58 protein-coding genes (2 of these 58 running past the window's edge) are annotated in these 56,040 nt (G+C 60.4%); 26 read left to right on the plus strand and 32 right to left on the minus strand.

Going from position 1 to position 56,040, the window contains the following annotated elements:
• The 5 genes from A9J21_RS06130 to A9J21_RS06150 all read left to right on the plus strand — a co-directional run.
• Nucleotides 1-675, plus strand: partial view of a thiolase domain-containing protein gene (locus tag A9J21_RS06130; RefSeq protein WP_066732939.1) — the 3' portion only. Its footprint begins 495 nt before the window's first position; the window shows 675 of its 1,170 coding nt (coding positions 496-1,170); its start codon lies beyond the left edge, outside the window; its stop codon occupies nucleotides 673-675.
• A gap of 4 nt (nucleotides 676-679) precedes the next feature.
• Nucleotides 680-1,108, plus strand: coding sequence for a Zn-ribbon domain-containing OB-fold protein (locus A9J21_RS06135; RefSeq protein ID WP_061958160.1), 429 nt, complete (start codon nucleotides 680-682; stop codon nucleotides 1,106-1,108).
• Nucleotides 1,105-2,274, plus strand: coding sequence for a beta-propeller fold lactonase family protein (locus A9J21_RS06140; protein ID WP_066732942.1), 1,170 nt, complete (start codon nucleotides 1,105-1,107; stop codon nucleotides 2,272-2,274). The genes A9J21_RS06135 and A9J21_RS06140 overlap by 4 nt, the downstream gene beginning before the upstream one ends.
• 120 nt (nucleotides 2,275-2,394) lie before the next feature.
• Complete coding sequence (locus A9J21_RS06145; RefSeq protein WP_066732944.1) at nucleotides 2,395-3,513, plus strand: CapA family protein; 1,119 nt, start codon at nucleotides 2,395-2,397, stop codon at nucleotides 3,511-3,513.
• Nucleotides 3,514-3,541: 28 nt separating this feature from the next.
• Nucleotides 3,542-4,318, plus strand: a complete 777-nt coding sequence (locus A9J21_RS06150; protein ID WP_061958162.1) for an SDR family oxidoreductase — start codon at nucleotides 3,542-3,544, stop codon at nucleotides 4,316-4,318.
• 36 nt (nucleotides 4,319-4,354) lie between these two features.
• On the opposite strand, the gene A9J21_RS06155 is transcribed toward A9J21_RS06150, so the two are convergent.
• The 8 genes from A9J21_RS06155 to A9J21_RS06190 form a co-directional block, all read right to left on the minus strand.
• Nucleotides 4,355-5,089: an IclR family transcriptional regulator gene (locus tag A9J21_RS06155; RefSeq protein ID WP_061958163.1), complete on the minus strand. Its 735-nt coding sequence runs from the start codon at nucleotides 5,087-5,089 to the stop codon at nucleotides 4,355-4,357.
• A gap of 90 nt (nucleotides 5,090-5,179) precedes the next feature.
• Complete coding sequence (locus tag A9J21_RS06160; protein WP_197497464.1) at nucleotides 5,180-6,217, minus strand: amidohydrolase; 1,038 nt, start codon at nucleotides 6,215-6,217, stop codon at nucleotides 5,180-5,182.
• A 90-nt stretch (nucleotides 6,218-6,307) separates the two neighbouring features.
• Entirely contained in the window at nucleotides 6,308-8,185 is a 1,878-nt protein-coding gene (locus tag A9J21_RS06165) for an NAD-binding protein (protein ID WP_066732948.1), read from the minus strand.
• A gap of 53 nt (nucleotides 8,186-8,238) precedes the next feature.
• On the minus strand, nucleotides 8,239-9,219 hold the full coding sequence (locus A9J21_RS06170; RefSeq protein ID WP_066732949.1) for a tripartite tricarboxylate transporter substrate binding protein: 981 nt from the start codon (nucleotides 9,217-9,219) through the stop codon (nucleotides 8,239-8,241).
• A gap of 110 nt (nucleotides 9,220-9,329) precedes the next feature.
• Nucleotides 9,330-10,118, minus strand: a complete 789-nt coding sequence (locus tag A9J21_RS06175; RefSeq protein ID WP_066732951.1) for an enoyl-CoA hydratase/isomerase family protein — start codon at nucleotides 10,116-10,118, stop codon at nucleotides 9,330-9,332.
• A gap of 50 nt (nucleotides 10,119-10,168) precedes the next feature.
• Nucleotides 10,169-10,894: an enoyl-CoA hydratase/isomerase family protein gene (locus tag A9J21_RS06180; RefSeq protein ID WP_066732953.1), complete on the minus strand. Its 726-nt coding sequence runs from the start codon at nucleotides 10,892-10,894 to the stop codon at nucleotides 10,169-10,171.
• 27 nt (nucleotides 10,895-10,921) lie between these two features.
• Nucleotides 10,922-11,965 (minus strand): CDP-6-deoxy-delta-3,4-glucoseen reductase, encoded by a 1,044-nt coding sequence (locus tag A9J21_RS06185; protein WP_082926263.1) that lies wholly within the window; start codon nucleotides 11,963-11,965, stop codon nucleotides 10,922-10,924.
• Between the two features lie 33 nt (nucleotides 11,966-11,998).
• Nucleotides 11,999-14,125: an acetate--CoA ligase family protein gene (locus A9J21_RS06190; protein ID WP_066732955.1), complete on the minus strand. Its 2,127-nt coding sequence runs from the start codon at nucleotides 14,123-14,125 to the stop codon at nucleotides 11,999-12,001.
• A 284-nt stretch (nucleotides 14,126-14,409) separates the two neighbouring features.
• On the opposite strand from A9J21_RS06190, the gene A9J21_RS06195 reads away from it, so the two are divergent.
• Nucleotides 14,410-15,201 (plus strand): hypothetical protein, encoded by a 792-nt coding sequence (locus A9J21_RS06195; protein WP_231906826.1) that lies wholly within the window; start codon nucleotides 14,410-14,412, stop codon nucleotides 15,199-15,201.
• Between the two features lie 70 nt (nucleotides 15,202-15,271).
• Complete coding sequence (locus A9J21_RS06200; protein WP_066732957.1) at nucleotides 15,272-17,398, plus strand: 3-hydroxyacyl-CoA dehydrogenase NAD-binding domain-containing protein; 2,127 nt, start codon at nucleotides 15,272-15,274, stop codon at nucleotides 17,396-17,398.
• Between the two features lie 527 nt (nucleotides 17,399-17,925).
• Here the strand turns inward: A9J21_RS06200 and A9J21_RS06205 are convergent.
• Both A9J21_RS06205 and A9J21_RS06210 read right to left on the minus strand, forming a co-directional pair.
• On the minus strand, nucleotides 17,926-18,999 hold the full coding sequence (locus tag A9J21_RS06205; RefSeq protein WP_066733114.1) for an amidohydrolase: 1,074 nt from the start codon (nucleotides 18,997-18,999) through the stop codon (nucleotides 17,926-17,928).
• 98 nt (nucleotides 19,000-19,097) lie between these two features.
• Nucleotides 19,098-20,402 carry an MFS transporter gene (locus A9J21_RS06210; RefSeq protein WP_066733115.1) on the minus strand — a complete coding sequence of 435 codons (1,305 nt, stop codon included), beginning with the start codon at nucleotides 20,400-20,402 and terminating at the stop codon, nucleotides 19,098-19,100.
• Nucleotides 20,403-20,815: 413 nt separating this feature from the next.
• Here A9J21_RS06210 and A9J21_RS06215 point away from each other — a divergent pair, with 413 nt between their 5' ends.
• A complete protein-coding gene (locus tag A9J21_RS06215; RefSeq protein WP_066733116.1) occupies nucleotides 20,816-21,442 on the plus strand; it encodes a tyrosine-type recombinase/integrase in 627 nt (208 codons plus the stop codon).
• A gap of 232 nt (nucleotides 21,443-21,674) precedes the next feature.
• Here the strand turns inward: A9J21_RS06215 and A9J21_RS06220 are convergent, their stop codons facing one another.
• Both A9J21_RS06220 and A9J21_RS06225 read right to left on the minus strand, forming a co-directional pair.
• Nucleotides 21,675-22,205 carry a hypothetical protein gene (locus A9J21_RS06220; RefSeq protein ID WP_066733117.1) on the minus strand — a complete coding sequence of 177 codons (531 nt, stop codon included), beginning with the start codon at nucleotides 22,203-22,205 and terminating at the stop codon, nucleotides 21,675-21,677.
• A gap of 383 nt (nucleotides 22,206-22,588) precedes the next feature.
• Nucleotides 22,589-23,104: a hypothetical protein gene (locus A9J21_RS06225; RefSeq protein WP_066732959.1), complete on the minus strand. Its 516-nt coding sequence runs from the start codon at nucleotides 23,102-23,104 to the stop codon at nucleotides 22,589-22,591.
• Nucleotides 23,105-23,647: 543 nt separating this feature from the next.
• Here A9J21_RS06225 and A9J21_RS06230 point away from each other — a divergent pair.
• A complete protein-coding gene (locus tag A9J21_RS06230; RefSeq protein ID WP_066732961.1) occupies nucleotides 23,648-24,322 on the plus strand; it encodes a bifunctional 2-polyprenyl-6-hydroxyphenol methylase/3-demethylubiquinol 3-O-methyltransferase UbiG in 675 nt (224 codons plus the stop codon).
• Nucleotides 24,323-24,404: 82 nt separating this feature from the next.
• Here the strand turns inward: A9J21_RS06230 and A9J21_RS06235 are convergent, their stop codons facing one another.
• From A9J21_RS06235 to A9J21_RS06280, 10 genes are all read right to left on the minus strand, one after another.
• Nucleotides 24,405-24,707 (minus strand): hypothetical protein, encoded by a 303-nt coding sequence (locus A9J21_RS06235; protein WP_066733118.1) that lies wholly within the window; start codon nucleotides 24,705-24,707, stop codon nucleotides 24,405-24,407.
• Nucleotides 24,708-24,751: 44 nt separating this feature from the next.
• Nucleotides 24,752-26,419 carry a M30 family zinc metallopeptidase gene (locus A9J21_RS06240; protein ID WP_231906827.1) on the minus strand — a complete coding sequence of 556 codons (1,668 nt, stop codon included), beginning with the start codon at nucleotides 26,417-26,419 and terminating at the stop codon, nucleotides 24,752-24,754.
• 321 nt (nucleotides 26,420-26,740) lie between these two features.
• Nucleotides 26,741-26,995 (minus strand): hypothetical protein, encoded by a 255-nt coding sequence (locus A9J21_RS06245; protein ID WP_066732964.1) that lies wholly within the window; start codon nucleotides 26,993-26,995, stop codon nucleotides 26,741-26,743.
• On the minus strand, nucleotides 26,992-30,093 hold the full coding sequence (locus tag A9J21_RS06250) for a DEAD/DEAH box helicase (protein WP_066732965.1): 3,102 nt from the start codon (nucleotides 30,091-30,093) through the stop codon (nucleotides 26,992-26,994). The genes A9J21_RS06245 and A9J21_RS06250 overlap by 4 nt, the downstream gene beginning before the upstream one ends.
• A gap of 62 nt (nucleotides 30,094-30,155) precedes the next feature.
• Nucleotides 30,156-30,911, minus strand: coding sequence for a hypothetical protein (locus A9J21_RS06255; protein ID WP_066732966.1), 756 nt, complete (start codon nucleotides 30,909-30,911; stop codon nucleotides 30,156-30,158).
• Complete coding sequence (locus A9J21_RS06260) at nucleotides 30,911-31,702, minus strand: hypothetical protein (RefSeq protein WP_066732967.1); 792 nt, start codon at nucleotides 31,700-31,702, stop codon at nucleotides 30,911-30,913. The genes A9J21_RS06255 and A9J21_RS06260 overlap by 1 nt, the downstream gene beginning before the upstream one ends.
• Before the next feature lie 86 nt (nucleotides 31,703-31,788).
• A complete protein-coding gene (locus A9J21_RS06265) occupies nucleotides 31,789-32,019 on the minus strand; it encodes a hypothetical protein (RefSeq protein ID WP_066732968.1) in 231 nt (76 codons plus the stop codon).
• 8 nt (nucleotides 32,020-32,027) lie between these two features.
• Complete coding sequence (locus A9J21_RS06270) at nucleotides 32,028-32,513, minus strand: hypothetical protein (RefSeq protein ID WP_066732969.1); 486 nt, start codon at nucleotides 32,511-32,513, stop codon at nucleotides 32,028-32,030.
• A gap of 98 nt (nucleotides 32,514-32,611) precedes the next feature.
• Nucleotides 32,612-32,815 carry a hypothetical protein gene (locus A9J21_RS06275; RefSeq protein WP_231906828.1) on the minus strand — a complete coding sequence of 68 codons (204 nt, stop codon included), beginning with the start codon at nucleotides 32,813-32,815 and terminating at the stop codon, nucleotides 32,612-32,614.
• A 158-nt stretch (nucleotides 32,816-32,973) separates the two neighbouring features.
• On the minus strand, nucleotides 32,974-33,498 hold the full coding sequence (locus A9J21_RS06280) for a hypothetical protein (RefSeq protein WP_066732972.1): 525 nt from the start codon (nucleotides 33,496-33,498) through the stop codon (nucleotides 32,974-32,976).
• Between the two features lie 158 nt (nucleotides 33,499-33,656).
• Here A9J21_RS06280 and A9J21_RS06285 point away from each other — a divergent pair, with 158 nt between their 5' ends.
• The 10 genes from A9J21_RS06285 (at nucleotide 33,657) to A9J21_RS06330 (ending at nucleotide 41,643) form a co-directional block, all read left to right on the plus strand.
• Nucleotides 33,657-34,106 carry a hypothetical protein gene (locus A9J21_RS06285; RefSeq protein ID WP_066732974.1) on the plus strand — a complete coding sequence of 150 codons (450 nt, stop codon included), beginning with the start codon at nucleotides 33,657-33,659 and terminating at the stop codon, nucleotides 34,104-34,106.
• Complete coding sequence (locus A9J21_RS06290) at nucleotides 34,103-35,563, plus strand: 3'-5' exonuclease (protein ID WP_066732976.1); 1,461 nt, start codon at nucleotides 34,103-34,105, stop codon at nucleotides 35,561-35,563. The genes A9J21_RS06285 and A9J21_RS06290 overlap by 4 nt, the downstream gene beginning before the upstream one ends.
• Nucleotides 35,564-35,571: 8 nt before the next feature.
• Nucleotides 35,572-36,792: a DUF1173 family protein gene (locus tag A9J21_RS06295; RefSeq protein WP_066732978.1), complete on the plus strand. Its 1,221-nt coding sequence runs from the start codon at nucleotides 35,572-35,574 to the stop codon at nucleotides 36,790-36,792.
• Nucleotides 36,789-37,136, plus strand: coding sequence for a hypothetical protein (locus A9J21_RS06300; RefSeq protein ID WP_066732980.1), 348 nt, complete (start codon nucleotides 36,789-36,791; stop codon nucleotides 37,134-37,136). Before A9J21_RS06295 ends, A9J21_RS06300 begins: the two co-directional genes overlap by 4 nt.
• 74 nt (nucleotides 37,137-37,210) lie before the next feature.
• Entirely contained in the window at nucleotides 37,211-37,504 is a 294-nt protein-coding gene (locus tag A9J21_RS06305; protein WP_066732982.1) for a hypothetical protein, read from the plus strand.
• Nucleotides 37,501-38,502 carry a phage Gp37/Gp68 family protein gene (locus A9J21_RS06310; RefSeq protein WP_066732984.1) on the plus strand — a complete coding sequence of 334 codons (1,002 nt, stop codon included), beginning with the start codon at nucleotides 37,501-37,503 and terminating at the stop codon, nucleotides 38,500-38,502. The genes A9J21_RS06305 and A9J21_RS06310 overlap by 4 nt, the downstream gene beginning before the upstream one ends.
• Nucleotides 38,502-39,746, plus strand: a complete 1,245-nt coding sequence (locus A9J21_RS06315; RefSeq protein WP_066732985.1) for a site-specific DNA-methyltransferase — start codon at nucleotides 38,502-38,504, stop codon at nucleotides 39,744-39,746. The genes A9J21_RS06310 and A9J21_RS06315 overlap by 1 nt, the downstream gene beginning before the upstream one ends.
• A 2-nt stretch (nucleotides 39,747-39,748) precedes the next feature.
• The gene (locus A9J21_RS06320) at nucleotides 39,749-39,997 is read left to right on the plus strand and encodes a hypothetical protein (protein ID WP_066732987.1); all 249 of its coding nucleotides are present in this window, start codon (nucleotides 39,749-39,751) and stop codon (nucleotides 39,995-39,997) included.
• A 94-nt stretch (nucleotides 39,998-40,091) separates the two neighbouring features.
• Nucleotides 40,092-40,682, plus strand: coding sequence for a hypothetical protein (locus A9J21_RS06325; protein ID WP_066732989.1), 591 nt, complete (start codon nucleotides 40,092-40,094; stop codon nucleotides 40,680-40,682).
• 64 nt (nucleotides 40,683-40,746) lie between these two features.
• Nucleotides 40,747-41,643: a DNA/RNA non-specific endonuclease gene (locus tag A9J21_RS06330; protein ID WP_066732991.1), complete on the plus strand. Its 897-nt coding sequence runs from the start codon at nucleotides 40,747-40,749 to the stop codon at nucleotides 41,641-41,643.
• A 98-nt stretch (nucleotides 41,644-41,741) separates the two neighbouring features.
• Here the strand turns inward: A9J21_RS06330 and A9J21_RS06335 are convergent, their stop codons facing one another.
• The 4 genes from A9J21_RS06335 to A9J21_RS06350 all read right to left on the minus strand — a co-directional run bounded on the left by A9J21_RS06335 (nucleotide 41,742) and on the right by A9J21_RS06350 (nucleotide 44,895).
• Nucleotides 41,742-42,674 (minus strand): hypothetical protein, encoded by a 933-nt coding sequence (locus A9J21_RS06335; RefSeq protein ID WP_231906829.1) that lies wholly within the window; start codon nucleotides 42,672-42,674, stop codon nucleotides 41,742-41,744.
• Nucleotides 42,664-42,957: an HU family DNA-binding protein gene (locus A9J21_RS06340; RefSeq protein WP_066732995.1), complete on the minus strand. Its 294-nt coding sequence runs from the start codon at nucleotides 42,955-42,957 to the stop codon at nucleotides 42,664-42,666. The genes A9J21_RS06335 and A9J21_RS06340 overlap by 11 nt, the downstream gene beginning before the upstream one ends.
• Nucleotides 42,958-43,112: 155 nt before the next feature.
• Nucleotides 43,113-43,616 carry a hypothetical protein gene (locus tag A9J21_RS06345; RefSeq protein ID WP_066732997.1) on the minus strand — a complete coding sequence of 168 codons (504 nt, stop codon included), beginning with the start codon at nucleotides 43,614-43,616 and terminating at the stop codon, nucleotides 43,113-43,115.
• 148 nt (nucleotides 43,617-43,764) lie between these two features.
• The gene (locus A9J21_RS06350; RefSeq protein ID WP_066732998.1) at nucleotides 43,765-44,895 is read right to left on the minus strand and encodes a helix-turn-helix domain-containing protein; all 1,131 of its coding nucleotides are present in this window, start codon (nucleotides 44,893-44,895) and stop codon (nucleotides 43,765-43,767) included.
• 1,043 nt (nucleotides 44,896-45,938) lie between these two features.
• Here A9J21_RS06350 and A9J21_RS06355 point away from each other — a divergent pair.
• The 3 genes from A9J21_RS06355 to A9J21_RS32480 all read left to right on the plus strand — a co-directional run bounded on the left by A9J21_RS06355 (nucleotide 45,939) and on the right by A9J21_RS32480 (nucleotide 47,633).
• Nucleotides 45,939-46,961, plus strand: a complete 1,023-nt coding sequence (locus A9J21_RS06355; RefSeq protein ID WP_066733000.1) for a PRTRC system protein D — start codon at nucleotides 45,939-45,941, stop codon at nucleotides 46,959-46,961.
• A gap of 23 nt (nucleotides 46,962-46,984) precedes the next feature.
• On the plus strand, nucleotides 46,985-47,437 hold the full coding sequence (locus A9J21_RS06360; RefSeq protein ID WP_156545708.1) for a hypothetical protein: 453 nt from the start codon (nucleotides 46,985-46,987) through the stop codon (nucleotides 47,435-47,437).
• 64 nt (nucleotides 47,438-47,501) lie between these two features.
• Entirely contained in the window at nucleotides 47,502-47,633 is a 132-nt protein-coding gene (locus tag A9J21_RS32480) for a hypothetical protein (protein ID WP_255366004.1), read from the plus strand.
• Nucleotides 47,634-47,706: 73 nt separating this feature from the next.
• Here the strand turns inward: A9J21_RS32480 and A9J21_RS06365 are convergent, their stop codons facing one another.
• From A9J21_RS06365 to A9J21_RS06390, 6 genes are all read right to left on the minus strand, one after another.
• Nucleotides 47,707-47,919, minus strand: coding sequence for a hypothetical protein (locus A9J21_RS06365; protein WP_066733004.1), 213 nt, complete (start codon nucleotides 47,917-47,919; stop codon nucleotides 47,707-47,709).
• A gap of 99 nt (nucleotides 47,920-48,018) precedes the next feature.
• Entirely contained in the window at nucleotides 48,019-49,089 is a 1,071-nt protein-coding gene (locus A9J21_RS06370; protein ID WP_066733120.1) for a primase-helicase zinc-binding domain-containing protein, read from the minus strand.
• 257 nt (nucleotides 49,090-49,346) lie between these two features.
• Entirely contained in the window at nucleotides 49,347-49,874 is a 528-nt protein-coding gene (locus tag A9J21_RS06375) for a single-stranded DNA-binding protein (RefSeq protein WP_066733006.1), read from the minus strand.
• A 15-nt stretch (nucleotides 49,875-49,889) separates the two neighbouring features.
• Complete coding sequence (locus A9J21_RS06380) at nucleotides 49,890-50,657, minus strand: hypothetical protein (protein WP_066733008.1); 768 nt, start codon at nucleotides 50,655-50,657, stop codon at nucleotides 49,890-49,892.
• Nucleotides 50,658-50,663: 6 nt separating this feature from the next.
• Nucleotides 50,664-51,095 carry a hypothetical protein gene (locus tag A9J21_RS06385; protein WP_066733121.1) on the minus strand — a complete coding sequence of 144 codons (432 nt, stop codon included), beginning with the start codon at nucleotides 51,093-51,095 and terminating at the stop codon, nucleotides 50,664-50,666.
• Between the two features lie 99 nt (nucleotides 51,096-51,194).
• Nucleotides 51,195-51,503 (minus strand): hypothetical protein, encoded by a 309-nt coding sequence (locus A9J21_RS06390; protein ID WP_066733010.1) that lies wholly within the window; start codon nucleotides 51,501-51,503, stop codon nucleotides 51,195-51,197.
• A 684-nt stretch (nucleotides 51,504-52,187) separates the two neighbouring features.
• On the opposite strand from A9J21_RS06390, the gene A9J21_RS06395 reads away from it, so the two are divergent.
• From A9J21_RS06395 to A9J21_RS30790, 4 genes are all read left to right on the plus strand, one after another.
• The gene (locus A9J21_RS06395) at nucleotides 52,188-53,366 is read left to right on the plus strand and encodes a hypothetical protein (protein WP_066733012.1); all 1,179 of its coding nucleotides are present in this window, start codon (nucleotides 52,188-52,190) and stop codon (nucleotides 53,364-53,366) included.
• A gap of 1 nt (nucleotide 53,367) precedes the next feature.
• Nucleotides 53,368-54,546, plus strand: a complete 1,179-nt coding sequence (locus tag A9J21_RS06400; RefSeq protein ID WP_066733014.1) for a FlhC family transcriptional regulator — start codon at nucleotides 53,368-53,370, stop codon at nucleotides 54,544-54,546.
• A 480-nt stretch (nucleotides 54,547-55,026) separates the two neighbouring features.
• Nucleotides 55,027-55,224: a YqaE/Pmp3 family membrane protein gene (locus A9J21_RS06405; RefSeq protein WP_066733016.1), complete on the plus strand. Its 198-nt coding sequence runs from the start codon at nucleotides 55,027-55,029 to the stop codon at nucleotides 55,222-55,224.
• Nucleotides 55,225-55,708: 484 nt separating this feature from the next.
• On the plus strand, nucleotides 55,709-56,040 hold the 5' portion of the coding sequence (locus tag A9J21_RS30790; RefSeq protein WP_082926268.1) for a hypothetical protein. 487 nt of this gene lie beyond the right edge of the window; the window shows 332 of its 819 coding nt (coding positions 1-332); the start codon lies at nucleotides 55,709-55,711; its stop codon lies off the right edge, out of view.

The raw sequence follows: 56,040 nt of genomic DNA on the forward strand, positions 1-56,040 counted from the left end.
GCGTGGGTAAAGGTCGCGGCTTCCCACCATGCCCAGCACAACTCGAACGCGATGCTGCGCAATGTGGTGACGGTTGACGAAGTGCTCGCGTCTCCACTTATCGCGGACCCCCTGCACCGACTTGATTCTTGCGTCGTCAGTGATGGCGGGGGCGCGATCATCGTGGCGCGCCCGGAGATCGCCAGATCGCTGAACCGACCGCTCGTCAAGGTGATTGGTAGCGCTGAGACGACCAAGCATCAAATGGGCGGAGAGATCGACCTGACTTACACCGGCGCCGCATGGACGGGTCCGCGGGCGTTCGAGGAGGCAGGCGTCCGGCCTTCGGATATTCAGTACGCCTCCATCTACGACAGTTTCACCATCACCGTGGTCCTGCAGCTCGAAGACCTGGGCTTCTGCGAAAAGGGAACCGGCGGTCGATTCGTGGCGGACGGGAACTTGATATTCGGCGTCGGGAAGCTGCCCTTCAACACAGACGGCGGCGGCCTGTGCAACAACCATCCGGCGAATCGGGGGGGCATCACCAAGATCATCGAAGCCGTTCGTCAGCTTCGGGGCGAAGCACACCCAAGCGTGCAGGTTCCCGATTGCAAGCTTGCCCTGGCGACCGGCATCGGCGGCGCCATCGGTTCCCGCCACGGCGCCGCAACGCTCATCCTCGAACGGGAGTAAACGAATGCCGACTATCCCCGCAGAACGCAAAATTTCCGACCCGGCCCTGAATCCGGGCGACGAACCATATTTCCAAGCAGCCGCCGACGGTGCACTGCTCGTCAAGACGTGCAACAGCTGCGGCAAGGTTCACCACTACCCGCGCGCGATCTGCCCGTTCTGCTGGAGCACCGATCTCAAGTGGACGCAAGCAAGCGGAAAAGGACAGATCTACACCTATAGCGTGACTCGCCGCGGCGCTGGCGCGCCCTACTGCATTGCCTACGTCACCCTTGACGAGGGCCCCACATTGATGACCAACATTGTGGACACAGATCTGGACGAGGTGAAGATCGGTCAGCGCGTCGACGTTGTCTTCAAACGGTCGGAGAATGGCACGGCCGTTCCAATGTTTACGCCTTCCGCTGGCAGCACCCGAGAGGAGTCGGCATGAAGGGTTCCGTCGTACTCTACAGCGCAGTCGATGACCGGATCACCCGGTATCGCGTAGATGTGGACGCCGGGACGCTGGAGCGACAAGAGACCATTCAGGCGCCAGCTCGCGTGCAATACGCATGGCGTCATCCGTCCCTGAATGTTCTCTACGTGACAACCAGCAGCGCCGGCCCTCACACCAAGTCCGAGTTCAGCCACGTGAGTGCGTACCGCATGGCAGACGATGGACGCCTGATACCACTCGGCGCACCGAAACGTTTGCCAGACCGCGCTGTCCACATGTGCGTGGACCCGAAAGGCAGGCACATCCTCAGCGCTCACAACTATCCCGAATCTGGCATCACGATAGATCGCATTGAAGCCGATGGCTCGATCGGGGACCGTGTCGAGCAGACCGCCTCGGCCGATTTCGGCATCTATCCGCACCAGGTCATGACGTTCCCGTCCGGCGAAGCGGCCCTTCTGATTGACCGGGGGAACAACGCCACGTCGGAGCGCTCCGAACAGCCCGGCGCACTGCGAAGCTATACGCTGGACGAGGGCCAGCTTGCCGCGCACGAAGTCATCGCCCCGAATGGCGGCTTTGGCTTCGGCCCGCGCCACATCGATTTTCATCCATCGGGCAAGTGGTTGTATGCGTCGGACGAGCGCACGAATAGCCTCCACACCTTCCGCGTGGAAAATGACTTCATCGATCCGCGCCCGTTGAGCACCCTCCCCTCGCTTCAGGAACCAGGACGAACCCACAGTCGCCAACTGGCCGGTCCCATCCATGTGCATCCGAACGGACGCTGGGTCTACCTTGCGAACCGCGCGGATGGACATGTCGATCGCGACGGCGTCCGGGTATTTACGTCCGGCGAAAACAACCTGGCCGTGTACGAGATCGACCCGGAAACCGGGGTGCCATCGCTTCGCCAGCACATCGACACCGAGTCGTTCCACGTCCGGACATTCTCGTGTGACCCAACCGGTCGGCTTTTGGTCGCCGCCAGCGTCAAGCCGCTTGGCATGAAGGTCGGAGAGAAGCTGGAGATCGTTCCCGCGACGCTATCCGTGTTCCGGATCCGGGATTCGGGTCGGATCGAGTTCATCCGCAAGTACGACGTTCCGACGGAAGGCAGCCAATTGCAGTACTGGTCGGGGCTGGTCGCCCTGCAATAGCGAAACGTAGCGAATGCTATGATTCAACGATAATTTTCGAACCTATTCCGCAGATTGGAACCGCGTCTGCCACGGCGCACCCGGTGCGGAAGAGGCGAGCGAGATAAAGAAGGAGGCAATGTGTCTGACATTTCAACCGTGCTGATTGCCGGCGATTGCGGCCCGACCCATGGAGCGGCCGAGGGCTATCCGATCGAAGGCTACACGGAACTCGTAAAGCCCCTGCTCGAAGGCGCGGACATGCGGTTTGTGAACTGCATGCGCACGTATTCCGGTCGAGGGGTCAAGTCTGACCACGCCCCCCAGGTCTGCCAGCCTGCGGAGATGGCGCACGTCTTTACCGGCGGACTTTTCGATGCGGTCACGATGGCCAACAACCATAGCTACGACGCAGGCCCCGAAGCCCTGGTCGATACCCGCGAGCTGATGATTACGCACGGCGTTCAGGTCACGGGGGCTGGACGCAATCTCGCGGAAGCAAGACAGGCTGCAATCGTCGAGAAGAACGGTGTCAAGGTTGCCTACCTTGGCTACACGTCCGTGGCTGCGGCAGGAAGCGATGCAGGACCCGACAAGCCAGGCGTCGTCAATATTCGAATCCACACGACCTACGACACGCGCGGCCCGCATCAGCCGGTGCGGGTGCGTACGAATCCTGACGAGGCGGACCTTGCGCGGCTGATCGAGGACATCAAGACGCTGCGCTCGCAGGTTGACGTAGTGGTGCTAGCGTTTCATTCGGGCGTCATCAGGCTGCCGCGAGTCGTGTCCGACTACCAGGTGGCTGTCGCACATGCGGCCATCGACGCGGGTGCGGATGTGGTGGTCGGCCACGCGCCGCACTTGCCCAAGGCCATCGAAGTCTACCGAGGCAAGGCCATCTTCTACAGCCTGGGGGTTTTCGCCATGACCAAGTCCTTTGCAGCACCGTCGTGGACGAGCGAACCGGCGTGGGCACACGGCGCCGTGCGAAATCACACGGACCTCGACCCCACCTACCCGCTCATGCCTTATGGCCGCGATTGCACAAAGGGGCTGCTGGCCAAGCTGAAGATATCCAAGCAAGGCGTTCTGCAGGTGTCCTTCCTGCCAATGACGTTCGACGATCGCTATCGCCCGCAAGTATTGCGCCGCGACGATCCGCGCTTCGATGAAATCGTCGGGTACATGGAGTGGGTTTCCGAAGATATGCCGCATCGCTTCACGGTGAGCGGCGATGAAGTCGTCGTCACCGAGTGAGCAGACTTCGATTTGATGCGAGTGAGATATGGACCTGGGAATCAAAGGAAAGACCGCCCTCGTCACTGCTTCCAGCGGTGGCATGGGCCGGAACATTGCGCATGCGCTTGCGGCCGAAGGTGCGAATATCGCGCTGTTTGCACGTTCGGCGGACAAACTGGCCGAGGTAGCCGCCGAGATCGAGCGGACCTACGGCGTGCGCGCACTACCGATCGTCGGCGACATGACATCGACTGAGGATGCGGCACGCCTCGCCTCCACGCTGGAGCGGGAAATGGGCGGCACCGACATCGTCATTCTGAACACCGCCCGCCCGCCGAATCCCATCCGGACGACGATCGACGAGAATGATCCGGACCGGTGGAAGGAAGCGTACGAGAACCAGTTGCTGAGCGTGATCCAGGTGGTTTCCGCAGTGTTGCCGGGGATGACGCAGCGCGGTTGGGGACGTGTCGTCGCTGTCACTTCAGCGTCTGTGAAGCAACCGATGCCGCACCACAGCCTGTCCACGGTGTTTCGCGCCGGCGTGACCGCCTACTTGAAACACCTGGCCAACGAGGTAGGCCAGCATGGCATCACAGTGAACTGCGTGGCTCCGGCCCTGATCGATACGTCGCACCGGAGTGCTGCGTCGGCCTATAGCGCTTCGCAGACCGAGGCCCGCAAGCGGCTGACCCCGCTGGGCAGGCTGGGAACGCAGGAGGAGATTTCTTCCGTTGTGGCATTCCTGGCGTCTGTGCAGGCAGGGTTCATCAACGGCGCCACCGTCCCGGTAGAAGGCGGGATGGTGGGATCTTTGTATTAGGAGATCAAGCTGGCGCATGGGATTGCGCCAGCGCTGTCAGGCAGTTCCGCCAAACTGCCGGGAAATGGCCGCCGCCGCCGAGATAACGAGCTTGGTGAATTCCTTCTCGTGCATTTGCATACGTACCGTCGGCGCGCCGACGGAAATGCAATATCGCACCTGATCGTTCACGTCTTTAATCGGAGCCGATACGGCCGAGATACCCAGCAGCCGTTCGCCGTGGGACACCGAGAAGCCCTGCTCCCGTACATTGTCCAGTTCCGACAGGAGTTCGGTCTTGGTCTTCTTCAAAGCCTTGGCCGCCGAAGTCACAATCGGGCCGAGCTCGGTCTTTTCCATATAGGCCATCAGCACGCGGGATGCGGAACCCGCTACCAGCGGCACCTGTTCACCGGCCTGCACCACGGCGCGCAATGGCGAAGCGCCTGTGGAGACCGCGTCGATACAAACCCGGTTATGACCGTTGACGGTATGGATCGACACTGTCTCCTTGGTCTTCTCCGCCAACTCGACTAGTACCGGACGTGCGATTTCTCGTATGCCAAGCGTACTCTTAACCAGACCGGCCAGCTGCGTGAAACGGAAAGACAGGCAGTATTCCTGGTCCTCGAGCCTCACCAGATAACCAGCCTTCTCCAGGCTTTGTACGATGCGAAACGTCGTCGATTTTGGCAACTCGATCCGATCCGCAATCTCTTGCAGCGAAAGGCTACTCCGATCGGCCGAAAAACTTTCGAACACGGCGAGAATACGCTGCACCGAACGCATCATAGGAAATCGATCCCGTGAGAAACAAGAATGCCGACATGGTACACCACCGGACATGCCGGTGAATGGAATCCATGCCAAAACCAACGCATTCTATGCCGATGCACCCGCCCCCGCGTCAGTTTCCAGGCGATAGGCCCGAACTGCGGTGTCATGGAACAAGGCGCGCTTCTCCTCCACGGAAAAATCCGCCGCAATGCGCTTGAATGCATTCCACAGCGAAGTGTAGCTACAGCTCTGCTTGTCCACCGGGAAGTTGCTCTCGAACATGCATCGCCGAGGGCCAAACGCATCGATACACTCCACCACGTATGGTTTCCACGCCTCCGCCAACTCAAGTGAAGTAGGCGGCGTCGGGCGCACATGAAAATCCCAGCCGGCGTAGAGCATACCCAGTCCACCAATCTTTACGCTGAGGTTTGGAAACTGCGCCAGACGGCGAAGTTTGGCGCGCCACTCTCGCAGCACGGACGAGCGATCAAGATGGGGCGGCAGCCCGACAATGCCGCCGCAATGATCCAGAATCACATTGACTTCCGGATGTCGCTCCAACAAGTCAACGAGGTCATCCAGCTGGTGATAGAAGAGCCAGGCGTCGAACGTCAGCCCGTGGTGCGCCAGTCGAGCGATGCCGCCCTGAAACTTTGCCTCGCGCATCAGATACCGAGGGGCAAACGTGCGACCGAACCCGGCAGCCCCGGCATCCCAGGTGGCGCCATGGCGAATACCCTTCAGACGCCCCTTTCCCGCAGCGATCATGGCCTCAAGGACAGGCTCGACTTCGCTACCCAGCATAAGATCGGCATGGGCGATGATGCCGCTGCAGAATCTGGCACGCCGACCGCCGACGCCCTCGCACGCTTCTCCAATGCTGGTAGCGAACTCGACTTCGCCAACCGGCTTGAACGCCTCGGGGCCCTCCTTGCGATACGAGGACTTGTACTGTACGAAGACCGTACCCACGATATTCGTCCCCGCTTCGATCTCTGCTTCAAGTTCCTCTGCGAGAAACCGGCCGCGCTCGTCATCGAACAGGTGATGATGGGGGTCGATGATGGGAAGCTCGGGTTCGATGGGTTCCTCATGAAGCTGGGATACCCAGGATGCAAGACTGTCGAGCGAACGCGGCATATTCCCGCGAAATTCCGGTACGTGGGACATAGTTCAAGAGACCGTGAAGTGCATTGTTGCGCCAGGCGCATACGGATGTCAAAACCCGGCTCAGGCTTGTGCCTGGCCATTTCCTTCATGCAGAAGACCCTGCTGGACTTTCACCGCGGCCCAGTCCTCGTAAGATCGGATGAGTTCGCTCACATCGTCGCCATGGGCTTTCGTGGCTACCACGAGTCCATACAACAACCGGGTGGACTCGAATACCCAGCTTGTGACGCCCCGATTGGAGGCCTCGTCGCAGACCAGGCGGAGCATGTGATGCGCCTGCGCAAGCGACTTGCCAAAGGCGAACGTCCGCGTGGCAACCTGTTCCGGGATGATGATGTCGGTGGCGGTAGTCTTGCCTGTTTCGATCCCCAGGATCTTGGCCATGGTAAGCGGCTCAAGGCCAGCTTTCGCGCCGGTCACGTAAGACTCGCATGCAACGGCCAGCAGGCTTGCCGACAAGGCTTCGTCGATCGCGACCATGAGCTGTGCATCGCCGGCCCGATTCGAAAGATGGAAGACTTTTGCAGCGACGGCATCCAACAGGGCTCGCACTTTCGCCACTGCGGCGTCATTTCCGCTGACCACCGCTCTCCAGCCGATTTGCGCGGCAGATCCGTGCATGGGAACCATCGGGGCATCCAGGTAGGAATGCCCTGCACCTTCCAGCGCTCGGGAAAGGGCCGATGCGTTCTTCATCGGCAGGATGCCGGTGTTCAGCGCGCACCATGTCTCCGCACGCCCTCCCAGCCAAGTCGGGAGAGCGCTTTCGACATCGTCATCGGACGCGACAAAGAGGACGCATGAACGCTCGCCAACACTGCCGATATTTTCAAACGCCGCGAGATCCTGGTCTGGATGGTCTATCACGGCGACGCTCCACCCGGCCGCGCTCAGCTTGGTCATCCAGGTGGAAAGATTGGCCGGGCAGCAGACGACTGCAACATGCGTGAAGTCCGCCGCACGACCCTCGTCCGATGGAACGGTTGGCGGCGCAACGGCATTGCCTCCCGAGCCTGCCACCGTAATGCCGGCCCATGGTTCCAGGTAAGTCACCAGCGCGGTGCCATCGCGGTCCGCGCCGCCCTGTGCCACCGCATAGCGCCAAAGCTGCTGCACCGAGCGCGACACCCAAGTCGGGACGCCAAAGTTGGCGGCCTCCTCCACCGCAAGCGAAATATCCTTTGCAGTAATGGCCATGCGCGCGCCGTAATCGAAGGTGCGCCCGAGCACGGCACGCTTGAACTTGTTGCGACTTGCGTTGGTGCTGGATGCGCCCGCATTGATGATCTCGAGCATGGTGTCGGAGTCCAGGCCAGCCTTGACACCCAGCACGAAGGCTTCGCATGTGACAGCCATCCCCGATGCCGAATTGAGATTGTTTAACAGCTTGAGGGTCTGCGCCCGCCCTGTCGTGTCTCCCAGATACAGGAGCATCGAGCCTGCCAGCCGCTGCATTGCTGGCTCCGCGCGCTCATAGGCATCGGCCGGGCCAGAACACATGATGCCAAGCTTTCCGTTGCCGGCGGTAGTGACATTGCCCGTGATGGGTGCATCGAGCAGCGCAATCCCCGCGCCGCCAAACCGCCTTGCCGCCTGCCGAGCAAACTCGGGGCCAGTCGTCGACAGATCCACCACCGCTCGAACGGCAGTGCCCTGCACGATTCCATGATCGCCGAAGAAAACAGCCTCGAGCGCGCGAAGCGATGGCAGACACGTGAAAACGAGTTCCGTACGACTGGCAACGTCCAAGGCGCCGTCACAAGCCACGGCGCCCGCCTGACCCACCGCTTGCAGCGCCTCGGCATTCAGATCGTGCACAAAGACCGTAAAGCCTTGTTTGAGCAGCCGGCGCACCATGGGTCCGCCCATGGCGCCCAAACCAATGAACCCCACTGCATTGGCTGAGAACTGCTGCGGCGATGTTGACGCTTCCATCATGGTAAGAACTTTGAGTTTAAAAAGTATTCACTGCGGGACACCGACTTCACGAGTTAGTCTGCCCTGGCGCCGGATTGCTGGATGACCTTGCCCCATTTGGCGATCTCAGCCGTAAGAAACCGCTTGAACTCTTCCGGACTGGACCCTACGGGCTCAGTGCCCGCGGTTTCGAGTTGTTTCACAACGGCCGGCTGCTTGAGCGCCTTGATCGTGGCCTGGTTCAGCTTCGCAATGATTTCCGGAGGCGTTCCTGCTGGAGCAAGCAAGCCCTGCCAGTTGTTGACCTCGAAACCCGGATAACCCGATTCCGCAACGGTGGGGACATCCGGCAACGCCGCCGAACGCTTCAATCCGGTCACGGCCAGGACACGCAGCTTCTTCGCCGCCACATTCGGAAGCACTGCAGGGGGCGTCAGCAGCGACACGTCTACTGTGTGGCCGAGCACGGCGGCCAGTGACGGCGCCGTGCCGTTGTAGGGGACGTGCACCGCATCGATGCCTGCCACCTTCTTGAACAGCTCCATGCCCAGATGCGCGCCCTGCCCGTTTCCCGCCGAGGCATAGGTCATTGCACCATTCTTCGATTTGGCAAAACTCACCAGTTCGCCCAGCGTCTTGACCGGGAGATCGGGACTCACGGCGAAGTAGAAATAGTTCGCGGTAACCTGCGAGATCGGGGCGAAATCCTTCAGGGCATCGAAACGGAGGTTATGGTAGAGATTCACGTTGATGGCGTGACTGGAGTTTGCCATGAGCAGCGTGTATCCATCGGCCGCGGACTTCGCCACCAGTTCTGCCGCGATGTTTCCCCCGGCTCCTGGACGATTCTCCACGACGATCGCCTGCCCGAGACTTTTTCCCACTTCCTGCGCCAGGATTCGCGCAATAAAGTCCGCGCCGCCTCCCGCCGCCACGCCTACAACCATGCGAATCGGCTTGTTAGGATAATCCGGTTGCTGCGCCTGCGCTGGCGACAGTGTGCCGATGGCCCAAGCCAGACTGGCCATGTAAATAAGGGCGGTTCGTTTGTTCATGGCGTCTCCTCCATGTATGGTTTGTAGGGTATATGCGGCTTGGCGTCGTCTGCCGGCATGGCTGGGAAAACGCTCTGAATATGGTCGCCAGCAGTCTTGGCCGAGCCTACTCAGTAACCTTCAAACTTCGGCTTTCTTTTCTCCTTGTAGGCTTGAATCGCTTCCTTGTAGTCTCGAGTGGACTGAATGACGGCCATATGTGCCGACACAGATTCGAGACTCGTGCGGAAATCCGTACGCAAACCTTGATACATCAGCTTCTTGATCTCGCGCAGTTGGATCGGCGGGCCGTCAGCCAGCTTGCTCGCAAACGCGAGGGTTTCATCGAACAGTTGTTCGTCCGGGAAAACACGATTCACGATCCCAAGGCGATGCGCTTCTTCGGCCGACACGAAGTCGCCAGTCCACAGCAACTCAAGCGCCCGCGCGGGGCCCACGAGACGAGGCAAGAGATAGCAACCGCCATTCCCGGGCAACAGGCCAACGCGAACGTATGCCTCGGCGAATCGCGCCGACGCGCCAGCAAATCGCAGATCGCACTGGAGGGACAAATCCATGCCGGCGCCAACCGCTGCGCCATTCACGGCTGCCAGCAGCGGCTTCTCGAAATCTTCAATAGCCAGTGCGACCTGGTGCGTGACATTCTGCAGACGCTTCTTGCGCTCCAGCGGCGTTGGTTCTCCTGCTTCGGCGGAACGCCGGCCGAGGTCGCCCCCAGAGCAGAATGCATCGCCGGCACCCGTAATCACAACGCAACCGACACCGGGGTTTTCATTGGCTTCCCGCAGCGTCTCGCGCAAATCGGCCAACATCTCCTCGCTCAGTGCGTTCTTCTTCTCCGGCCGATTAAGACGCGCCACCCGGACACGACCGATATTCTCGATTTCAAGATCTGCCACTTTCCATCCTCATAGTCTTTGGATATGGATTGCCAAGCACGCGCCGGCGTTCAACGCGCTGCGGCCTGCCGATGCAAGGCGTGCTCGGCGCGTGCCTCATCGATAGCAACCTTGATCTTTCGATTGAGCCATCGCTTGTTGTTGGCAAATACCGCGCGATCACGCTCGCCAAGCTTTCTTGCTTCCGTGAGCGCGTGTGCGAGTAGCTCGCCAGCGGGCGCAACCGCGTTGATGAGCCCTCGACCGTGCGCTTCAGATGCCGGCATCCGACGCCCGCTCTGAATCATGTCCTTGGCGAGCGCCCGTCCGCCAATTGCCTCGAGCATGCTTGCCCCCGAGAACGTTGCAATGCCCAGGTCGATTTCGGGCAACGATATCGCGGCGCTCTCCGCAGCCACGCATGCATCAGCAAGCAAGGCAATCATTGCCCCCGCGCCACTGGCCAGCCCGTTCAACGCGCAAACCACCGGAATCTCAGTATCGAGAACCGCGTCCTGCAGCGCAGCGAGCGCTAGGGAGCGACGCTCCTTCTGCTTTGCGACATCCCCGTCCGCAGGCAACTCGCGCACATCCACACCAGCGCAGAACACTTTTTCGCCGCTGGAGGCAAGGACGACGGATTTCACCGACGCGTCGCGGGCGCTGTCTTGAATCGCTCCGGTAATGGCCTGCATCATCGCTACGGTCAATGCATTCGCCTTCTGTGCCCGGTCGATGGTAATGACGAGCTGCTCCTCTCTGCGCTCGATACCAAGGTTGTCTGCTCGTGCTTCCATAGTGTCGTCTGTTTGTCTTGTTGGGGTTCAGGATCCCTTCACACCACCGGGAACAAAGATGTCCGCATAGAACTCATCGGTGGGTAGCTGGCAGCTTGCCGTGAAATCATCCCGCGCCGCCTGCACGACGATGGGTGCGCCGCACGCATAGACCTGGTGGCCGGACAAGTCCGGGAAATCCTCCATGACGGCGCGGTGCACGAAGCCGGTTCGGCCGCTCCAGTTGTCGGCAGGTTGCGCGTCGGATACGACCGGCACGTAGGTGACGCCGAACTGCTCGACCCATTCCTGTGCGAGCGCCGACAAATAGAGGTCTTGCGGACGTCGTCCGCCCCAGTAGAGCGCCATCTTCCGGCCATACTTCTTGCGCGCTTCGCTTTCAATCATGGCTTTCACTGGTGCAAAGCCAGTTCCGCTGGCGACGAAGATGATGGGCTTCGCGCTCTTTTCCCGGATGAAGAATGCACCCTGCGGCCCCTCGATCCGTAGCAGGTCATTGACCTTCATATTCTCGAAGACATGCTTGCTGAACGGGCCGCCGTAGTTGCGCAAATGGAGTTCGATCACGCCATCGCTGGCGTCCACGCTTGCCAGCGACAGGCTGCGGCGGATGTTGCCCGGTGCAACGATGTTGATGTACTGACCGGGCAGGAACCTGAGCGTCTGGTTGGCCGGCAGGCGCAATCGGATTCTCATCACGTCATCGGCGAGCTTCTCCAGTGCGTGCACCCGAGACGGCAGCCGGACGAATGGAATGCCCTTGGTTTCCTCAAGAATCGTGCATTCGACCGAAACGGGCGTCTTGGGGGTGGCCTGGCAAAGCAGAGCGTAACCCTCGCCGCGCTCTTTCTCGCTCAGCGCCGACGTTGAAGATTCCCCATGGTCGACCTCACCGGAAACGATGCGCGCCTTGCAGGAACCACAGATTCCGTTCCTGCAACTGTGCGGCAGCGGATAACCACTTCGCATCGCTGCCTGGAGTATTGGCTCCGTCGTACCCACCTCAACTGTGGGTCCGCCCGGTACAAAGGTCACGGGGAGCGACTGTGTCTCGGTTACTGCTTCAGTCATGGCGTGTAGTCCTTATGCCCCACATTGTTACCGTCACAGATTGGCCGCAGCCGGCGTGACGGGGATGATCACGGCGTCGGCAGCGATCACCCCTTCTGGCAGCACAAACAGCGGGTTGATGTCGACTTCCGCCACACGGTCGCGGTTTTCCCACGCAAACTTGGACAGCGCCGCCAGTGCCTTGGCCGCCGATTCGATGTCCAGAGGCTTGCCGCCCCGCGCCCCCGCCAGAATCCGTTGGCACTTCAGGCTGTTGATCATTTCCAGGCCAGTGTCGGCATCGAACGGCGCAATGCGGCAGGCCGTGTCGCCAAGCAACTCCGCGTAGATGCCTCCGGCACCCACGACAACGACGGGGCCGAACACCGGATCATTCACCACGCCCGCGATGAGCTCGAACCCGCCCTGAATCATCTCGGTAACCAGGGCTCCTGAAATCCGAGCGGTGGGCGCCTTTTGCCTGGCGCTTTCCAGGACCGAGGCAATCGCAGTTTCCAGCTCCTGTTGCGTGCGGATACCGACCTTCACGCCACCCACTTCCGTCTTGTGCGCAATGTCCGGAGAAACGACCTTGACAACCAACGGCGCGCGCAACGTCTCGAAGACACCTGCCTCGTCGTGGCTCTGCACAATGACGTCATGAGAAACCGGGATGCCGGCCTGGCCGAGAATTCGCTTGGCATCGGTCTCGGAAAGTGAAGTCAGGTCGGCGTCGGTCAGCGACACGGCCGATCGCTGACTGTCGAACGATTTGGCGCGCAGTACCTGTTGACGCCTGGCCGCGCCGTACTTCGCCAGCATCGCAACGGCGTGCGCCGCGCGCGACGGCGATGGAAACACCGGGATTCGCGCCGCTTCAAAAACCTCGAACGCCTCACCTACCAATTCGCGCGGGGCCGACGAGAAGACCAGGATCGGCTTGCTCGCCGTGGCCGCCACCTTCGCCATGACTTCCGCCGCGGCCTGGCAACCGGCCTTTCCCGTCGTTGCAAGGTTCACGCACACTGCATCGACATTTGGATCGTCCAGAACTGCCGACAGCACGGTATCCAGCTTTTCGCGGTTTGCCGCCGAAAAATATCCCGCGGTCAGGTCGACCGGGTTGTGCACGGCGCCGATGCTTGAAATGACCGTGCCCAGCCGAGACTGCGTCTGCTCCGTCAGTTCGCACAGCATCACGCCGTCCGGCTCGCCCGCGTCGGCAAAGACAATAGCGGAACCGCCCGACACGCCAAGGACCGCGACGCCCGTTCCGGCCGGCGTCTTTTCACCTTCCAAAGCCTTGAGATAGTCGACGGCCTGATGGATCTCGCGGATTTCAATGATGCCGCTCTGGGCGAAGAGCGCCTTGTAGAAATCGTAGCTGCCGGTCATGCTCGCCGTATGGGACGCTGCGGCCTTCGCGCCTTGCTCGGTAATGCCAGCCTTCCAGAGAAGAATTGGTTTGCCAAGGGCCAGCGCACGTCGACCGACTTCCAGCAGAGCCCGACCATCTCGCGTGCCTTCAAGGTAGGCCACGATGACCCGGGTTTCCTCATCGTCGAGCAGCGCATCGATCAACTGCACCGTATCGATATCGCTCTCGTTGCCCGTTGCCAGGACATGCCGGAACCCGATGCCGGCCGCGGCACAACCCAGCGCAATGCTGTATCCAAAGCCACCGCTTTGCGTAACAAGCGATACACCACCCTTCTTCAGCTTCGGCTCACGGGTAATGCTTCCAAACGCGGCATAGACGCCGTCATGGATGTTTGCAAAGCCCAGGCAATTTGGGCCTAGCACGCGAATTCCGCCAGCTTTTGCAATTTCCAGCATGCGCTGCTCGAGCGCGATTCCCTCCGCTCCGCTCTCGCGGAAGCCGCCACTCAGGATGACCGCGAACTTGACCTGCTTCTTCACGCAGGTCTCCAGCACCGCCACAGCACCCTGGGCAGGTACGCCAATCACCACCAGGTCAACCGGCTCTTCGATATCGAGCACAGACGGAAAGCACTTGTGTCCGTCGAACGCCTCGTACTTCGGGTTTACGGGATAGATCTTCCCCGCATAGCCATTCTTTACCAGGGCGCGAACAACCTGCGATCCAGGGCGGTTAGCGTCATCCGACACGCCGACAACAGCAATCGACCGCGGCTCGAACAGAAACTTGAATTTGCTCATACGGATAAAGGAAGGGACTTCCCAAAGTGATGATGATGTAACCCACTGACGCCTTGGGTCATCCATGCAGGTTGTCGAACGGGGGACTTCAGAAGCGTGGCGCCATGAAGCGCACTGTAGACCCGACCTTGATCTGCGTCAACATTTTTGGAATAGGTTCCACTCTATGAAACTTTAAAGGCGTGCGACCACCGCATATTTGGTTTCACTGCTCGGAACTCGTGCTATTCGTTAAAACTCGTGCTAGGATGATTGCACGGTCCGCGATTTGCTGGCCAGCGCAGATGCGCGATCTGACTTTTACCCATGGAGAGTTGCAGATGATCTATACCCGCAGCGGCAGCGACGCGCTGGCACAGCGCAGCGTTATCGTGTCCCCTGGTACCGGCAATCAGCACTGGGGGACTGTTTTCTTTGGCCCCCGTTCGTCCAACGCTGCAGGCGTCGGCCCGCAGGCAACAATGTCGGAACTGGACGCCAACGAAGCCATCGTTCCCCATTTCCACGGCGTGACGATGTTCCAGTGCTTTGTCGCTGGTTCCGGCACCATCGGGACGCGCGGGCAAACGATCGAGCCGCTGACCGTACAGTTCAAGGACCACCACACCGCATACGGCCCGATTACCGCCGGCCCGCAAGGTTTGTCGTTCGTTGCTATGCGCATGTACACGGGCAACTCCGAACCGGTCTATCTCGACAAGCCCGGTTATCGCGACAAGCTGCAACCCAGCAAGCGCCGCCACCTGCACTCGGATCCGGTACGTTTTTCCACGGCGCCCGTGATGAAGGCGCGTACGGAGGCCGCCTGGGAGACGCTGTTCGACGACGAGGATGACGGCATGCGGGCGCGCGTCCTGCGTCTTGGCGCAGACATGCAGATCGAGGGTCCCGATCCGAAGCGCGCGGCCGGCTACTACATTCTTGTCGGCAACGGCAGCCTGCGCCACGAGTCGGAAGAGCTCCCCCTCTGGTCGATGATCTGCGTCGAACCCACTGAAGACAAGTTCGACATTCGCGCCGGTTCGGAAGGCCTGGAAGCGCTTGTCCTCGAGTATCCGCGCGAGAACAACCGCTAATACCGGCATCGATCCATCTGATCCGGAGACACAGATGACCGTCCGGTGACGGCAAAGTAAAGAGGTCCGAATGACACAGAAAGAATTGGTGCACTACGGCGTCGAAGACGGAATCGCAGTCATTTCCGTTGACAACCCGCCCGTCAATGCGCTCGCTCCCGGTATGCGGGAAGGCATCATTGCCTTCCTGGAGAAAGCAAACGGCGACGCAGGAGTCGCAGCGATCGTACTTATCGGGGAAGGAAAGAACTTCATCGCCGGCGCGGACATTCGCCAGTTCGGTCAGGCTCGTTCGGTCTCGACACGCACCAGCACCGCCGCAATCGACAGCAGTGCCAAGCCCGTCGTCGCTGCGATCCAGGGGTATGCCTTGGGCGGGGGGCTAGAGCACGTTCTCGCTTGCCACTACCGCGTCGCCACAGTTGGCGCGAAGCTTGGTCTGCCAGAAGTCACTCTCGGCGTCATCCCTGGTGGCGGGGGCACGCAGCGCCTGCCACGACTGGTGGGTCCTGAAAAGGCCCTCCAGCTCATTCTTGGTGGTCGCCCGATCAGCGCCGAAGACGCCGAGAAGATCGGTGTCGTCGACGCGCTGGTTCCGAAAGGCGAGTTGCGTCACGCCGCCATCGAATTTGCGAAAAGCATTGCTCCAACACGCCCATTGCCTCGCGTACGCGACCGTCACGTGGACGTGGACGACGAAAGCCTCGCCGCCATCGTCGCTGATGTACGCAAAGCCGAGACAAAGAATGGGCAATTGCTGCCGGCCAAAGACAGGGCAATTGCATGTGTCGAGGCCTCAGTTCGCCGCACCTTTGACGCAGGTATCGCCTTCGAGGAAGAAGCGTTCGCGGCGTTAGAAAATTCCGGTGAAGCCAAGGCCCTGCGATACGCCTTTTTCGCCGAGCGTGAAGCTCGAAAGGTTCCGGATGTCGATCTCTCGAGCGTTCCCCCCGTCAAATCGGCAGCCATTATCGGGGCAGGCACCATGGGTGGTGGCATCGCCATGTGCTTCGCGGATGCAAACATTCCCGTCAAAGTCCTCGAAGCGAGCGCCGAGGCTCTGGACCGCGGAGTCCAACGCATCCGCGATACCTACGCTGTAAAGGTAAAACGCGGCAGCATGGCCCAGGATGAAATGGATCGGCGCCTGGATCTCATCCAAGGTGTTCAGGAGTATGAAGCCATCTCTGACTGCGACGTCGCCATTGAGGCAGTATTCGAGCGCCTCGACATCAAGCAGGATGTCTTCCGAAAGCTGGATGCTGTACTGAAGCCGGGCGCACTGCTGCTTACGAACTCTTCCGCAATCGACATTGACGCCATCGCTGATGCAACTTCTCGGCCAGGCGACGTTGCCGGCGCGCACTTCTTTGCGCCCGCCAATGTCATGAAACTGTGTGAAGTCGTTAATGGCCCGCGAACCCTTCCGGCGACGATCGCTCGTACGATGGAGATGGGTCGGGCCATCGGAAAGGTTTGCGCCGTTGCGGGCTCGTGCGACGGGTTCGTTGCAAACCGAAGCCGTGCTCCCATGATGGCAGAGATGATGCTCATGCTTGAAGAGGGTGCCACGCCTGTCCAGATTGACAGGGTAATGGAGCAGTTTGGCTACCCGAAGGGCCCCTTTGCAGTCAATGACATCTCGGGTCTCGACGTTAGTTACGAGGGCCGCAAGCGTCGTGCTGCTGCTGACCCAGGATACCGTAAGCTGCATGTCCCTGACCGTCTGGTAGAAATGGGAAGAAAGGGGCAAAAGACTGGCGCGGGTTGGTATCGGTACGAGAACGGCGATCGCACGCCTATTGTCGATGATGTGGTCAAGCAGGTGATTGCAGACGTGGCCAAGGATTTCGACATCCCGCAACGAGAGTTCACGGACGAGGAGATTCTGCAGCGCGTTCTCTTCGCTTCCGTGAACGAGGCGTGCAAGATCCTCGAGGATGGTAAGGCGTACCGGTCCAGCGATATCGACGTGATGTGGCTCTACGGTTTTGGATTCCCCCGACATCGGGGTGGCTTGATGTTCTGGGCTGATACCGTTGGTGCATCTGTGATCTATCGAGAGGTCTCGAAATGGCACTCGATGTACGGTAAGCGCTGGCGTCCGTCCAGGCTGCTGCAGAAGCTCGCAGAATCAGGTCTCAGCTTCCGTGACGTCAAGCCTACCATCGAAGAAGAGACTATCCTCTCGGCATGACAGTCGGGGCTTAGTGGCGGTGCATCTCTGATGCCACCGCCACTATGCCCGCTATCGAGTCCCACACTGGTCTCGTCCTGAGCGCCGCTCGAAGCGAGCATTTTCCGTAGTATTCCTGGCGTGGCAATCGTCCCTACATTGCCATCGAGCGACATCCTGCCGACGCCAGCCATCAATCTCGATTTTCAATGGGGATGACCTCTCAGCAAAGGCGACTACTTGAGCTGCTCGATGACGGACACCGTCTAAGAATTTTAAGATCGCCCATCAATGATTCCGCAGTGGGCGTCGCACTCGTTGGTCCCACTTCAGAGGCGACGATTGAGCATGTAGCGCTATGGCGCATTGAGAAGCTCATCGCCAAGGGCGCACTGGCATTCGATACAGGAAGTTTCGGAACCGCATCGTACGTTGTGCGGCGAAGAATGAATCGACATCGGGTTCATGACTCCCGTATGGCCGTTAGTTTGCGTCTTCCCAGGCAAAGCGAAACAGCGAAGCCGCCCTCCGCCTTGCCTTAGGCTTCCTTAGCAAACTCTTGTGACCGCATTCCGAGGGATGGATTGGCACAAACGATAGGTCTGACTTGCCGTTCCACTGAAGAGTTGGTTGCGCTCTTCTGGCGTGTAGTTTTTCGTCAGTTTCTTGAATGCATTCCACAGAACGTTATAGCTAAACATCCCGCGATCGACGGGGAAGTTGCTCTCAAACATATACCTGGCTGTGCCGAAAATGTCGATGCATTCATGCACGTACATTCTCCAGGAGTCGACTAGCGCGTCGGATGACGGCGGCAAAGGTGGTTCGTTGAAGCGAAATCCGGCGTATCGCATACCAAGCCCGCCTATCTTGATGACTACGTTTTCGCATTCGGAAAGCAACCGCAGGCGGGTCGACCACTCCGAGAAGACCTCCTCACGGCGGCCTTCGTAAGGGCCGATACCAATCGGTCCGCCAAGGTGATTGACGACCACGGTAAGGTTGGGAAACGACCGGCACACATCCAATACTTCGTCCAGCTGAGTGAAGAAAGCCCAGAGATCCAAAGAAAGACCACGCCGCTCGATACACGAGATTGCCTCTCGGGCACGAGAATCCATCAGTATTCCCGAGGGGATGTCCAGCGGTCGCACCCGGCTGTCGGCATGCCACACCACGCTGGGCCGTATGCCCTTGAAGCGCGGACCTGCGGCTCGCATATGTGCATCGAGCACCGGTTCGACCTGTTTCCCTAATAGCAAGTCCGTCGTGCCGACGATACCAGCCGCCACGCGAACTTGACCATACTCTCCGCTGGCGCTTTGCGCCGCAATGCCATTGACGAACTCGGTCTCGCCGACCGGCTTCATCTCTTCCTCACCATCTGCTCGGTACATCGAACGACACTGCACATGGACGGTGTGCGTGATGTGATGACCAGCCGTGAAGTCATCTAGCGCTTCATCCAACAAGTACCGGTTGGTGGGGAGATTCCACAGGTGATGGTGCGGGTCCACGATAGGCAATTCCGGCTCGACTATCTCCTCCCGACGGAGAGCCAGCCACTCGAGATTTGCACTTGGATGCGCGGTCAGCGCGGACTTGATTGAACTATCAGACACGACGTTACTCATCCGTAAAGATGAAAGCAGGCTCCGACCGCTATGGTGGAGCCTCTTGGATAGATACTGACGCTCAACCGAACGTCACGGAGTGCCGGCTATGCGGGTGCACTCGACATTGATCCCTGATGAGATCGGCCAGCCATAATGGCGATGAAGCTGATCACTGCGATGAGCATCGTGTAGCCGTAGAACAGCCAGATTCCGCCACCATGCATCGCAATGAGAACGGTTGCGATAATTGGAAGGGGGCCACCGAAGATTGCGCCGGACGCCTGGTAGCCCACTGAAAGCCCTGTGTAGCGAACGTTAGTCGGAAACATTTCAGAGAACAGTGCTGCCTGAGAAGCGTGGCAAGCTGCGTGCCCAAGCCCCAGCATCACGACATAGCAGACCAAGAGCCATCCGTAAGCCCTCGACTCAAGCGCTGTGAAGAACGGAAACGCCATAACTGCCATCACCAACAGTCCACCCACGAACACCTTTCGGCGGGAAATGCGGTCGGTCAATGCGCCGAACAACGGAATCATGCACATCTCCGCGAATGCCCCCAAGCACACGGCCATAAGCATCTTGGACTGGCTGATTCCAAGTTTCGTCACGGCATAGGAAACCATCGCAACGGCGCATGCATAGAAAAAAGTGTTGGGAGCGGCTTGAGCGAACATAATCGCCAGCAGTTGGCGCGGATGTTGTTTGACGACGGTGGCAAGCGGCATCCCTTCAATTTGCCCTGAATCCTTCGCCTTCTGGAAGTCAGGGGACTCCATTACCTTGGTGCGAATGAGAATCCCCACGCCAAGCATCAATGCGCTGAGCAGGAATGGGATACGCCATCCCCAGGACATCAACGCCGACTGGTCCATGTTGATGATCGCAAGGAAGGTCGCATTACCAAGTAGCAGGCCGAGGAACGAACCGCATTGCGGCAGGCTTCCGAAGAATCCTCGCTTCGCCTTATCCGCGTGCTCGACCACTGTCACGATTGCACCGCCATACTCGGCGCCAACGGAAAGGCCCTGAATGACTCGAAGCAGCAACAGCAGAATTGCGCCGATGATGCCGGCGGTCTCATAGGTCGGAAGCAGCCCGATGAGAGTCGTTGCCGCCCCCATGATGATGAAGCTCCACAGCAAAGTGGTCTTCCGACCAACACGGTCGCCAATATGGCCTGCGATGATGCCCCCAAGCGGCCGGACCACCCAAGCAGTCGCGAAAGTCATGAAGCCCAGCAAGGTACCCGTAGTGCTATCGAACGACGGGAAGAACAGCTTATTCAGAAAGAGTGCCGAGATTACGCCAAAAATGTAGAAGTCATACCACTCGATAGTGGCGCCAATGAATGTCGATGCCACAACAATGCGTCGCTGACGCGCCTGTGCCTGGGGCGTGCGGGTGTCCATCTTGTCTCCTGTTATATATGCGGCGCTACTCCTGCCCGCTATGTTCAAAGACTGTAGCCACCGTGCGTTGCCGCGTCAAGAATAAAAGGAACCGGTTCCATTTAGTGGAACTAGTTAAGCTGATGTGCTGGGGTGTTTATGAGTTGTGAAGGCGAAGTGCTAACGCGAACGTTTTACGAGCATGGTGTGCCTCCGCGAGCGAGTCCGCAGGTGCGGTCATACCAGATTTCGCGTCGATCTCAGCATCGCCGCGAAGTAACTGGGAACTTGGCTTTTAGGTCAATGTCTTCTTTTGGAGAAGTTTCCGACATTGCCATAGGGAAGCTCGATGTCCGAGAAGGGTCGGTCAGCGACCGTCGGCGGCACAGGTTTCGGAGCAAACTGATCTTTCCTTCGTTGGAAAGGAGATGATCATGGAGACGTCCAATTCATCCGCCGCCCCGCGGGCACCGTGGAATAAAGGTAAGCTCACCGGACAAAAGCCGCCGCTGAAGCTCTACGAGATCTGGGCAATCCGGACAAGGCTGCAGATGTCGTCAAACCTTCGTGAGCTCGCACTGTTCAATCTTGCGATCGATAGCAAGCTTCGAGCGTGTGATCTCACAAAACTATGCGTACGAGACGTTTGTCAGGGTAGCCGCGTTAGTGCCCGAGCGACGGTGATCCAGCAGAAGACGCATAGACCAGTTCAGTTCGAGATTACTGAGCAGCCCCGCTCCAGCCTTGAGGCATGGACCGCCCATCGCGGATTACGCTCGTCGGATGCTCTGTTTCCAAGTCGGATTCACGCCTCGGCTCACCTGTCCACCCGCCAGTACGCACGGCTAGTGCATCATTGGATCGCATCCATTGGCCTAGACGACACAGCGTACGGCACCCACACTATGCGGCGTACCAAGGCATCTCTCATCTATCGCAGAACCAAGAACCTCCGCGCCGTGCAATTGCTGCTGGGCCACACGAAGCTGGAGAGCACGGTTCGCTACCTCGGTATCGAAGTCGACGACGCGCTTGAGATGGCGGAGCAGACCGAAGTGTGAAAACCTCGGGCCGGCGAGCGGGCGCTTGCCGGCCAGGAGCCGACACTCGCAAGTTCGATTGCCAAAGGCCGCTACGGCTTCGGTTGCAGCCAATGCAACGTCCCAGTTCCCGAGTCGCTCCGCAGTTCCTCTCCTTGTCCAGGCGGGACGCCTCGCAAGCTTTAATCGCCCCGCTGCGCCTGCTGGTCATCCGTCGGCGCACCTGTGGTATTCGCTGCTACAGCGCAACCCCCTATTGCTTGGACCGATCGGGGTAAATCTGGACGTACGGACGGTAAGAGTACAAACGGAGGCTGTTCCTTGGCGTGCCCAAGGGGTAGTCCTCAGGAGATACTACATACACGAATAGTTGCGGTCCCTTGATGTCGAAGTAGACTATCTTGTCCGTCATGTCATTCGGCAATCGGTGCCGGAGGTCGACCGAATCCTCAAAGACTTGACCGGTACTCTTGATGCGCCATTCGACATAGAGAGTGTCGGCAGGACGCATACGTCCGCGGACACCTGCCTGTTGGCCAATCCGTCCCTCCTCCAACGCCCATTTCGGCGGACGTGTACCGGTCATGTCCGAGTCGCCGTAGCGATAATTCAGCACCTCTACCGCCGGCACGGCTCCACGAGTATCAAAACTAAAGGAGTGATTGGCCGCTTTCTGCGACAAGGCACACGCCCCCAGAAAAAGCGAAGCCAGCAAAGGCATCGCCCAGTAGAGACGACGGTTTTGCACGGCGCGGTTCGGGTAGCTGGGGCAGTAGGCGATCATGACAAGTATCGATTGCTTTAAGCTCATGGCAAACCTGGCAGGCTCTGACCAATCTAGCAAGTTTTCCCTCGCAACCGCGGCCAGCGAAGTGGAGTGTATGAGTCAACTCTGTTGCGAGCAACCGCGAATCACTCGACCAGGATTTCGTCGTGATACAACTTCGCTTGTTGCGCACGACACTGAATGACCCAGGAAGGCCGTGTCCGGATAGGAGAAGGGCCAAGACCAGCCAAAAGGCACCATCGGAATGCCGTTGTCCCAAGGTCTGTTTTCGCACTCGGAAGCGGAGACGTTCTTGAAGGCATCGAAGAAGACGAACTGGATATTATAAATCCGCCTGTCGGTCACGCCTCCTGCACTGCTTGCTGTACTATTGCCAGTCCTTATTTCCTGGGTTGGCCGATATAAATCATTTGGTACTTGGTGTGATACGTAAATGGCAAATTCTTAATCGGTGCGCCTGCCGGCGCTGCTTCTGATGCGCCAACGGGTAGGAATTTCTGATCTGCGACGTATACATAGAGTTGCCTGTCGACAATGTAGAAGGCCACCCTCTTATCCTTCATATCGCTAGGCAATCGATGCCGCAGGTCCACGTAATCCTGCAGAACCTCACCAGTATCCTTGATACGCCACTTGACGTAAAGCGTATCGCCGACCAACATCGACCCATTGACGTTCGTCATTTGTCCGATCCGGCCCTGCTTCAACTCCCATTCTTCGGGATGCACACCAGGCATGCTTGAATCACCGTAGCGGAAATCCAGTACCTCTACGGCCGGAATTGCTCGACGAGTATCGAAGCTAAAAGCGTGAGCGGCGGTTCTTTGGGTCGAGACACAGGCAGCGAGAGATAAAGAAGCCAACATGACCATCAAAAAAAAAATGAAGTAGGTCATTTGTGCAGATCGGTCGCGATAAATAAAGAAATAATTCTTCATTTTATATAGTTGGGTTGCAGCCGATGCCACGCCGCAGCTTCGTGTCGCTCCGCAGCCCCCCCCTGCCCAGGCGGGAGGCGCGCTCGGGGTAGCTGGGGTAGTAGGTGACGATTGTTTGAAGCTTTGGGAAAAGCACGCTCTGATCAATTTAGCAGGGTTTTCCCCACAACCGCGGCTAGCGAAGTGGGGGTGTATGAGTCGTGCAACATCGATCCTCAAGTCTTTTGCGTGCGCCCGCGAATCACTTGACCGGCATCTCGTCGCGATATGGGTTCGCTTGTTGTGCACGATACGGAATGACCGATTCAGCCCAAACATCGGTCGTCCGCAACACGGAGTTTGGTAGGCCGCTCAGGGTCGCAAGTCGTCTCTGGAGCCGGCAGGCCATGGCCACGTAGGTCGAAGGCCGAGGCGGAAGTCAATATCGGCCTTTGGACTCATTCCCTCTAGGTTGGCGACAATCTGGCAAACTCCTGACTAATGAAATTTCAGGCGTAGTGGATGTCCATTAAGGTGAGCGGCACAGAAGGCTACGCCGAAAATGCAGAGCATTTTGTCAAGCAATGGCAGAACATCCCCTTTGCTGACCAACACAAGCCAGTCCTGCACCTCATACCAGAGATCCCGTCAAGGATTCTCGACGTTGGTTCAGGAGTGGGGACGGATGCGGTGGCGTTTTCGGCTATGGGTCACACCGTCGTAGCGGTTGAGCCAGTCGACGAACTGCGCGCTGCCGGAATTGAGTTGCATCCTTCGTCGCGGGTTGAATGGATCAATGACAGCCTCCCCGATCTTACTATCCTTCTTTCGAGGAAGGAGACATTTGACGTAGTGATGCTAACAGCCGTCTGGATGCATCTTGATGAAGAGATGCGGCGGCGTGCGATGCCGAACGTAACTTCACTTGTGAGCGATGGTGGCGTTCTGATCATGTCTCTGCGGCATGGGCCCGTTCCCCAAGGCCGTTGCATGTTTGCCGTTTCGGCCGAAGAGACTATCCAACTCGCTCGCATCGAAGGCATGCAACCCGTGCTCAATCTCCGTACCGAGTCCATTCAGCAAGTGAATCGGAACATGGGCGTGACCTGGACCCGATTAGCGTTTAGGAAGAGGCAGCAAAGAGGGATAGATGTCGTTGAGCAAATGTTCCCGGACAGGGCTTCGACGCGCCGTTGAGCGGCCCGATGTCGGAAAAGCTGGAGGGCCGCTCAGGGTCGTGAGGCGACACCGACCCGTGCCACAGCGCGGAGGCTGCCCCCTATCGCTTGCTTTCCGACATTTGCTTCACGCGCACGGAAGGCAGCCACACTCCTGGGCCCGGAGCACGGATGACAGTGCCCAGTACCGTCACTTCGCGCCCCGTCAACGAACGCGCCTGATCCAACGGCACACCGACCAGCTCCCAGTTCGCGTGAGCCTCAGTCTCCAGCATCACAATGGGAAACGGCTCGTTGCCCTTAATGTGAATCTCGCCCACCAGCTCTTGCTTTTGCTCGGTCGCCGCTGTCGCACAAGCTGCGAGACCAAGGGCCATCAGTGCCGAAATCAGGATCTTTCGCATCAGTTTCGAAGAGATACGGGGCGGCGTGTGCCGCCCCTTGGCCATTATTGAATCACGACCGACAGCGTCGAGTTAGCCGGCACCTTGACCGTCTCGCTATACGTGCCATTCACCGCCTTGCGGACCACCGGCAGGCTAGCGTAGGGCTGGAGCGTCGCCGGCACCGATTGCGTCAGCGTGCGGCTGGCCACCAGCGCCTGCGGATCGATTAGCGGCAGCGTGAAGCCACCTTCCGCGCGGGCCGGGAAACCAAAGCCAGTCGGGCTTGGCGCCTTCATTAGCGCACCAGACGTCGCAGCAAAGCGGCGCAGCTGCTCGCCCAGGCTGGACGTCGGCACGGTCGCCTTGATCGACGAGTCCAAGACCGCCACCGAGTCCGTACTGCTCACATTGTTCAGCAGATGCTTGTAGAAGCCCAGCCCAAGCTGTCGGTCCAGGAAACCACCGAGCGAGCCGGACACCGAATAGCTGTCGCAGGCGGCGCCGAACGGATCCCAGGTCAGCAGGCTGCAGTTGTACGAGCCGGCCTTGTAGTTGATGTAGTTCGGGAAGCGCACGTCCCGGATCGCGTTGTAGGTCGGGTCGATCGACTGGCTCGCGAAGTCCTCCATCATCATCGCCGAGGCCTCTTCCAGCCACGTGCTGAAGGCATAGGCCGGACCCTTCACCACGCCACGGCGGTAGAAGTTCTGCATGTGCATGCCTTCGTGCGCCATGGTCAGCAACATCGCCTTCATGCCCTCGGGGCCGCCCAGGTAAAGCGTCTCCGAGTCCAGATACAAGGACACCGACTGGTTACTCAGTGGTTCGGCGGCCGCCGTCAGCGCATTGCGACCGTAGAAATAGCCCACCATGCCGAACGGCTGGGTATTGTGGTCGAAGTTGAGGATCACGATGTCGATCGGCTGGGCCACCGCGCCGCTGATGAGATCGCTGTAGGCGTGCGGCCCCCAGACCGGGCCGCCGGTCTGCTTCAACATGTCATAGATCTTGCCGCTCGGCACAAATCCCGCGTACAGCGCGTTGACGATGGCCGTGCTGACCTTGCTCGGGCTTGTCTCGGTGCTCTCGACCCAGAAGTTCACGGTCGTGCCATCCGACGCAGCATCGGTGCGGATCAGCGTCACGGTGCGCTGCGTGTTGTCCTCGTGATAGAAGGTGCGGGTGTCACCTGGCGTGTACGCAGCGGCGCGCAGCGGCGTGGCGCCAAACGAGGAACTGCTTGGAGCGGTGCCCCGCGCCCCCGCTTTCGCCGCCCATCCGTCGCGGTTGAAGTCGGAGATGCGACGCTTGACCTCGTTCGTACCGTCATCCCACTGGATGGCGCTCGCGGCCACCGTGGGCAGGTACGAGGAAGTCAGCGGGATCGTCGGCATGGTCTGGGCGGTGCCCGACTGGTTCGTGAACACCAGCGTCACATCCTGGCCCTTGAGCCCATCGATGCTGATCGGCATGTCGACCGCGCCAGCCGTGGCATTGATGTTCTGCCACACGCCGACGCCGGTGCCCGCATAGGTGTTGGCATCCACGGCGGCACAGTTCGAACAGGCCGGCACTACGACGCTCGTCGGCTTGGCCACAGGCTCGGCAGGTGTCTGCGTGCCCGGGCCGGTCGGCGCCGTGGTAGCCGTCGTGGTGGATTGCGTGGCGGGCTCAGCGCCATCACCACCGCCGCCGCAAGCCGCCAATACGGCCGACGTCAGCAGTGCCATTGCGAGAGACCCTGGGAACGACAAAGTGCGCGGGTTGCGCATGAGTATTTCTCCTTGTTTCGTTGGCCGCCACCTTCAGTTCGCGGCATCTCAATGTCGGCAAAATTGCCGAGCCCAACACCCCGCTTATGGGGGATAACCCTTAGTCATAGGAGCCACTGGCACGGTGCATCCGAAGGGGACACGCACAACGGCATCACAAAAAAAAACGCCCTGACGAGCAGGGCGGAGAGGAACGGGTCCATCTTGAGAGAGCTTCCGTAGCGGGGCGCTACGGAAACCATCTTATGGTGGTTTAGGGGGGACGAATCCCCCGAAAGCTCAGCTATTTTGGGTGTCTTTCTCCGGCAACGGGCCGATAGGTCTCGCCAGCATGGTGGTTATCGCCCCGCTGACCTGCCAGCCGCCCATCTCCGTCTCGAAGACACCGTGGACGAGGCGATCAAGACAAATCATCTCGACGCCATCGGCTTCCAAGGTGCCAAGGATCTTGGCGACGGTCGTTCTGCGCGTGCCGCGCCGTTTGACCGTTGCCACACCCTCGCCCAGAGAGATGCTGCACTCATTCGCTTTCATGCTGCCTCCTTGAGCAGTTGACGTTGATCGTGGTTCTTGCGGCCGTGAAGCCCCGCCAGATCCTCCACAAAGGCATCGAGAAGCGTGTCCATATGCAGGAACGCCTCGTCTTCCAATTCCGGTGTCGCCCAGTCCAACCCGGCTTCCATGGCATCGCGTTTATGCGCCACCATCTGGTCCTGGTAGACATCGATGCTTCCCGGCAGGTGGAAATAGATCACCTTCAGCTGCCCTTTCCGGTTCCATCGCAGAGCACGTCGCATCGCCTGATACTCGATGCGCCACGTCCACGAGCGGTCGTAGAACAGCACGTAGTCGGCGTTGGGGAGGTTGTACCCTGCCCTGCCTGAGCCCTTCGTGCACAGCAGCCCCGTGGCCGTGCCATTCACGAACCGCTTGTCCTTGTCGGCCACGCGCTTCGTAATTGGAATGCCCCCATGGAACGGCACCGTATCGACGCCACGGGCCTTCAATTGCCCGGCGATCAGATCGATCACTCCGGGATTCTCGGCAAACAGGATGGCCTGCTTCCCTTCCGCGGCGATCGCTTCCAACCGGTCAATCGCGGCCCGCTGCTTGCTGGTCAACTGCCCCAGCGCTCCGACGCCGTCTACCCCATGCTGCGGGTAGTTGGCCGCGAAGTGCACGGCGCGAATCCGCGCCAGAATCGCGATCAGGTTGTTCGAGCGTCCGTCGGTTCGACGGATCTCCCGATACCAGTCCGCGAACTCGTCGGCTGTGCGCAAATACAGGGATAGGTGCGACGGGTCCCAGTCCGTCTCAACCACCTCGACTGCCGGCGGATCAATCTGGATGTACCTGGCCACGTCGGGCTCGCAAACCAGCCGGCGCTTGACGTGGGGTGCCAGCATCTGGCGATATAGCGGCAGGTTCCCGATCTTGGGCACCTCCCGTTTCGCGCCGTCTTGCAGGCTTTCCGCAAACTCCCAGGTCACCCATTCCAGGACAACAAAGTCATCCCGGAACCGGTCCACCCCGCGCTGCGCAAACTGCGCGGTGGCGAGCCACTGCGGTTCCAGATGGCCGCGACGGTAGCCATAGGGCTGGGCCGCCGTGCCATCGCCTCCCGTGAACGCGATCAGACCGAACACGTCCCGCGGGTAGTTGGCTATCGGACTGCCGGTCAGGATGTAGCGACGCCGTGCCGAAAGCTGCCAGAGCGCGCGGCTCTGGTCGCTGTTCGGGTTGGACAACCGCTCTCCTTCGTCGGCGACCAAAAGCCCGATGCGGCGTCGCAACCGATGGGCATAGGTCACCCGCTTGGAGGCATTGCGGCAAACCGGCATGCGAAGGCGCTCGTAGGCAATGAGATTGATCTGCCCCAGTTCGCCCAGGCTTTCCGGCGAGTCGATGACCTTGACGGCATCGGCTGGCAGGATCTGCGCCAGCTCCGCGCGCATTTCCGGCACCAACCGCGCCTCGACAACGATGAGCCCATGCTTGACCCCGGACAACAGGATCAAGGCCGCGGCGAGCCGCGACTTGCCGCACCCCTGTTCCCAGGCGGCTACGGCGCCGCACGGCTTTTGCAGCAACTCCACCAGATCATCCTGCTGGAATTCCCAGTTCAGCCAACGGTCAATACCGAGCGCCTGCATGCGCCGTCGCAGTGCGAGTGCCTGGCCTGGCCACCGGACCGCGAGGCCTTCGTGCACGGTCTCCCATGTCTGCGCCGATCGGCTCACGGCAAACCTGCTCATGAGCTCGTCGAGCGTCAACGCGAACTCGGCGCCGCCGGCCTGAAACGCATAACGGCCGTCAGGCTGGCGGGCGAATGCTACCGTCTCGCCAGCCTTGATCACTGGGCTGCCCCATTTCAACGGATCCACGACATGGCTTTTGAGGGCCACGCCGGAGATCGCGTCCGCCGCATTGACACCAGTCGTCCAGACCGTATGCCGCAGGGCAGTGGCCTGGCGCACGCTGCGCCGAATCCGCTTCCCGAAATGTTCCAGGAACCCCGGCGCCAGTTGCGGCACGCCGCCGGCATCGCGAATCAGCCGAAGCAGCCCATCCAGCGCCGCCATCGGGTCATCCTGCACCAGATAGGCTTCGAGATCGAGGCGTCCACTGCCGGCGTAGCGCATGCCGTTGGGCAACCGCTGTCCGTCCATCGGTACGATTCGACTATCGAGCACCCGGTTAAGCACCATCGCCTCGACGAAACCACACTCGAACCCGAGGACAATTCTGCGGCCGTCATGGGCAACGCGTACCCGTTTCTGCGAGGTCACCGGCCGCGTGATCGCCGGTCCGGCGTCGTCCAACACCTGATGGTTCAGGCGCGGCTCATGGAAATACCGATCGTCTACGTTCAGATCCAGCGTCGGCAGCGGTACGGAGAAGTCGCCATGGGATTGGCGTACGACCCTTCCCGTGCGGTAGCGACCGAATACGGCAATGGACGTGTGAACCGTGGCGCCCTCCTCCCGGAAAGCGGACACCGGCAGATCGAAGATGCCGACCACGCGGCGCGCCGCCGTGCTATGCGCATCCCGGTGGTCCAGGACGCCCACAAACCGGTCGACAAAGGACGTCGGCAGCAGCGCCACCACAACTTGTGCCGCCTCAAGCGCCTGGGCCAGCGCGTACTCATGGCTGAGAGCGCTGGTGTTCGGCCCGAACCGGCCCCATGTGGTGCAACCGAAAGCCTGCAGGTGGGGCGATTCGAGGTGGATCGAGAACGGCGGATTGATAACGGCCACATCGAAATGACGCGGCTGGATCTCCTCCATCCCACCCTGGCGGAAGCTGCCCTCAAAGCCAGCTGCCTCAACGGCTTGCTGAACGGCTGCGATCGCCGGTTCGTGCACGTCGACGCCATAAATGGCGTGTAGCGCAGGATCGGCAAACTGCAGGAGCCGCGCCGACCCAACGGAATTGTCCAGCACCGCGACCTTACGGCCGGGGCGCCAGCCCTCCACGACGCCCCACATCAGGCGGGCAATCGCATCGGGCGTGAAGAACTGGGAAAGATGCCGCTGACGCGCGGCGTGCAGTTCACCCATGTGGGCGATCTTGTCCGCCTGCGAACCGAGGCTGACGATGGCCCGCAAGGGCTCGTACCAATGAGTCATATAGGATTCCAGAAAAGAAAAAGCCCCGTCGATGACGGGGCAAGGGAAAGGCGCCAGGCTGCTTATGCGGCAGCTGGCTCAGATAGATGCTGGGCGACGAACGCCAGGAGGCGCTCGCCAAGAGCCGCGGAGAACCGCAATTCCCAGTACTCGTTGTATTGCAGGACATCCAGCCCGGGGAACGTCCGCCGTTGCTGGGGACCGAACGCTTCACCGTGGTCGAATTGCCGCAAGCATCCTGCCAGCGCCGGCTCACCCGCGTCTTGCGCAAACGCAGCGAGCGCGAGCAATGCTGCGCGGACTTCGGCGTGCGCCTCCACCGCTATGCGCCGCATCGGACGCACCGCAGTCGCCACCGACGGCGCCTTGAGCCGCAAGCGCGTGACCTTGGTAAAGCGCCGGACCGCATTGGGCAAATCCAGTTGCAGCGAGGCGGCGAGCGTCTCGGCCATCTGACGGCATGCCAGCGCCCGCCCGCAGTGTTCGTACCGCTCAGCGAGCACCCGCCAGTACCGGTCCAGATCCGGCGTTTCTCCTGCACGGATAGCTTCCCAGATGTTCGGGTAGCCGTTGACCGGGATGCGGGTCTCGTCGATGCTGACCGGCGCCCCGGCGATGCCAAACTCGTTGCTCGCCCGATCGATCAGGCTTGCCACCAGGCGGCGTAGGAAACGACGAAACTCGCCGGGATGGTCAACATGCAACGGCACGACCACGGCCTTGGCGCCCACCTGCGCTGCCAGCGCGCTAACCCGTGCAAACGCGTCAGCGGAGGCCACCTGCGCTGCACGGAACGCCTCTACAAGCGCGTTGTACATCAGTGCCGCTCCTGCATGGCTTCCTGGCCGTACTCGCCAATGAACAGCATCAGCGCCTCCGCCAGCTCGTTGCAGAACTTGAACTCCCACTTGTCGTTGAACAGGGTAATGTCCAGGCCCGGCATGGCGATCTTCTCGCGCGAGACGTACTCCAGCTCGTACAGGTTGATGCCTGTAAGCTGCTTCGCGAGCAGCGCATTACCCGCTTTGCCCGCGAAAGTGGCGAGACCCATCAGGCAATCTGCCGTTGGCTGCGTGCTGTGATACCCCACCCTGCGCCGGCTCGACCTGTAGGACGTCTCGGTATAGACCGGCTTCTTGAGCACCACGCCGGCCGCCGTGCGCTTTACCTCGGCATTGCGATGCAGGCCAAAGTTGCGCACGATCCGCGACGCGGCCTGACGGTAGGCCGTTGCCGCCCCGCCATCACCTTTGTAGAAGGCGGTGAGCGACGCCCAGAGCTTGTCGAGATCTGGAATCTCGCCCTTCCTCAGTGCTTCGTGGATATCCAGGCCGGCACGCTCGTACTCGGCGCTATTCTCGATATCGAGCCGTGCGCCCAAGGGAGCAAACTCCCTACGGGCCCGGCTGACGATGTTACTGGCCAAAGATTGGCAGAACTTCTCGAGTTCGTTCTCTTGCCGGTACGCCGAACGCACGCCTACGGCGAAAAACGGTTCGTCGGTGCCGGTGCCGGCGAGCATGTCGCGCTCGAAGTTGGCGGCGTCCTGATAGGCCTGACGGGCCGCTTGCTGTGCGGCAATGAACTTTTCGATGATTTGGTTGTACATGACGGTCTCGATAATGGGGAGACCGCCCCGTCGGGAAGGTCTCCCGAGGGGAATGGAATGGAACTGCCGGAACTACGCCGCGCCGGCTACACGGCCAAGTCCAGCCAGTGTTGCGCAGACTGCCGGCTCACATCGGCCGCCGCTTCCTGGCGGACAGTTGCCTTGCCGCCATCCGGCAGCGTCTTGAGATCGGCATCATCAACACCTTCGACGTCGTGATCAACGATCACCACGTTCACATGGCCGTCGGTCTCGATGAACGGGATCGTGCCACCGGCAAGATGGACGATAACCGTGGTCTTCCTAATGGTGTTCATGGCCGCCCTCAGTGGATCGAGATTGCGCGGCCTGCCGGCATGGGCATAAAGCCCATGGCCCACCAGATCGCAGCGGGATGGTCCGGAAAGTCCGGAATCTCGTTGCGCTGGAAGATGTCCGGCACCAGCGCAATCGCCGATGGGCGAGCCTGGACGGTCTCCCACCAGTGTCGCTGCAGTCGCAGCCAGGTGAGTTCTGCACGAGCGATGTGATCCCATTCGGAGGGCAGCTTCGATTCGTCGAAGAGGTCGGCCCCTTTCGCGGTCATGATGGCCACCACCTCGTGGTAGCGGCCGAGCTCGTGCGCAAAGCCGCGGCGCTCGAATCGTAGGATTGCGGGGTCGGGATAGCCGAAAATGCGCTGCAACTGTCGAATGTAGACCGCGCACTCGCGGCGCGATCGCTTGCTGTAATCGTCGTGGCCGACTTGCGCGCAGGATTCCTCAGCGGGAACTGGCCCGACTTCGATGTCGATTGTCTTGGTGTGGAACATAGCGTTTCCTTAATGGACACGGGAAACGCCCCACCGGGACGCTTCCCGGATGGGTATGGATGACCGCGGCAGCCCGTGAAGGCTGCGCGCGGCGATGGTCAGGCCGGCTGGCCCGACAGATGCGAGAACCTGGCAAGGACCCACAAAACGACCACCGCCAGGGCGGCAATCATCAGTGTGAACAGCTGCAGGTACAGCAGCGCAATGCTTCCCGTCGTGACGATGAAGAACAGCGCCGTGAAAAGAATCACGACCAGTGCAACGATGGCACCGGCAGTTTCAGGGGCGTCAATGTGAGACATGATGGCTCCAAAGAAATGGGAGCCATGACCCATGGGGGACATAGCCCCGATGGGTGAAAGAAGAAGATGGCCGGTACGCCGGCGAGGTCGATGCGCAGAAGCGCGGAGAATCCGACGAATCTTACCTCGCCTCTGTGCGACGTACAAGAAGAGGACGCCTAGCGCTTCACGGCCGCTTCGCGGGCACGGCGGTTCGCCTCGCGCAGGCGATTGACAACGGCCCAACGGCGCTGCTCCACCTCTTCGGGGTTCTCCAAATTGGAATAGTCCTGCACCGGTCCATCGCCGACAAACGGCACGTAATCGTCCGGAAGCCTGCCTTCGGCTTTAGCCTTCTCGCGCTGCAGCCGACCCAGCCCGTCACTGCTCTCCGTAATGGCGACGTAGTCCCAGCGCGACGGGACGGCATCTTCGGAGAACCAGACCTCGCCTACGCCCTGCCCCACGATAGCCACCACATCGTAGACGCTCCCCACGGCGGAGGGGTTCGCCCGCACCTCAAACCGAAGAACCTCTGGCCTCGGGTTCCAGAAAACACGGTCCAGGTAGCGCTTGAATATGAACGCGTCCAGCCGCGCGATCTCGCCATACTGCGGCTCGCCTGGGGCGATGAACTGCGGCTCGTTCTTCGGGCGGGTGCCGAGTGATACCTCGCGAGCAATTGGTGTAGTGGCTTGAGACATGGGTTTTTGGTGAAAGGCGCGCGAAATTCTATCTCTTTCGAAGCCTACGCCCGGATTTCTGCCTCGAAAATGATTGACGGCGAACTTCGCCCGCCGGCCGCCTTGACTTTGACGCAGGGCCGGTATCTTGGTCTTAGACCATTCCATACCTTGCTGCCATGCGATTTACCCGATTCGGACGACACCACCCCGTCGATTTCAATGCCCGCCGTCAGGCCGCCTTCGCCCGCAAGCAGCAGAGTGAGCGCGATCGGTATCCGCTCTTTGCGGAACATGTTGCGGCCGAGCAGCATTCCGCGCAGGAAGAACTGACGCGCCGCCAGCGCCGATCGGATCGCCTCGAGGCCACTACGCGCTGTATGCAGGCTCGCCTCTGGCGGCAAAAGCGCGCCGTCTACTTCTCCCTGAGCGCAGAGCTGCGGGCTGAAGTCCGGGCCAAGTGGCTCGCATGGACTGGGCCCACCACCGCGTTCTACTTTGCCTACATCGTGGACAACGCCAGTGGCGAGGCCGCACGACGCGCCGAGGTGTCCCGCGCCCATTCACTGGAAATCCGACGCCGCGTTCTCGCGAGCATGCCAGAACAAACCGCGCTGGAGATGCCATGACGCCCACCGTTGAACAGGAGCAGGTCGTTGAAGCGGTCCGGGCGGGCGGACCGGTCAAAGTCAAGGCATACGCCGGGGCCGGCAAGACTTCGACCCTTCGCATGGCCGCAGAGGCTCGCGGCCGCGCGCGCGGGCTCTACCTGGCGTTCAACAAGGAAATCGCCAACGAGGCGGCCCGCAAGTTTCCGCAGAATACCCGCTGCCGCACGGTCCACTCCCTGGCTTACGGCGGCACCAGCCCCGAAATCACGCGCAAGCTCAGGAATCCTGTGGAGCCGCCGCATCAGCTCGCAATGCGGTACGGGTTCGGGAAGCTGCGCTTGCCCACAACGATTGGCAAAGATCTTGAACTGAGTCCCAGCAAGGTCGCCCGGATGGTAATGGATGGCGCGGCTCGCTTCTGCCGCTCCGCTCAGGCAGAACCGCTTGCGTGGCATATCCCGGTGGACGCCATCGTAAAGGAAGAGGAAGCCGAGCATCTGCGCCAATCGCTTCTGCCGTCGGTCAAGCGGCTCTGGTCCGAATACCTGGACCCTGCCGCCCCGTCAGCCATTGCACACGATGTATATGTAAAGGTCTGGCAAAGCAGTCGCCCCCGTATCGGTGCGGATTTCATCCTGTTCGACGAAGCGCAAGATGCCGATGGCCTCATGCTCTCAGTGCTGCGCGGCCAGCAATGCCAGGTCATCTACGTCGGCGACCCTTATCAGCAGATCTACGAGTGGCGCGGCGCAGTCAATGCCATGGACCATATCCGCGCGCCGGAGTACGCTCTCACCGAGTCCTTCCGTTTCGGTCCCGCCATCGCGCAACTGGCCAGTCGTGTTCTTGCGCTGATGGACGAAGACACGCCCGTGCGCGGCCAGGACCATGTGGCCTCTCGCGTCCTGCACGAGCCGATTCCAGGTCAGGATCGCTTTGACGCCATCCTTTGCCGCAAGAATGCCACGGTCCTGACCCACCTGGCCCGGGGCATCGGCCGAGGCGACCGGGTCGCGGTCCGCGCCAACGTCGACGAACTCCGGGCCTTCGCGGACGGGGCCGAGCAGCTCATGCGCGGCCAGCGCGTCGGCTTTCCGGCCACGCTTGCCCTTTTCGAGACCTGGGAAGAGGTGCAGGAGTACGCGGAGTCATTCGCGGGCCGGGATCTCAAGCCGCTCGTCTCGCTGATCGACAACGAGGGGGTGGACTACTTGCGGCTGATCCTCACCCGCGTATCCCCCGAGGACGAGGCCGACTACATCGTTTCGACGGTCCACCGTGCCAAAGGGCTTGAGTGGGATCGGGTGCAGCTCGCCGGCGACTTCAAATTCAAGAATGGCGACGACGGGAAGCTGACCATGGCGGCCGAAGAGATGCGGCTGCTCTATGTCGCGATGACGCGCGCCAAGCACGCGCTTGACGTGAGCGAGGTCCGCCGCGACCTGTACACCATGTTCCGGGATGCCGGCGTCTAGGAGGACATATGATCACCGTGCGGATTGGCGGGAACGAGTTCCCACTCGACGATGTACTGGACGACCCCGGCCCCTATGCGCGCCACCTCGAGCGCGCCAAAACGATCCAGGGCTTTGCCGAATGCGGCTGCGGCAGGCAGCATCCCAGGCCTAAACTGGTGATCCGCCGTCACCGGGACATCTTTTTGCTCGCGCGGTGGCCGGAACAGGCGCATCACCACGCACCTGCATGCCCCTTCAACCGGCAAACGCTGGCCAAGGCGGGTCCCACCGACAACCTCGATCCCTTCCGGGTCAAGGACGGCAATCACGACATCCGGCTCGGGGTCACGCTGACAGCGACCACTCGTACGCCGGCCGCGACCGTCCAGCGCTCTGCGCAAGGCCAGAGCAGCAAACCGCAGCGTCGCGCGGCCGGTCTGCTGGCGTTCCTGGAGTATGCCTGGGAGCAAGCCGGGCTGAACGTGTGGCCGGGCACCGGCTACCGCGGCTGGACGGCCTGCTGGTCCCAACTGACCACCGAACTGGCGGAATGCCGCATCAACGGCAAGCCTGCAAACGGTTTGCTTCACATCCTGCAGCGATGGGATCCCGGTCGGAAGGCCGAGATCCTTGCCGAATTCGACGCCTGGCAGGCCCGGCTCGCTCCCACGGCCGCAGGCAGCCCGCGCGGCATCGTGATCGGCCAGATTGAGTCGCACGAACCCTCGCAGTACGGCGGCAAACTGGTGTTGCGACAAAGCCGGCAGCGCTATTTCCTCAATACAGACCTCTATGCGGGCCTGCAGAGTTCATTTGGGAGTGCGTTGTCTGCCGTCGGCAAAGACGACCAGCGCTGCGTCGCCGTGCTTTTGGTCGAGATGTCGAAGGGCGGGTATCTGCGGGTGGTAGACGTGGCCGCGATGCTGGCCAACACCCACTTTCTGCCCTGCGACTCATCCTACGAGATCGCCATGGCGGATCGCCTGATCGCGGAACGGCGCGCGTTCCGCAAGCCCCTGCGGCATATCGGCCGGGCCGCCGCGCATCCAGACTTCGTCTTGACCGACGTGACGCCAGAGACCGTCATCGAGGTCCTCGGCATGACGGGCAACGCCGACTATGACGCCCGCATGGCCGAGAAGCGGGTGCAATACCGAGCCGCCGGCATCCCCGTCATCGAGTGGGACGCCACGGCCAGCCCGCTCGCTGCCGTACAACTGCCTCCACCGGACCACCAGCACCAATGACTGGGCCTGATATCGCTTTGGCAGCGCTGTCTGATCGCGAATACGCCCGCGCGCTTGATCTCGTCCAGCGCTTTCGGGCGGGCTCCGTCGCGCTGCTGCAGCGGTATCTGGAAGTCGATTCCGATGTTGCCGAATCGTTGCTGCTACGCATGTCGCAGGAGACGACGCTCGTGCGCCGAATGCCTGATGGCCTTTTCCTGTTCGTTGGAGAAACCATCGGCCAGGAACTGGAGGCGCTACAGGGATTCGCCCGCGAGGTCCTTGCGGCACTACAGTCGGATCGAGTCGACGCTGACCACCTCCGCGCCGCAGCCGCCCGCTATGGCCTCACGCCGCCGTCTTGACTTCGTTACCGGTCCGATAGGCTGAGTGGGACGACGAATGCCTTCGACTGCCCGCGACCACCGCTTCAAATCATATGGAAAACAACCGAGACAACATCCCGCCACTTCTCGTTGAAAGTGGCCGCCGCCTTATCGCCGCGAGAGCCAAGGGCGGCTATCTGGTCCATTTGGTGGATCTAGCCCAAGGCCGGGCGCTGTGCGGCCACCAGCCGCGCCATACGGCCACGCGCATGAAGCGCAGAGGCGGCTGGCTCCCGCATGGCGCCGTGCCGCCTACCTGCAGCAAATGCAAGGCCGCCCAACCGTCTGCGACCGTTGCGCCGGAGCGCGATCCACTGACCATCGACATGTTCGAGGCCCAGGCATGAGCGAAAACACCACAATCGAATGGACCGACCACAGTTGGAACCCGTGGGAAGGTTGCCAGAAGGTGGGCCCCGGCTGCGACCATTGCTATGCGGAAGCCCGCAACCAGCGGTTCGGCGGCGGCACCGCCCCGAATTGGGGTCCTGGCGCACCCCGACGCCGCACGTCCACGGGCAACTGGCGCAAGATGTTTCGGTGGAACGCCGCCCACGCGGCCTTCGCTGCCGTTCATGGCCGACGCCAACGCGTCTTCTGCGCGAGCCTCGCGGATGTGTTCGACAACGAAGTCCCAATCGGTTGGTTCATCGACATGCTCGAGGTATGGCGGCAGACGCCGAACCTCGACAAGCTGGTTCTCACCAAGCGCATCGGCAATGCCACGAAGCGGCTCGGGGAGGCGTTCAACACGCTGATGCTGCGCGATGACTGCGCCGACAACCCGCTCGTACCATGGCTGGCGACATGGATCGCAGGCAATGCGCCGGCGGACATCTGGCTGGGTTCAACAATCGTGAACCAGACCGAAGCGGACCGGGACATCCCAAAGCTACTTCGCACCCCGGCCAGGACCCGCTTCCTCTCGATGGAACCGCTGCTGGGCCATGTCGATGTCTTCTCGCCCATAACGTGCGAGCTTCTGCATACCTCCGGCAACGACTACGCGTCGGGGTCGATCGACTGGATCATTGCCGGCGGCGAGAGCGGTCGGAGCGCTCGGCCGATGAGCCCCGATTGGGCACGAAGCCTGCGCGACCAGTGCGCGGCCGCCGGCGTGCCTTTTCTGTTCAAGCAATGGGGCGAGTGGATACCGATGCTGGGGCAGGTCGATCGTGCTCCCGTTGGTGAAAAGACCGCGACAACGGACGGCTGGGTGATGGGCTGGGCCGGAAAGAAGTCGGCGGGCCGCCTGCTCGACGATACGTTGCACGACGCCTTTCCGGTAACGGCGCTGGACGTTGGGGCCGCATGCGAGCGGGCGCTGGCTAGAGGGGGCCTCTGATGCAACAGCTGAATCTGTTTGGACACGTGGCCGCGGCATTCGCGGACGCGCCTGCCGACGGTATCGCCACGGCGCAGCTCTACGATGCCGTGGCCACCGCAGCTGGTATCGACCTGGCTGAGGCTCGAGCGAAAGTGCCGGTCGGCACGGCTGGCGCCATGCACAGCCCCTTCAAGCGGGCCGTGCGCTGGCACCAGCAGACGCTGAAGTCCATGGGCATCGTAGAGCGGGTGGCCGACCGCGCAGGGTTCTGGAGGCTGACTGAACCGGTCACCAAAGACCTGGATCGCGCCGCCAACGGCGTCCGGCTGGTCGCCTTCAGCACCACGCTTGGCGTGGCCGTGTGGGCACGCCATGCGGATGTGTTTCGGGGCCTCGGCGAGCCGATCGCACTGTGCGTCACCTCGCCGCCTTATCCTCTGAGACAGGCACGGGCCTACGGCAACCCGAATGAGGCGCAATATGTCGATTTCCTGTGTGAGGCTCTTGAACCCATCGTTGCCGGGTTGGTGCGCGGCGGCAGCATCGTCCTCAATGTGTCGAACGACATCTTCGAGCCGCGCAGTCCGGCCCGGTCTCTCTATATAGAGCGGCTGACGCTTGCCCTGCATGATCGCCTCGGCCTGTCGCTCATGGGCCGCGTGCCGTGGGTCAACTACAGCAAGCCGCCCGGTCCTACCCGATGGGCCTGCGTGGAAAGCGTGCAACTCACGTCGGCCTATGAGCCGGTGCTCTGGTTCACCAACGATCCCGCCTGCGTGCGGGCCGATAATCGCCAAGTTCTCCAGGCTCACACGGAACGGCACCGGCGGCTGATGGCCGCGGGCGGCGAGGCCCGTGACGCGGTCTACGGAGATGGCGCCTACCGTATTCGTCAGCGCGCCTTTGGCACCGAGACGGCCGGACGGCTGCCTCGCAACGTCATCGAACGCGGTCATAGCTGCGCGGACACTCGCGCCTATCGCCGTGCCGCCCGGGATCTGGGCTTGCCGACCCACGGCGCCATGCAGCCGACCGACATCCCGGACTTCTTTACACGGTTCCTGTCGCGGCCAGGAGACCTGGTTGTCGATCCGTTCGGCGGCACGATCCGGACTGGACTCGCTGCCGAGCGCCTGGGCCGGCGATGGATCGCGACCGAATGGATCCTGCAGTACGTCCGAGGCGCCGCCGAGCTGTTCCGCCAGGCCGACGGCTTTCAGATGCATCCGGCCCTCCAATGGGCCACCCAACCGAAATATTGAACATGACGCAGTACGACGACAACAAAGAGCGCGAATACCCCGAACCCGAAACGATCCTCGCCATCCGAGGCGCCATCGCGACCGGCCAGATGGGGGGTCCCATGGGGCTACCCGGCCACTGGCTCAATGAGTTCTGGCAGATCGGCGCCGCGCTTCGCGACCATGCCGAGATCGTTCAGGCCTACGAATCCGCGGCTCGGCAGGAAGTCCTCCTCACTTCGGCCAGCTACCTCGACATGGCCACCCCCTAGCCAGCCGCTATTCGCACGCGCCATCACCACGGTTCGCTGGACGTAGTATCGGGGCAGGCATAATGCCGGCATTTCCTGACCCTGACTGATTCCCATGCCCAGCGGCCTTCTCCCCTGCGCACATTGCGACGGTTCCCCGCTCTATATTGCGGGACGACTCCAGGCCGTCGTTGTTTGTGAAGAATGCGGCATTTCCACACCGCCGATCCGCATGGATTCGCCGGGAAGCGACACTGCGTTCGCCACCCTTACCGCCATCTGGAACAACCGGGTCGAACATCGCCGCGCCGATCAGGAAGCCATTTCCATGACGGCACGGCGCACGCTGACCAGCTCCGATATTCCGTATTTCCTGAATCTGATCGCCGCCAACACCTCGGATTGGGAGACCGTGGGCCCGAAGTTCGCGGCCATGGCTGCGGCACTGGCGCAACCCGGCTACGTGTTCAAGCACGTGGATCCGCCCGAGACGGTCGTGTCCCAAGCTGAGCGGTATCAAAAGCTACTCAAGCGCGCCAAAGTCATCTACATCGACGGGGCACCCATGGTCCGCTTCGAGCCAGTTCCCGCGCTCTGCGCCGAGATCGCAGAAGAGGCGCTGGCCGACAAGGAATGGCCACTGCTGGACCTGCACGAGTTCATCGGCAAAGCCATCGATGGGGTTCCGGATCAGTGGCAACCCTGAGGGCTTGACTTCGGTGATCGGCTGGCAAGCTGGAAGAGTGTCCAACAACCTCTTCCGCCCTTTCATGATCCGAAAGCTCATCACCGTCCTCGCCGCCCTGGGCATTGCCGCCTCGGCGCTCGCCAAAGAAGCTGCCCCGTGTCCGAACGTCCTCTCTGTGGGCGAGCCCGCCGTCCGTGTCGAGGCCGGGAATACACGGCTGCTCTGCTACCGCGCGTATGCCGTGCTCTACTCTGACAACACACGCACGGCGCTGTGGTCCGCAGAGCGCCTGACGGCCGCCGCCGTAGAGGCTGCACGCAAGCTTCCGCGCGACAGCGAGTTCTATGAGGAAGACCGCCTCCCAGCTTCGGCCCGTGCACGGCTTACCGATTACCTTCGATCTGGATTCGATCGTGGTCACCTATCGCCAAGCGCGGACTTCTCCGACAAGTCCGCACAGGCCGAGAGTTTTAGCCTTGCCAACATCGTGCCGCAAAACAGCGTGTCGAACCGTCGGACGTGGAGCCACATCGAGACCTCGACGCGCAGGCTCGCGCGAGAGCACGGCACCATCCATGTGGTGACCGGTCCGGCGTTCACCAAGGACGCAGCGGCGCTTAATGGCCGGGTACGCGTGCCGACCTATCTGTGGAAGGCGGTCTACGTGCCTGGCGTTGGTGCCGCGGCCTATGTGGTTCGCAACGACGCAACGCCGGCATACAGCGCGATCAGCATCGATGAGCTGGCACACTTCACAGGCGTCGATCCTTTCCCGGCGCTCACTCGCGCGCAGCGGTCGCAGCCCATTGATCTTCCCGCGCCCGCGCCTCATCCCGGCGAAAAGCCGTCCCGCCGCGTGAAGTTCTCTTGGCTGGTGTCGGGCGAATCACTGGTAGAGAAATCTCCGGGGGGTTCGATCCATCGGCTCGTAGGCGACGCCGGTGCCCTGGCTACTTTGCTGCTGGCCTACGCAAGGTAGCCGCAGAGGAAGCGGTCGAAGGAACATGTTCCTCTCAAAAACGGCGAAAGGCACGCCCGCAGACGTGCCTTTCGCGCTTTTGATATCGGTTTTCTGGTCTACCGGTTGGCCCAGAGCCACATACCCAAGCCAAAATAGATCGACAGTGGGATGCTGGCTCCCGCCAGGGCGGCGAGGGCGAACCTGAGGCGTGATGGCCGGCCTCGCGCACGGGCGAGTTCTATGGCGCGCAACCGAACGTTGCTCACCGTGCGTAGGACCGACTGGTCCAACAGGGTCTCGTCGAAGCCCGCCAGCCAGGCCATGTCCGAATTGTGAATCTCGCCCACGAAAATCGAGATCTCGCTGCCGCCGAGTACTCGAGCACGCTCCACGGCGAACTCCAGCATAAAGACGCTGCGCAACGGAATGTTGAGCTCCGGCTCGATCATCGCGAGCCAACGCCAATCCGGGTCGGGAAACACAGGTCCGTTGCGGTCACCACCGCCCGCGCGGCGACGGCAGTTCTCCACCAGGTACGAGTAAGGATCGGGAAATCCGGCAAGCCTGCGACGTTCATCGGGCGATAAGGCATGGAAGGCCGCGGAGCCGCCGATGTCCTGCAGGCGACGAACACCGCCCGTTCCAAAGCGGTCAACCTCAGTTCGGCGCTCACGACGCATGCCGGCGGCCACCATGAACATTCGCATCGGCGTCAGCGCCGCCTTGAATTGCATCCGGAAGGCGTCGCGCAGCGGAATCTCGGTCCAGTCGTCCATCTCCACCTGGATGCCTCGATAAAGCTTACCGAACTTCGTCTCGCCAAAGACTAGCTCGCCCGGGGCATCTTCGATGGCCTGCTCCACCAGAGCCTTGTATTGCCGGTTGGTACCGCCGGTCAGACCATGGAGAACGCCATAAACATGACACGTGACGCCCCGATATCGCACGACCGTTGCGTCGATGCGTTGGGGGAGCTCCGTGGTGCCGGCGAGCAGTTGTGCGACTGGCACATAATGCGGCGAGGCCGCGCCCGTCTGGTCACTGTGCACCGGCGTCACCGTTTACGGCATCCTTGAATCGCTGACCGGCCTTGAACTTCACCGTTTTGGCGGCCTGAACAGTGATTTCTTCGCCGGTGCGCGGATTGCGCGCAGTCCGCTCAGCTCGCTCTCCCTTGCTGAAAGCACCGAAGCCGACCAACGTGAGCGTGTCGCCTTTGGCCACGGCATCCATGATGGCATTGAGGGTGGCGTTCAGGGCGTGCTCTGCCTTGGCCTTGGACAGGCCCTCGACACCAGCAGCGATAGCGTCAATTAGTTCAGATTTGGTCATGCAAGTTTCTCCGTACTGGTCTTGGAAATTCCGATTCAACCATGCCCACATCGGCAAATCACCCGGAATGACGGTACAAAACCGCGAGCTTTCCGGGTCTTTATCATGAGCACGCTCAAGGAAACCGCCCAAAATCACGCGCTGTCAGTTGACGACTATTCGACGATGCTCCGAGTAATCGGAAGGCGAGACTCGTCGTCAAGAGAGGAAAGCAGTTTCGGATCACGGCAGGCATGCAAGATCGCATGTATGTCAGTCTTCGCAAGCCAATCACCGATCTGGCCGCCGGCCCTCATGAAAGCGACATTGTCGGCAACGCCAATGAACCCCAACAGATTAAATAGCTGGCTCGTAGTGTAGTTGTCCTGCCATTCCAGATCGCAGTCCCACATCGATAGCTCTGCTTCAGACTCCAACATCGCGTTCGCAACGTCACTCAGGAACAGCCCCACCTCTTCGACGCCCTGTCGCAAATGAGGTAGCTGCAAGTACGGATCCTCATTCAAGTATCCGGACACTTCAACCATCACTGTACCGTCCGTCAAGTCGGACGCCGAGAACTCCACCACGATACAGCCCCAGGCGGTACGTAGGCCGTGCCGAGGGAGTAGGGCACGATCAAGCTCCTCCTGAGCGCTCGCGTCGTCAGGATCTTCCATTAAGGCAGCGCGTGCTACCGTGCTCAGCGATTCAGAAGTTTGATCAAAGGCCAACGCTCTATAGCTACCACGGAAATGCCTTCCTTCACAATCGCTCCCAATTCCGCCTGTGTGTATTCCTTGTTTTCGTGCACGTGAACTCCTTCACTCAGGTGGCAACTCGTCGGTAAAGACTCTGGCGCGTTATTCCCAGCTCTGCAGCTGCCTTGCTCTTGTTCCCTCCATGCCGACGGAGAGCCGCCATAACATCTTCCTTTGAGACTTGTGGCCTATCGACCGCAGCCATGGCTGCGAACGTTGAAAGATAAGCACCACTTTTGGACGGCTTGCTATGGCCGGCGGCAAGCACGATCGCCTGAATAGCCTGTCGATGGGCCTCCAGATCAGGCGCCTCGCCGCCCTTAATGGGCGCAGGGACGCCGGCCAACTCCTCATACATCTGGTGCGCCCACCCATGACGCAAGCCATGACTAGTAACGCCCAACCCCTTCTTGTACACGCCGTGCTTGCGGAGCACTGAGTTGTAACGGCTCCTCCATCGCTTGATGTTGTAAGACGATGGCGTTGTCGAGCCGCTCAGCGGATCAACTAGCCTGGCGGCCTGCTCAAGCACCAGAAGTTGAAGCCGAATGGGCACCTCTCGTTTCCGCCCCCCTTTCGTACCGTCGACCACCCTTAGCGTGTCCAGATTCTTCAGCGCCGTAGCAATCTTGAGCGACCAGCTTTCCTCAACGCGTAGTCCGAATGCGGACTGCAGTTTCAGCTGGATAGCGACTCGTGGGTCGTCCTTCTCGATGTCGGCGATCACCGCCATAGCGTCTACGCCGTTCGCTTCCCACGACTTATCCTTCCTCGTCACATAGGAACGGACGAGTCCATGCGCCTCCCTGTCCGTGTAGTCTCCCAGGGGACGAATCAGGTCGTGCTTTCCAAGCCACTGGCAGAGCGCCTTGAGGTGACTGAGCTTGTTCTCGATCGTCCCCCCTGTCTGCCCTTCTTCCACCCATCGATTTACCAGTGCCTGGACGTGCTTGTGCCGCAGCGAGTACGGGCTCTCAAGCATGAAGCCTCGCTCACGTAACTCCACAAACGAGCGGCACACTGTGTACATTCGCCTTTCCTGCGTCTTCAGCGACGCGCTTTTCAGACTCACTCTCGTCTGACTGAGGATCTTCCTCAGGTTGTCGGTTAATACCACCTCTAACTCCGACCTCATTCGAGTAGGCAGTTCGTATTTTGCTAACAATCCACGTACGTTGAATACCGCCATCTGGCGCATCGTTCCCTCCCATTTCCCACGTCCGGCGTTCTACATCCCCACAGTGTTCCCCGTAACACTGCGTGTCGTATCTACGCCCCACTTTGCCCTTTATCCACCAGTGGTGGCCCTGCTCTTCCAGGTCCTTTAGCGATTCCATGGCTGGTCAGCCCTCACGTGGAAGAAACGTGCATGACTGTCCCGACCGAACCTATTGCGCTTCGCGCAATACGCTCGACGGGCTACCCGGTTGCTGAGGGGAACCGCTCCCCAGCATGAACGCCGCTTGGTGCAAGCACCACGCCACGCCGCCCGCGTAACTCTTGTTGCGCTGTTCTGTTCTACGGCCGCGCACGCCGTTCGTATGGTGTTGGAGCGTCCGGTTGATCAAATCAACCTACGTCCTGCCCTTCAGGTAGCGACATCTGAACCGCCGTGTATCGGGCTCAACGTTCGCTCACCCCGCTTCTCGCCGCTGGGCTAGTGGAATAGTTCGAGGTACCAATGTGTCCGGGTGTCCGGCTTGCACATGTCCTCATTTCAGCTCATTCCCCAAAACCGACCGCAAAGCCAATTGGTATCGCGGTGTACGGGGTACTCAGTGTGGTCCAGTATGTACTTGAGCCGATTGAAAAAAATGCCGCGACATTGTGCGGCTCAGACAGATGCGCCCCGATCCCATGTGTAAGACGGATTCGGGGGGGATTTGCCGCATAGATGGCGGCGAGGTCGATGCGTCGGGGACGCGGTAGGTGCACCAAGAATAAACCAGGATGCGAATCTTGGGCAACGGTTCGCACGCCAAATCGACCAGCTTTCGGAACTTGACTTCGCATTTTCGCCGGTAGAGTTGGTGAAAGCGATGTGCCACGAAGTCGGTCCACGCCTGAGCATGTCCCGCCAAGTCCCTTCAAGTGCCACCCCTTGGTCCGAGTTCATGGGACTTGATGGCACCAAGTGCCACTTAGCGGTGACCAAGTGCCATCAACGGGGACTCGCAAAGACTTGCTCCGACCGCGACACATCGACGAGAACGGACCAATCCATCTGAAAGGTAGCTGACAATGAAGCAACAAATCGACCACATCAAGCACCCGACCATCGCAATCGACGTCGGATATGGCAACACCAAGACCGCATGGGCGATGGGCTCCGAGATCGCGACGAACATGTTCCCGTCGCTTGCACCGCTCGCGGTGAACAGCTCTCTGAACGCATTTGGGGGCGGCGTCTTCAAGGGCCGCAATGTTCTGAGCGTCGAAGTGGATGGTGCGCGCTACGAGGTCGGGCCGGACGTCTCGATCAGCGGTGCGCATCATACGGGCCGCTCGCTATCCGAGGATTTCGCATCCACGCCGGGCTACGCCGCCCTACTTGCCGGCGCACTTCACTATGCCGGCGCAAGGGAGGTCGACCGGCTCGTGCTGGGCCTTCCGGTCCATAACACACAGAAGTACGCCTCACACCTGAAGGACCGCTTCGCCGGCACGCACGATTTCGGGTGGGGCGACATCCATGTCGGCAGCGTGCTGCCGTTGCCGCAACCGCTCGGGACGCTCATTCATTACATTCAGCAAAGCGGCAAGCAGTACGATCCCGACAATGCCTACCTGGTCATCGATGTCGGCTATTTCACGACCGACTGGGTGGTGGCCCGGGGCTACACCGTCGACGATACGCGCAGCGGCGGCGTTCCTGGCGGCGCTGCCCGTGTCTATCAGCAAGTCGCGAGCCTGATCTCCGCTGACCGCGGCCAGCCCGATGCCGGCATCGAGCGCATCGACAAGGCGATTCGCGAGGCCAAGCCACTTGTGTATTTTGGGGAGAATCTCGACCTGGCTCCGTACCTGTCTGAAGCGATGGCGCTCACCCAGCAGCCAGTCAAGGAAGTGCAGACCCGCGTGGGCCGTACCGACGACTTGCGCGCCATCATCCTGACTGGCGGCGGTGCCCAACTCTATGCACCGGCGATCCGGGCAGCGTTTCCCCTTAACCCGATCCACATGATGGACTCGCCGTGCTTTGCGAATGTGCGGGGCTTCTACACCATCGGCGCGGCAGCGCGCCAAGCACAGCGCGCCGCGTAAGGGCTTCCATGGAAAAGCTCCAGATGACTGTGACCCTGGTCGAGTTTGACCTGATCACGTACCTGCAGCAGTTTCCGTCCGCTCGCGAGCGGTCCTTCGTTTTGCGCATGCTGGCAAGACAAGGAATGCAGGCAATGGGCGTGGCGGTAGCTAACGGCACACCCCGGCTGCCCATACCTGGATTCGGGGTCGCGGGCTCGTCTGCCGTGCTCGAGGGCCAGCTTGCCATCGATGCTCGTTCGTCACCGGGTGACACAGCACCGTTGCAAGTCGCATCGGTGCCGGCATCGGTACCGGCCGCAACACCAGAGCCCGTCATCGTGCCTGTGATCCCGCCAGCCGTCACGGCGACAACGTTGGCAACGGCGAAGCAGGCGGACACTGATGCGCAGACTCGGGCAGATGCCGACACGCCTGCGGACCCGCTGGCCGGGATCGACGTTGCCGCACTCACTCAAGCTCTCGCCCGATACTAGCGCGCGACTTGACGCGCAACATTGCTGTGGCAATCTATAACAAACCGTTCAGGAGAAAACAGTCATGCGCTTCTTTGAGTTTCTTTCCACCAACCACGATATCAACCGCTTCGTTTTCGCAACCGTGATCTGCTACTGTGTGCTTGAGGCCTGCGTCGCCGTCTACCGCGGTATCAAGGCGCGCCGAACGGCGTAATCAATCGCCGCCACACAAACAAAAAAAGCCCAGCGTGATCGCTGGGCTTTGTGTTTAAACAGGTCGGCACGCTTCAGTGAAGCGTGCAAGGAGCAAGACAGAAATCCACGGCGGAATCGAAGGACAGGTTGCTCTCCAGCAGCGTGAAGGTGTCCCTGCCGACCTTTCGGTAGACGTGAAAAAACTGAGCATCGGACTTCCATGCCTGGACGTCCTGATTGGCCGTACTACGCATGGCGTGGATGTGAAGCTTGTTGACGATGACAGTAAAGCCTTTCTGTGGCATTGCGTTCTCCAGAGGGGATCTGCCACCATGGATTTCGCCCCCTGTGGGCGAACCCACAGGGCAGAGATTTGAATGAACCGCCGTTACCGGCGGCTGAAATTAGGCGGCGATCGCCTGTTCAGACAATTGCCGCAGTTGATATGCAGTCCGCCACTCGTCACAGAAGTCTGTTCCGCGAACCCTCGGGCGATGCAGTACGACCTTAAAGCCTTCGCTGCGAAGGCGCTTTTGCAACCCAAGCGCATCGGCCATTCCCGGTGACTTTCCAGTCTTCACGTCGATCTCGTCGAAGTCAGCGAAGATGTGAACGGTGTGAACCCCAAGGCCATCTGGGACCACAAACTGACTCAGCAACACACGGTTCAGGCTGTACCAGGTCGGGATGCCAAAAAGCATGTATGCGGCGTACGCCGTTTCAAGCCCTTCCGCAATGCCGAGCTCGCCGTCGCGTGGCGGCATGAGCCGCACTGCTCCGCCGCGAGGCGAAAGCGCAGAAACGTCATTGCGCTTGTTGGGAAGAATCTCGCCATCGGCTGTTACCACAGTCGCCTTTGCGGGCTTGTGTCGGTCCAGCGTCGTGCGATGGACCGTCGCCATACGGCCGTCTGGCAGCGTGAACTGCGCAACGATCGTCGGATACTTTCCGATCAACTGCTTTTCGTGCCAGTACTCCTGCACGGCCAGCCGCAAGGATTGTGGCTTTGGAGCACGCAGCCCTGGGACTCGGGCAGCCAGATACTGCATGGCGTGGTCGCCCGGCGTGAGGCTAGCGGCACCGGTCCACTGCCTCTCGATCCGGCGCATTTTTGCCGCCGAGTCGAGCGGCTTACGGTCCGAAACGGGCCTGTTAGGCAAATCCAATGGCACCGGATTATTGATGCCGTTGAGCCTGCGCTTCAGCTCGAAATACGACATGTTGGTATAGCGGCGGACCAACTCGAGGCCGTCGCCACCGCCCGGGCTACCGTTATTGCATTTCCGACACACCCAGTCGCCGCGATCACGGTTACGGGTGTAGGTAAAGCGATCCTTGCCTCCGCATATGGGGCAAGGACAAGGCCGACCGCTCCAGAATGCATCGGTCAGCACGCCGGCAGGCAGGTACTCTGCAACGAAGGCATCCCATTGACGGGATTCCCAACTCGCAACAATCACGCTCAGATCCTTCAATTTCATGGGATGGACTCCAGGGGAGTAGGTTTGTCGATGCCTGAGACAGGCGGAGGAACGCTTGCTCAAAAGACATCCCGGCTCTGCCAGAAGGTCGTTTCAGCATGACGTTTGATCGTGGGAAGGTTGTGTCGCGCCGCGCGGGGCGGGGGGAAGATGTGGCGCTACTGTTGCCGGCGTACCGGCAACAGTAGGGAGTGAACATGATGGATCAGCGGACGCCGCGAGGCGCCCTGCTACTTCAGCGCTTCAGCGAATCAGCGACGGAATGGGATACCGTCTAGCATCGGATTGCTCGCGAAGGGTATGTCGTCTTCGTCCAAGAATCCTGGCTGTGCACCACCGCCGCCGTACCCGCTGGACCTCGATGCTTCATGCGAGGTATCACCACGCGTGCGTGACCGGGATGATGCAGCTTCCTCAGGGCCGCTCTCGGCCGACGATTGGCCACCACGTCCGCCAAGCATCTGCATCTGATCGGCAACGATCTCGGTGCTGTACTTGTCCTGGCCGGACTGGTCCTGCCACTTGCGTGTACGGATGCGACCCTCGATGTAGACCGACGATCCTTTCTTCAGATACTGACCCGCGATCTCGGCGAGCTTGCCGAAGAACGAGATGCGATGCCACTCCGTCGCTTCCTTGAACTCGCCGGACTGCTTGTCCTTGTAACGGTCCGTGGTTGCGATGCGAATGTTCGTCACGGCATCCCCGCTCGGCAGATATCGTGTTTCGGGATCGCTCCCGAGATTGCCAACGAGGATGACCTTGTTTACCGACGCCATGTTGATGCTTCCTTGTCAATGAATACGATTGATCGCCCACACCCACCGATCCCACAGCTTCTGCTCGCCCGTCTTTTTGTCGAGGATGGGATTGCCGGTCTGGTGATCGAAGGCGGGAACTTTCTCTTTACGGAGCCGCTTGATGCCTACCCGCTCGCCCACCTTGCAGCTGGCATCTGCCAGGACGTCTTTGAGGCCTTCGCCCTGTAGAGTCTTGATGCCAGCCTCGGTCTGCAACTTCACGGCGAAGGATCGGTAGGTCGGCTTGCCGCCGGGCTTGCGATTCGGGAACTCCATCTCGCCCCATTCCACGAGCGTTCCGACGGTGTAGGCAGCGCCAGACGGCTCTTCTGTCTTAACGGACACCGGGTCACGTGGAGCCGCGGACGGCAATCCAGCCACCCGGCGCTTGTCACCAGGCTCCTGTGTCGTTGCTGAGGACGTGCCAGGACGCTTAGAGCTGCGAACGACGGCTTCGGCGACGGACTGGGGGGTGTCCTTCGGCCCGCGATATGTCTGCACCTTATTCCAACGCGGTACCACTTCGGGGAGAAGCTTGTTGCCAAAGGCCGTGTGTTGGATGGTCCGATCGAACGCTGCGACAAAATGGACGACGTGGTCGCCCTCGTCTCGAAAAAGGTGCGGAATACCGTCAATGTGGATTTGGTATTCGTTGGGTGCGCCTGCACCTACGCTGACCGGTGCATCGTTCGTCGCAGCGCTCGGCGTAACCGACATGAACAGCGATGAAGCTGCGTGTCTGAGCAATTGAATGAAGGTCATATGATCCTATAGGAGTGAGCCGCAGCACTGCCTGCGCACCTCATCGAGGTCAGCTTTTAGGCGGGCATTGTTGAGAACGACGTCCTGCAGCACCTCGGGGCTCACGCCACAGAGTGCACAGACGTACGTATAGGGAAGCGCGCCACCCCAGTAACCGAAGATCCAGCCGAGCGTCATGGAGTACTCCTCCAAGTCGAGCGACGATTTGTTTCGGATGCGGTCACGGAGCAGATCAGCACAGTCGATCAACGACTCTGGCATGTTGTCGCCGCGGCGGCTATCGCAAGCCAGGCTAATGAGTGCATCGACCATCTTCTCCCGGACCGAATCGCTCCATAGCGAGGGGTCCGGCAGGGGGTCGACTTTCGGAGGGGGCACAACGATTGCAGCGGCTTCACCGAAGAAGTCGAGCTGCCATCCAGCGGCCAAAGCGTCCATCATGGTCTCCGAACGGGCGTCCGAAGACCCACCTGCCGGCGGGTATCGGATACCCGCGACAGGTGGAAGAGGCCGCCCCAAACAGCGGGCGGCTAGTGATTAGGAACGATCATGCGTTCCGGTACGACGGATTGGCGTCACCACGGCCGAGCGTGCGTACTGCTTCTCGGGCGGCGTCGTCGGCTCCACAGCTGCCGGCTTGGAGTCGGCAGCATTCTCAGGCGTCGCAACTTTCGGCGCTGCCGGTACGACCTTTTTCCCCTGCGTGGCCTTCTCCTTCAGGTAGAAGAACACAACAGCGGAAAAGAACATCGCAACGATGAACGACTGCGAAGCTACAAACAGGGCCAGGGACCATGCGAGAAGCTGAAGCGGACGCTTAATGAGATTTTTGGCAAAGGATTCCATGGTTTCTATCGAGAAACGTTTAAAGGGATTTCCTGGCTGAAGCCAGGCGATTTTTCGATGCTCGGACGAGCAAGGAATCCATGGACGCGCGCACGACCACAACGCGCTTAAGACATGCAACGCATGTCGTAAAGGCGCTATCGGTGTACAGCAAAAATAGGGAAATGGGCGGTGCGCTGATGCTTGCGCTATGTCGAGGCCAGTTGGCCACCGCGATATCGATGCGTCGAGGGACGCTGAAGGTAGGGTTGACTCTACACGCGATTTCGTTGCCTGACAAGGTTGGGCCCGTTCGTGGGCATCGCCTGCGAATCAGTGGTCTGTAGACCGAGCTTTCGTCGTTTTTGAAGGGACATGTTCCTTCGCCGCGCTCTTACGCCAGGGTCCATAGGGGCGAAACCTGTATAGACAGGGCGTCCCTACTGAAGGGGCACTAGCCTTTAATTGCTTAAACCCGAGTCGATAAAAGAGGCACTGAAGCACCGCTGATTTGGGCTTGGGCGTTGAAAGCTATGTGGTTTTGCCGAGCTTTCGACCCTCACAAGCGCTCGACAACGGCATAAGCTTCTGTCCGGTCGCTGCATCTGTTTTTCGTCTCACTTGACATCGCTTTTCGAGTGGTAGGTTGAAGGAGGTGCGGCACATACGGGTCCGCATCACTCTCCTTTTCATGACGGAACAAAGATGGAAAACAAAGGGAACGAAGATAAAGACGGCCAGCCGCGATTTGATATCGTCAATCCGAGCGCCTCGCATTCCTTGCGCGAGCTCGCCATGGGCCAATTGGGACAATACGTCGACAGCGCCGCTATCGGGCGCATCGTCCAGGCCGCGCAAGAGATTGAAATCTCTCGGCGTCGGATCCTTAGCGAACACGCCTCGATCGGCTCGCGCATGTTCCAGATCTATCACGCGATCCTCACCTCGGTTCAGAAACGCTTTGGTGAGGGAGAGCGTTCGCAGAGCGAGGCGGATGCCTTGCTGTATGCCTTCGCTGCGAAAGCGCTAAGGATTTCGCGAGGCTCGGCCATCAAGTACCTCCAAGCCTTCCATCACTTCTCCGACAACGCCGACGCCATCACTTTCTTGAATCTCGGCGAACTGACCATTCTGAAACGCGCAGACATCACTGATGAAGAAATCCAGCGCTTCATCGATGCTCGCAAATCAAACGAGACCTATTCGCGCAAAGACATCATTCCCTACATCGAGTGGTCGCGGAAGACTCACCAGGAACTGAACAGCGTCATGGCCACGCTGCAAGCAGCGGAAGACCAACTGAACGAGAGCCTCGAGCGCCAAAGGGACCTCGAAGCCCAGATGCGTGTGATGCGTGAGCAGGCGAACACCTCGGAAGCGCAAAAGCTGGCGCAGAAGGAGCAACTTGATCGTTCCACGGCCGCTCTCAGCTCTCAAGCGAATGCCGTGGAGTCTCTGCAGGTCCTGGTGTCGCGCCTGACAGCGGAGAAGACCGCGCTGCAGAAGACCTTGACCGAGTCGAAGATTCGCGAAGTCGTCCGCGAGGTGCAGGTCGAAGTCGTGCCGCCGGAATACAAGAGCGTTGCGGACGCTGTCATCGAGGCCAATAAGCAACTGGACGAGGCAAAGGCGCAGTTGCGCGAAGCACAGCAGCACCTCGGTGACTTGAACGTACAGATTCAGGCCAAGGAAACCCAGGTGGCGGACTCCCGCAGCACGGCGCTACGCATCGATGGGCTCTGCGCGGATCTCGATGAAGCCCTCAGCAAGTTCCGTGCAACGATCCAATCGATCAAGAAGAAGGAGCACGGTCCCGCCTTGATTTCACTGCGTCGTCGGATCGAATCCTTCCATAACGAACTCAACGGCCTGACCGGAGCCTGACATGCAAGCGAACTCTCCCCGCCCCATCTTCGAACGCTTCATTGTCCCGAGCTGGGTCCAGGACCGCGCCCTGTCGGCCAATCTGCGCATTAGCAACTATGTGGTGAATGCCATGGCGGTACGTCCAGACCTCGAACGGGTTTTCCGGGTGAGCCACAGTGACCTCTTTGCCCTGCGCAGCGACCAGACTCATGCTAATAAGGTCTTCTGCACACCTTTCCTTGCGTTCGCGCCGGCACTTTCCTCGGTGGCGGATTGGCGCTCGTTCATCGAAGGCGGGATGCCGACAATGACGATGCAACGATTGAAAGACTCGCTGCCGAACGATCTGTCCATCGTCGAGCGCCTTGCCCTCGAGAGCACCAATCGGTCCTATGTCACCGCGCTCTATGACTTGCTCAACATGTCGGTACTCGCGGCGCCGCTGGTGGGCATTTCCAACGAGCTCGCGGCGTATCTGCGCTCAATCCCGCAACACAAGATGGACGTCGCCATCTCCGAGCGCATGGTGCCGCTGTTCCACTGGCGATTTGCCGACGAGGTCTTTTGGCTCGAGACTCACGCCGGGAGGCTGACACGGGAGCTGATCGCTCATTTCTTGATGCAGGCGTCTCCGCTGCACACGGACAGGCTCCCACACTCGGAGCCTTGGGGGAACTTCCGCCTGGAGAACTTCGTACGCGAGGCGCTCCTCGAGGCGTTCCTGTATTTCGGTTGCCGTGCCAAGAGCGTGTCGTCTCTGTTTAACATCAGCATCGATGTTGTCCGCGAGGCGTACCGCAGGATCCACGACAAAGCGTCGCCTTCCGGGCAGCCGCCATCATCATTGACATGGTTCATCGAGACAGCGCCCCGCCGCGTCCAATCGACCTTCCAGATATGGCTCTTTCGCTCTGCCATTGCCAGCGAAGTTTCGACCCCGGAGAGCTTTGTCGCAACCATGGACATCAACAAAGCGTTCTTTGCAGACGATTGCAAGGTGCCTCCCGAGCGCTCTATGCACTTGGCGCGTTCCATGGCAATGAATGAGGAGTTGGCGGTTTGGCCGTGCCGGAAATGCGGGACACCATATCTGGCGTCCAACTCGTCGGCGAAGATTGAACTCTCCCACTCCTTTACGTGCCCTTGCTGCAACGGGACGCTGACGGCCACGCGCGGCGGCAACCGGCGCCGTAAGTAACGAGACACGGAGGCTCGTCGTGCCACACTGGAGTGAATATTGAACCCCTATCTTGCTATAGTTATTGACCATGTTATCCCATCGTACGTGGCCTTCCGGTGGGCCTACAGGGATGACCGAGAGCTAGCCGATTGGACCATCGGATGCTTCCTCTTCTCTTACTTCGGGCTTATCGCATACGTGCTCACACGTCGCCGTCCGCCCACGGTCGAGCAATACGCCAAGGCCAATCCCGCGAACGCATCTGGGGGTAGGTCTTGCAATCGTTGCGGTTCGAGAAGCATTCGAGTGTGGCGTAAGCAAGCGTTTATCAAGGGGCGGCAATACCACAGCTGCAATCACTGCGGTACCACACTCTACCGCTCACGGTGACGGCACCCCCCTCCAATCGGGGGTTTAGGACGGCAACGAAGCGACCGATACCACTTCGGTCCGCCTTCTTGTATCCTTGCGGACTTTGTCGACTTTGTCACATTTACCATGCGCCTGCTTCTCGCCATCCTCCTGCCCTGGTTCCAGTTCTTCACGATTGGACGTCCGTTTGCGGGGATTATCTGCCTGGTCCTCCAGCTCACGATCATCGGATGGATTCCGGCTGCGATCTGGTCGACCTACGCGCTGAGCCAGTACAAGACCGACAAGAAAATTCAGGCAGCGCTGAACTCTCGTGGACGCTAGCAAATGCGTAGAACTCTAAGGCGGAGGATTGCTGGTACGTGCGCCTGCATTGGCGCATTCTTGCTGGCCATTGCCGTTATCGATGTTGTCGTAGCGCACTCGGTAGCAGGACTCTTCCCCATCGTAGTGGTTGGCCTATTCCTCATCGCCTTCTGGCCTCGCTGGCAAAGGCTTAAGCGGTACGACCGCGAGACCTTCAACTGGTATCAGGCACAACACCCTGGACTCGTCCAACGAGGCCGGATTCGCTGCCACAAATGCGAGTCGGATCAGATTGGCACTCAGTCGCTGCGCCAGCACACCTATACGCGCGCCCATTTCTGCCGCACATGCGGAACGACCCTGTACTACTCGCCAGAGATTTAGGTTCGCGGATGTGAGCGCGTGTTTTACCCGACTTGACATGCGGATCTAGTCGGTAGGATGAAGGTACGGTTCGAGCGAATCGCAAAGCGTCCTAAACATCAGAGGAAGAAAGAAGAAAATGCAAAAGACCAAGTTCGCACTCTCCATCGTTTCTGCTGCTGCACTGCTGACCCTAGCCGCCTGCGGTGGTGGTGGCGGTGACAGCGCTCCTGCTACGCAGCAACCGGCAACGCCGACGCCGCCGGCGCCGACCATCACCGTCAACGGTTCCGCAACGGCGGTTTCGGCTGACCCTCTGGCTTTCGTCTTCGTGCCGGTCGATGCCACTTCCAACGGTCTGTCGGCACGCGCCGGTGCAACCGCAACTGCTCCGGCGTCGCTGCAGGCGACCACTGCCGAAGGTGCTTACAAGACCATCGCCGGCAATGCTGCCAGCGCTATCAGTCTGAC

This window comes from Cupriavidus sp. D384 (genome assembly GCF_001652915.1).
Lineage (GTDB): Bacteria > Pseudomonadota > Gammaproteobacteria > Burkholderiales > Burkholderiaceae > Cupriavidus.

Coding starts and splice junctions, on each gene's coding strand:
- A9J21_RS06135 (WP_061958160.1), top strand. CDS start 680: ATGCCGACTATCCCCGCAGAACGCAAAATTTCCGACCCGGCCCTGAAT.
- A9J21_RS06140 (WP_066732942.1), top strand. CDS start 1,105: ATGAAGGGTTCCGTCGTACTCTACAGCGCAGTCGATGACCGGATCACC.
- A9J21_RS06150 (WP_061958162.1), top strand. CDS start 3,542: ATGGACCTGGGAATCAAAGGAAAGACCGCCCTCGTCACTGCTTCCAGC.
- A9J21_RS06155 (WP_061958163.1), bottom strand. CDS start 5,089: ATGATGCGTTCGGTGCAGCGTATTCTCGCCGTGTTCGAAAGTTTTTCG.
- A9J21_RS06160 (WP_197497464.1), bottom strand. CDS start 6,217: ATGCCGCGTTCGCTCGACAGTCTTGCATCCTGGGTATCCCAGCTTCAT.
- A9J21_RS06165 (WP_066732948.1), bottom strand. CDS start 8,185: ATGATGGAAGCGTCAACATCGCCGCAGCAGTTCTCAGCCAATGCAGTG.
- A9J21_RS06170 (WP_066732949.1), bottom strand. CDS start 9,219: ATGAACAAACGAACCGCCCTTATTTACATGGCCAGTCTGGCTTGGGCC.
- A9J21_RS06180 (WP_066732953.1), bottom strand. CDS start 10,894: ATGGAAGCACGAGCAGACAACCTTGGTATCGAGCGCAGAGAGGAGCAG.
- A9J21_RS06185 (WP_082926263.1), bottom strand. CDS start 11,965: ATGACTGAAGCAGTAACCGAGACACAGTCGCTCCCCGTGACCTTTGTA.
- A9J21_RS06190 (WP_066732955.1), bottom strand. CDS start 14,125: ATGAGCAAATTCAAGTTTCTGTTCGAGCCGCGGTCGATTGCTGTTGTC.
- A9J21_RS06195 (WP_231906826.1), top strand. CDS start 14,410: ATGCGCGATCTGACTTTTACCCATGGAGAGTTGCAGATGATCTATACC.
- A9J21_RS06200 (WP_066732957.1), top strand. CDS start 15,272: ATGACACAGAAAGAATTGGTGCACTACGGCGTCGAAGACGGAATCGCA.
- A9J21_RS06210 (WP_066733115.1), bottom strand. CDS start 20,402: ATGGACACCCGCACGCCCCAGGCACAGGCGCGTCAGCGACGCATTGTT.
- A9J21_RS06215 (WP_066733116.1), top strand. CDS start 20,816: ATGGAGACGTCCAATTCATCCGCCGCCCCGCGGGCACCGTGGAATAAA.
- A9J21_RS06220 (WP_066733117.1), bottom strand. CDS start 22,205: ATGATCGCCTACTGCCCCAGCTACCCGAACCGCGCCGTGCAAAACCGT.
- A9J21_RS06225 (WP_066732959.1), bottom strand. CDS start 23,104: ATGACCTACTTCATTTTTTTTTTGATGGTCATGTTGGCTTCTTTATCT.
- A9J21_RS06230 (WP_066732961.1), top strand. CDS start 23,648: ATGTCCATTAAGGTGAGCGGCACAGAAGGCTACGCCGAAAATGCAGAG.
- A9J21_RS06235 (WP_066733118.1), bottom strand. CDS start 24,707: ATGCGAAAGATCCTGATTTCGGCACTGATGGCCCTTGGTCTCGCAGCT.
- A9J21_RS06240 (WP_231906827.1), bottom strand. CDS start 26,419: ATGGCACTGCTGACGTCGGCCGTATTGGCGGCTTGCGGCGGCGGTGGT.
- A9J21_RS06245 (WP_066732964.1), bottom strand. CDS start 26,995: ATGAAAGCGAATGAGTGCAGCATCTCTCTGGGCGAGGGTGTGGCAACG.
- A9J21_RS06250 (WP_066732965.1), bottom strand. CDS start 30,093: ATGACTCATTGGTACGAGCCCTTGCGGGCCATCGTCAGCCTCGGTTCG.
- A9J21_RS06255 (WP_066732966.1), bottom strand. CDS start 30,911: ATGTACAACGCGCTTGTAGAGGCGTTCCGTGCAGCGCAGGTGGCCTCC.
- A9J21_RS06260 (WP_066732967.1), bottom strand. CDS start 31,702: ATGTACAACCAAATCATCGAAAAGTTCATTGCCGCACAGCAAGCGGCC.
- A9J21_RS06265 (WP_066732968.1), bottom strand. CDS start 32,019: ATGAACACCATTAGGAAGACCACGGTTATCGTCCATCTTGCCGGTGGC.
- A9J21_RS06270 (WP_066732969.1), bottom strand. CDS start 32,513: ATGTTCCACACCAAGACAATCGACATCGAAGTCGGGCCAGTTCCCGCT.
- A9J21_RS06275 (WP_231906828.1), bottom strand. CDS start 32,815: ATGTCTCACATTGACGCCCCTGAAACTGCCGGTGCCATCGTTGCACTG.
- A9J21_RS06280 (WP_066732972.1), bottom strand. CDS start 33,498: ATGTCTCAAGCCACTACACCAATTGCTCGCGAGGTATCACTCGGCACC.
- A9J21_RS06285 (WP_066732974.1), top strand. CDS start 33,657: ATGCGATTTACCCGATTCGGACGACACCACCCCGTCGATTTCAATGCC.
- A9J21_RS06290 (WP_066732976.1), top strand. CDS start 34,103: ATGACGCCCACCGTTGAACAGGAGCAGGTCGTTGAAGCGGTCCGGGCG.
- A9J21_RS06295 (WP_066732978.1), top strand. CDS start 35,572: ATGATCACCGTGCGGATTGGCGGGAACGAGTTCCCACTCGACGATGTA.
- A9J21_RS06300 (WP_066732980.1), top strand. CDS start 36,789: ATGACTGGGCCTGATATCGCTTTGGCAGCGCTGTCTGATCGCGAATAC.
- A9J21_RS06305 (WP_066732982.1), top strand. CDS start 37,211: ATGGAAAACAACCGAGACAACATCCCGCCACTTCTCGTTGAAAGTGGC.
- A9J21_RS06310 (WP_066732984.1), top strand. CDS start 37,501: ATGAGCGAAAACACCACAATCGAATGGACCGACCACAGTTGGAACCCG.
- A9J21_RS06315 (WP_066732985.1), top strand. CDS start 38,502: ATGCAACAGCTGAATCTGTTTGGACACGTGGCCGCGGCATTCGCGGAC.
- A9J21_RS06320 (WP_066732987.1), top strand. CDS start 39,749: ATGACGCAGTACGACGACAACAAAGAGCGCGAATACCCCGAACCCGAA.
- A9J21_RS06325 (WP_066732989.1), top strand. CDS start 40,092: ATGCCCAGCGGCCTTCTCCCCTGCGCACATTGCGACGGTTCCCCGCTC.
- A9J21_RS06330 (WP_066732991.1), top strand. CDS start 40,747: ATGATCCGAAAGCTCATCACCGTCCTCGCCGCCCTGGGCATTGCCGCC.
- A9J21_RS06340 (WP_066732995.1), bottom strand. CDS start 42,957: ATGACCAAATCTGAACTAATTGACGCTATCGCTGCTGGTGTCGAGGGC.
- A9J21_RS06345 (WP_066732997.1), bottom strand. CDS start 43,616: ATGGAAGATCCTGACGACGCGAGCGCTCAGGAGGAGCTTGATCGTGCC.
- A9J21_RS06350 (WP_066732998.1), bottom strand. CDS start 44,895: ATGCGCCAGATGGCGGTATTCAACGTACGTGGATTGTTAGCAAAATAC.
- A9J21_RS06355 (WP_066733000.1), top strand. CDS start 45,939: ATGAAGCAACAAATCGACCACATCAAGCACCCGACCATCGCAATCGAC.
- A9J21_RS06360 (WP_156545708.1), top strand. CDS start 46,985: ATGACTGTGACCCTGGTCGAGTTTGACCTGATCACGTACCTGCAGCAG.
- A9J21_RS32480 (WP_255366004.1), top strand. CDS start 47,502: ATGCGCTTCTTTGAGTTTCTTTCCACCAACCACGATATCAACCGCTTC.
- A9J21_RS06365 (WP_066733004.1), bottom strand. CDS start 47,919: ATGCCACAGAAAGGCTTTACTGTCATCGTCAACAAGCTTCACATCCAC.
- A9J21_RS06375 (WP_066733006.1), bottom strand. CDS start 49,874: ATGGCGTCGGTAAACAAGGTCATCCTCGTTGGCAATCTCGGGAGCGAT.
- A9J21_RS06380 (WP_066733008.1), bottom strand. CDS start 50,657: ATGACCTTCATTCAATTGCTCAGACACGCAGCTTCATCGCTGTTCATG.
- A9J21_RS06385 (WP_066733121.1), bottom strand. CDS start 51,095: ATGGACGCTTTGGCCGCTGGATGGCAGCTCGACTTCTTCGGTGAAGCC.
- A9J21_RS06390 (WP_066733010.1), bottom strand. CDS start 51,503: ATGGAATCCTTTGCCAAAAATCTCATTAAGCGTCCGCTTCAGCTTCTC.
- A9J21_RS06395 (WP_066733012.1), top strand. CDS start 52,188: ATGGAAAACAAAGGGAACGAAGATAAAGACGGCCAGCCGCGATTTGAT.
- A9J21_RS06400 (WP_066733014.1), top strand. CDS start 53,368: ATGCAAGCGAACTCTCCCCGCCCCATCTTCGAACGCTTCATTGTCCCG.
- A9J21_RS06405 (WP_066733016.1), top strand. CDS start 55,027: ATGCGCCTGCTTCTCGCCATCCTCCTGCCCTGGTTCCAGTTCTTCACG.